Raw genomic sequence first — 54,031 nt, forward strand, 5'->3', positions numbered from 1 at the left:
CTATAGCCTCAAGGGCGAGGCCAAGACGGCGGCGACGGCGGACCGGCTTCAGGGCGAGGGGATGGAGGTTCGCCAGGCGGCGCTGGACCTCAGCCGCGTGACCCTGTCGACGTCGGGAGGAACGGAAGGTCAGGAGATGAAGTGGCGCGCGGCCTCGCCCATGCGGCTGACGGCGGCGTCGGGCCGGTTCGGCGAGGCCCGCCTGACCCAGGCGGTCGTCGCCTCAAGCGCGATCGAGGCGGGCGGCAAGGGCGGCGCCTTCGAGGTGCGGGGTCCGGCGACCCTGAACGCGCAGCGGCTGGCGACCGGCGATGTGGCCCTCAGCGGCGCGCGCGGCCGCCTGGACTTCGATCTGGTGCGGGACTCCATCACGCGGATCAGCGCGACCGGCGCGCTGGGGGCCGATCGGGTTACGGCGCCGGTGCTGGGGGCGCCGCTGGCCGACGATCTTCCGGAACTGGCCGAGTTGAAACGGGCGCTGGGCGCCTTCGCCCTGGATGCGCCCCAGGTGCGGCTGGTCAGCGACAACGCCGGGGTCGAGCTGACCCTGCTGCGGCCGATCACCGCCCGCCCGGCCAACGGCGGCGAGCTGAGACTGTCGGCGGCGACGGGGCCGATCCTGTCCCTGACGGCGGACGGAGCGACGCGCGGGGCCTTCAGCGTGGCGTCCACGCGCGGCGGCGGCCTGCCCGAGGCGCGCTTTGACGGCGTTGAATGGCGGCTGACGCCGGGCGGCTTCGCGGCGAAGCTGAAGGGGCAGGCGGCCCTGGACTTCGGCCCGGCGCGCGGGATCGCCTTCAGCACCCAGGGCGAACTGGCCTCGGCGGGCGGGAGCCTGACCTATACGGCGAGCGATTGCATTCCGGTGACGCTGGACAAGCTCGACCTGGGCGAGAACTCGGTCGAGGCCGTGTCCGGCCGCGTGTGTCCGACGTCGGCGCCCCTGTTCGCCGCCCGGAACGGCGTTTGGCGCGCTCAGGCGCGGCTGGCCGATGTGGCGGCGACGGCGCCCGTCTTCGAGGTCGGTTTCACAGACGCCGAGGGCGATCTGGTCGTCGACGGCGCGGCCAAGGGGCTGTCGATGCGGGCGGGCGTCAGCAAGGCCCAGGTCGCGGATACGGCCGATCCGGTCCGCTTCCTGCCGCTTCAGGCCAAGGGCGAGGCGCGGCTGGCGGGCGACGTCTGGAGCGCCGGATTTGATCTCAGCCGACTGGACCACGCCATCGGTCGCGTCGAGGTGCGCCACGACGTTCAGGCTGAAGCGGGCGGGGCGGTGATCTCGGCGCCCAGCCTGGCCTTCACCGAGCATGGGCTTCAGCCGGATGATCTCAGCCCGCTCGTGGCCGACTATGTGAAGTCGCCGGTCGAAGGCTCGGCTGGGTTCGAGGGGCGGTTCGACTGGACGGCCGAGGGGGCGACCAGTTCGGGCGTCCTGACCGTGCCGGAGCTGGACTTCACCAGCCCGGCGGGCAAGGTTCAGGGGCTGAAGGGGCGGGTGGAATTCACCAGTCTGACGCCGCTGATCACCGCCCCGGACCAGAAACTGACCGCCGATCGGGTGCAGACGGTGACGCCGCTGACCGATCTTCAGCTGTCCTTCGGTCTGGACGAAAAGGCCCTGACCATCGGCGGCGGCCAGATCCAGGCGGCGGGCGGGCGCATCAGCGTCGAGCCCCTGTCCCTGCCGCTGACGCCGGGCGAGGGCTGGGGCGGGGTGGTCGTGGTCGAGGGCGTGCAGCTGAACGAACTGCTGAAGAGCGCCAATCTTCAGGACAAGGCCGAGTTCGACGCCGTGGTGTCGGGACGGCTGCCCTTCACCTATGATCCCAAGGACGGCTGGCGCATCGTCGGCGGGGTGCTGAACGGGGTGCGGCCCGGCCGTCTGTCGATCCAGCCCCAGGTGTTCGACGACCTGGCCGCCGGCGGCGGGGGCGAGGCGGGCGTGCCGCCCAACGCCATGCAGGATCTGGCCTATCAGGCCATGCAGGATCTGGCGATCAGCGCCTGACCGCCGAGGTCAACAGCCTGGATCAGGGGCGCCTGGGCGTCCGGTTCCGCATCAACGGCCGCCACGATCCGCCCGAGCGCGAGCAGCTTCGCCTGACCTTCATGGAACTGATCCGCCGCGACTTCATGACCAAGAAGCTGAATCTGCCGTCGGATACGCCGATCGACCTGACGCTGGACACGACCTGGAACGCCAACCAGATCATCTCGGATCTGCTGGAATATGCGCGTCGCGGGGAGACGCCCGTGCTGACGACGGATGAAACGCCTTGAGTCACGGCTGCGCTTTGTTCAGAACCCATTCACACGCCGCTGCGTTTAATGGCGGTGACTTCCAACGCCGCCTTCGGAGACCGGCCTCATGATCAGCAAGCGTCAGATCGTCGCCATGCTCGGCCTCGGCGCCGTCAGCCTGGCCGCATGCGCGCCTACGGTGAACATCAAGTTCAGCGAGCCGCTGCAGATCTATGCCAAGCTCGACGCCGACATCCGCATCAAGCTGGACCAGGAACTGCAGAACCTGCTCCGCGAAAACCCCAACCTGTTCTGAATGTGAAAGGGGGCTTTGACATGACTTACCGCAAACTCTTCGTGGCCGTGGCCGCTGTCGCTGCTCTGGGCGTCGCCGCCGGCGCCGCCGTGGCTCAGACCGCCTCGCAGAAGGCCCTGGTCGATCAGGCCAAGGCCGCCGGCGCGGCGGGCGAGCAGGCTGACGGCTACGTCGGCGTGCGCACCTCGGTGAACGCCGACACCCAGGCCGCCATCAGCGCGACCAACGCCGGCCGCCGCCAGGCCTACGCCCGCAGCGCCGCTGACGCCGGCACCTCGGCCGAAGTGGCCGGCGCCCGGATGTTCGAGACCCAGCTGCTGCCGCGCATCAGCTCGGGCCAGTGGTACAAGAACGCCCAGGGCCAGTGGGTCCAGCGCTGAGCTGAGCCATGAAGGCGACCTTCAGGAGCGGGCGACTTGTCCGGCTTCTGCGGTCGCTGGTTCTCGCCGTCGCCATATCGGCCGTCAGCACGCTTGGGCTGGCGGCCTATTGGCGTCTGATCGGCGGGGGCGAGATGAGCCTGCACGGCTGGATCGCCATGGGGCTGGGCGTTCTGGGCACGGTCGGCCTGGCCTGGGGACTGATGGCCCTGGCCTTCCGCTCTGATCGCGACGGCTGGGACGATCAGGTCGACAATAGCTTCGACCCCGGCATCGAGAGCGCCGAGGACCGCAAGGACGACGACCTCTACTATTAAGGCTTCAGGCGGCGGCTTCCGCCTGGCCGGAGAGGGCGGGCAGGAACAGGCCGCGCGCCAGGGCGTCCACCACCGGCACAGCCACGGCGTCGCCCATCAGCTTCAGCGCCGCGCTTTCGCTGGCGGGCAGGCGATAGGCGTTGGCCACCCCCATCAGCCGCGCGGCCTCGCGCCCGGTCAGACGGCGCATAGCGACGCGGCCGCTCTCGACGATGACGACATACTGGCGCGACGAACCGCCCGACGGCGTGCGCAGGCATCCGGCCAGACCGTCGAAGCGCATCTCCAGCCGTTGCAGCTTTTTCCCGTCCTTGGTCCGCACCCGGCGGAAGGCCGCGCCCACGCGCCGCTCACCCGAGGCCCGGATCGTTTCCAGCCGCGCCCGGTGCAGCGGCGACAGCATGGCCAACAGGGTCTGCGTCTGGGCCGCGTCGAAACAGGGGGCGTCAGTCTCCAGCACGGCCGCCAGATCGAGGTTGCGGCACGGCGGAACGGCCAGCCGCCACCAGGCCCAGTTGGCCTTCGCCGCTTCGGGTAGGCGCTCCCAAGCGGCGATCAGGCGTGAGGAATGGAAGGGCTGGACCGGGGCGGGCAGGCGCGGCCCCTCGACGCCCCGCATGGCGACGATGAACAGGCGCGGGCGCGACTGCGGCAGCCACAGCTCTGCGTCGATCTCCAGGGCGCCGACCGTATAGCCGGCCTCGGCCATGGCCCCGCAGACAGCGGCGAAATCCTGGCCATCGCCCGAGGTCAGCAGGCCGACGACGTTTTCCAGCACGATGACGGGCGGGGCGCGGCCTTCGGCGTCCAGCCGCTGCATCAGCTTCCAGAAGCCCCAGAAGGCGCCCGAGCGTTGCGCCTTCAGCCCGCCGCGCGCGCCCGCCAGGCTGACGTCCTGACACGGCGACGACGCCCAGCACAGGTCAGGCGCGCCTGGAACCTGATCCGGCGTCACCGCCCAGACGTCGGCGTGGATAAGCGAGGTCTCGGGATGGTTGGCGCGAAAGGCGCGGGCCTTGGCCGCGTCGATGTCATTGGCCAGGATGGTGCGGAAGCCTGTCAGTCCCAATCCCGCTAGTCCGCCGCCCGCGAAGAACTCGCAGGCCGTGAAGGGGGCGCCTGCGTTTGCTGCGGGGTCATGACGAATCGGCATGAGGGGACATTAACCCAGGTGAGCCGCTTTGGCGCCTGTCTTGACGGGGAGAAGGCAAACCGGGACTTTGGCCCCGAATTTTCAGAAAGGACCGCCATGCGCGTCGCCCTCCTCTCCGCCGCCGCCCTCTCCCTGGCCTTGGCCGCCTGTTCGCAGCCCGCTGAAAAGACGCCCGAGCCCGCCAAGGCCGAGCCGCGCGCCCTGGCGGGCGTCGATCTGGATCAGCCGGTGCGCGTGCTGGGAACCGAGCCCTTCTGGGCGGTGGAGATCAAGCCGGACGGCCTGACCTATTCCGGCGTCGACCGGGCCGAGCAGAAGGCCGCCAACCCCGGCCCGAGCCTGCAGGGCACGGTCGCCAGTTGGACCGCCAAGACCGAGGCCGGGACGGATCTGACCGTCACCCTGACGGCGACGGACTGCTCGGACGGCATGAGCGACCGCACCTATCCCCTGACCGCCAAGGTCGAGATCGGCGACGAGACCCTGACCGGCTGCGCCGCCGCCACGGCCGCCATCGAGAGGGCCGGGGAGAGCGGCCGCGTAGAATAAGGCGAAGCTGGCGCCCGGCTTGCATTGAGCGCTGTTATGCGGCCGGGCTGTCCCCGGTCGGTTCACAGGCCAGGATGGTCCCATGACGCCCGTAGCGACGCCGATCGACATCCGTCCCCTGACTTCGCTCAGGTTCCTCGCGGCCCTGTGGGTCGTGGTCTATCTGATGTGGCCCAACCTGGCGGTCGGCGGCATGCCCGCCCTGGCCGCCAAGGGCTACCTGGGGGTCGAGCTCTTCTTCGTCCTGTCGGGCTTCATCCTCAGCCACGTCTATCTGCAGGCGTTCGGCGAGAAGCGCTTCGGCTACAAGGGCTTCCTGTGGGCGCGCATCGCGCGGGTCTATCCGCTGCACCTGTTCACCCTGTTCGGCGTCATGGCTCTGGGGTTGGCGGCGACGGCGGCGGGCATGGCGATCGACGCCGGCATCCTCAGCTGGAAGACGCTGCTGCCCAACCTGCTGATGGTCCACGCCTGGGGCTTTGCGGGCGAGGCGGGATGGAACCACCCGTCCTGGTCGATCTCGGCCGAGTGGTTCGCCTATCTGACCTTCCCCGTCTTCGCCGCCGCAGCGTGGAAGTTGCGGAACCGACCGTGGCTGGCGACGGGGGCGGCCGCCCTGCTGCTGGTCGCCCTCTACGTCGGGTTTGAGCGCGTCGCCGGCTATCGCCTGACCGAGGCGACGTTCAAGTGGGGGGCGCTGCGGATCGTGCCCTGCTTCGCCTACGGCTGCGCCCTTTACCTGGTCTATCGCCGGGCGCCCTTGCCGCGCGCGGGCCTGCTGGCTCTGGCGGCGGCGGTCGTAACGGCGCTCAGCGCCTCGCTGATGAGCTGGGACGGGATCACCGTTCTGTCCGGCGGCCTGCTGATCCTGGCCCTGGCCAGCATTCCGGCGAACAAGGCGGGCGTGCTGGGCTCCGCGCCCGCAGTCTATCTCGGCGAGATCAGCTATGCGGTCTATATGCTGTGCGCCCCGTGGCAGATCCTGGCGGTCAATGTCGCGGCGCGCCTGACCGGGACGGAAGACAAGCAGCTTCCGCTCGTATTGTGGCTGGCGATCATCGCGGGCTTGATTGTCGCGGCCGCGATTGTTCATCAACTGATCGAGCGCCCAGCCCGTCGTTTCCTGCGCGGATGGGCGGCGAGGCGGCGATCATCTGTGGATCAGCCGGGGAAACAGTCGGAAACAGTTCTTCAACATTCTGACCCTATCGTCTAAGGCTTGTCCGCGTTCAGTCGGGAGCACGCCAGATGATGAAACGGCTCACAGCCGCCGCCCTTGCGGCAAGCCTAGGCTTTTTCGCCTTCACCACGACCCCGGCCCAGGCCGGCGATCCCTACTGGCAGTGCGTGACCTTCGCGCGCATGTTCTCGGGCATTCAGATCTTCGGCGACGCCTGGACCTGGTGGCGTCAGGCCGTCAGCAAGTTCCGCACCGGCGACGCGCCTGAGACCGGCTCGGTGCTGGTGTTCCAGCCCCACGGCCGCATGAGCGCCGGCCACGTCGCCGTCGTTTCCGACGTCCTGACCGACCGCGTGATCCGCGTCACCCACGCCAACTGGGGCGGCAGCCGCGGCAAGGTCGAGGAAAACGTCACCGTCGTCGACGTCTCGTCCTCGGGCGACTGGAGCCGGGTGAAGGTCTGGTACAATCCGATCAACGATCTGGGCACGACCGTCTATCCGACCTACGGCTTCATCTATAACGGCGCCCGCGACGCCTTCGCCAACGGCCGCCAGATGGCCGCCAACGCCGTCGCCGAAGACCGCGCCGCCAACTAGGCTTCCCGCGTCGAAAAAGGGTCTGGCCCCGCCCGGCTGATCGGGCGATAGCTGGCGTATGACCGAAGCAAACGACATTCGCGGACACGCTATCGAGACGGCCAAGCATGAGCCGCAGGGCGTGACCTACGCCGGCTATCTGGCGCTCGACGACATCCTGTCCGCCCAGAAACCGCGCTCCGACCAGCATGACGAGATGCTGTTCGTCATCATCCACCAGACCAAGGAACTGTGGCTCAAGCAGATCCTGCACGAGGTGGCGCTGGCGCAGACGCTGGTGCGCGCGGGCGATCTGGTGCCCGCCTACAAGAGCCTGGCTCGCGTCAGCCGCATCCAGTCGGTGATGACCCAGAGCTGGGACATCCTGGCCACCATGACGCCCGCCGACTATCTGAAGTTCCGCGGCGACCTGGGCGCCAGTTCGGGCTTCCAGAGCGACCAGTTCCGTCGTCTGGAGACCATGCTGGGCCTGAAAGACCCGCGCTTCCTGCGCTTCCACGCCGAACGCCCGGACGCCCATGCGGCGCTGCAGGCGGCCCTGGAATCGCCCAGCCTCTACGACGACGCCCTGCGCCAGCTGGCCAAGGCGGGCCTGCCGGTGCCAGAGGCCGTACTCAACCGCGACGTCAGCCAGTCCTATGAGGCGAACGAGGGTGTCGAGGCCGCCTGGCTGGAGGTCTATCGCGACACCGAACGCTGGTGGCCCCTGTACCAACTGGCCGAAAAGCTGGTCGATCTGGACGACGCCCTGCTGACGTGGCGGCACAAGCATGTGGTCACGGTCGAGCGCATTATCGGCCGTCGTCAGGGCACGGGCGGCACCGACGGCGTCGGCTATCTGGTCGAGACGCTGAAGCGCCGCTGCTTCCCCGAGCTGTGGTCTCTGCGCACCAAGCTGTGACGCTGGAAACCTTCGCCGCTGGCAGGGGTTTCTCTCTTGAGCAGCAACGGAGGTTTCCGATGGCAGGCAACAGCCACGACATCAAGACCCTCAACGGTTTGGTCGAGGGGCTGATCGACAGCGCCGACGGCTATCATGAAGCGGCGGTCGAAACCGCCGACGCCGCCTATCGCACCTGGTTCGAGGCGCGAGCGGCCGAGCGCCGCCGGCTGGCCGAGGAGTTCAAGGCGGCCGTGCGTGAACGCGGCGGATCGCCCGAGGAGGACGGCTCGATCCTGGCCAAGGCGCAGCGCGCCTTTATGGACGTGAAGCACGCTTTGCTGCGCAACGACGCTTCGGTGATCGACACGGTCGAGGGCGGCGAGGACCAGTTGAAGGCGCGTTTCGAGCGGGCGTTGGCCGACAGCGAGCTGTCGGCCACGACCAAGGAGACCGTCCGCCGCGCCTATGGCGAAGTCCGCGCCGGCCACGACCAGCTCAGCGCCTTGAAGCACAGCCTCGATGTTCGAGGGGGCGCTGCGGGAAGCTAGCGTGTCTCTCCCTCCTCTTGAAGGGGAGGGAAAGGGCGCTCAAGCAGCGAGCCGCCGCGCGGCGAGCGATAGCGCACTTAAAGATCGCCCAACAAAAAAGCCCCGGCGTTTCCGCCGGGGCTCTTGATCTTCAGCGCGGAGCCGAAGCCTGAAATCAGGCCTCGTCGCCGGCCTTTTCGGCCGTGCCGGTGGCCGGGACAGCGACCTTGCGGGCCGTCTGGCGCTCGGCGATACGGGCCGACTTACCGCGACGGTCGCGCAGGTAATACAGCTTGGCGCGACGAACGACGCCGCGGCGCTTCACTTCGATGGACTCGACGTTCGGCGACAGGATCGGGAAGCGACGCTCCACGCCTTCACCGAACGAAATCTTGCGGACCGTGAAGGTCTCGTTGACGCCGCCGCCGTCACGGGCGATGCAGACGCCTTCGAACGCCTGGATGCGTTCGCGCTCGCCTTCCTTGATGCGCACGTTGACGCGCAGGGTGTCGCCGGGCTGGAAGTCGGGGATGGTCTTGCCTTCGAGCAGGCGGGCTTTTTCTTCGGCAGCGAGCTGCTGGACGATGTTCATAGTGTCTCTCCGGAGCTTATTTGCTCTTTAGCTGTAAGTTGGCGAGATGCCGCTCCCAGAGATCCGGGCGCCGCTCCCGCGTGGTCTTTTCCCTTTGCTCCTGACGCCATTTGGCGATCTTCTTGTGATCGCCTGACAACAGGACTTCCGGGATGTCGTGGCCCTCGAACGTCCGCGGCCTAGTGTACTGCGGATGCTCAAGCAGGTCGTCCTCGAAGCTCTCGGTGGACAGGCTTTCCGCCGCACCCAGAACCCCCGGAACCAACCGGACGCACGCCTCGATCGCCACCATGGCCGCCGCCTCGCCGCCGGCGAGCACCGCGTCCCCGACGGAGACCTCCTCGAACCCCCGGGCGTCGAGCACCCGCTGATCCACCCCCTCGAAACGGCCGCACAGGACGACGATTCCGTCGGCCTTGGCCCATTCCGTCACTCGCGCCTGCGTCAGGGGCCGACCGCGTGCGCTCATGTACAAAAGCGGCCGGGATGGACCTTCCAGGCTGTCGAGAGCCCTGGCCACCACGTCCGCTTTAAGCACCTGACCGGGACCGCCGCCCGCAGGGGTGTCGTCCAGGAAGCCGCGCTTATCTTCGGAAAACGCGCGAATGTCCAGCGTCTGCAAGTCCCACAACCCCTTCTCGCGCCAGGCGGTGCCGATCAGCGACACCCCCAGCGGTCCGGGAAAGGCCTCGGGGAACATGGTCAGGACGGTGGCGGTAAAGGGCATGGGCAGCCTCCTAGCCCTTCTCCCCTCGGGGGAGAAGGTGTCATGCGTCAGCATGACGGATGAGGGGGCGGGCGGATGAAGGCGAGAGGTCAGCCGCGCGTGCGCTGAAGCCTCCCCCTCATCCGAGCGCCTCCGGCGCCCACCTTCTCCCCCGGAGGGGAGAAGGAAGACTTAGTTGGGCGCGCCGCCGCCCTTGGCGATCCAGGCGTCGACCAGGTCGCCCAGAACGTCCAGCGGCACGGCGCCCGAACCCAGGACCACGGTGTGGAAGTCCTTGATGTCGAAGCGGTCGCCCAGCGCCGTCTCGGCCTTGGCGCGCAGCTCCTCGATCTTCAGCTCGCCGATCTTGTAGCTGGTCGCCTGGCCGGGGTTGGTGATGTAGCGCTCGACCTCCTTCTGGATGTCGCGCTCGGACAGCAGGGAGTTGTGGCGGAAGTAGTCCATCGCCTGCTCGCGGCTCCAGCGCTTGGCGTGCAGGCCGGTGTCGGTCACCAGACGCACCGCGCGCCACAGCTCGGTCGAGAGGCGGCCGAAGTCGGAATAGGGATCCTGATAGAAGCCCATCTCCTTGCCCAGGCGTTCGGAATACAGGCCCCAGCCTTCGGAATAGGCGCCGTAGCCGCCGAAGCGGCGGAAGCTGGGCAGGTGCTCCATCTCCTGCGCATAGGCGATCTGGAAGTGGTGGCCCGGCGCGCCCTCGTGATAGCTGATGCCCTCGATCTGGGGCTTCAGCACCTGGGTCATGTCCGACAGGTTGACGTAGTAGATCCCGGGGCGCGAGCCGTCGGGCGCGGGCGAGTTGTAGAAGGCGATCGAGGCGGTCGCTTCGCGGAAGGGTTCGACCGCACGGACCTCCAGCGGGGCCTTGGGCAGGTTGGAGAACCACTGCGGCGCCACGGCCATGACCTGGGCCACGAAGGCGCGGGCGTCGGTCAGATAGGCTTCCTTGCCCTCCGGCGTGTTCGGATACTGGAACTGCGGGTCCGTCTTCAGGAAGGCGAAGAAGTCCTGCAGCGAGCCGGTGAAGCCGACCTGGGTCTTGATCGTCTCCATGTCGCGCTGGATGCGGGCGACCTCGTCCAGGCCGATCTGGTGGATCTGGTCGGCGGTCAGGTCGGTGGTGGTCGAGATCTGCAGGCGCGCGTTGTAATAGGCCTCGCCCTGCGGCAGGCGCCACACGCCCGCGTCGCTGTCGGCCTGGGTCTGCACCTGGCCGAGCGCCGCCAGAACCGTGTCGAAGCCGCGCTTGTAGGGGCCGGTCAGGGCCGTGCGGGCCGAGGCCAGCAAGCGGTCCTTGGTCGCCTGATCGGCGTCCAGGGCGGCGATCTTCTTCTGGAAGTCGGCCCAGACCGGGTTGTCGGCGCCGCCGTCGAACGGGGCGCCGGCGATCACCGCGCGGGTGTTGTCGATCGAGGGCTCGAACACGAAGCGCGGCGAGACCACGCCCTTGCCGGCGCGCGCCGTCAGGGTGTCGGCCACCTGGCCCATGTAGCGCTCGGCGGCGTTCAGGCGGGCGACATAGGCCTCGGCGTCCGAAACGCTGCCGATGCGGTGGTTGTTGATGAGAAAGACCGGCAGGCTGGTGGTCGGGTTGCCGTTGGCGGCGAACTGGAAGCCCCAGTCGCGCCACTGGTTCGACAGGCGGGCCTGCTGCACCCCGTGTTCGAACAGGCGCCAGGACAGGCGGCTCTGCTCGCTCAGCTTGGTCGGATCGAACTGGGCCTTCATCTGGGCCAGCTGAGCTTCCTGCAGGGCCAGCGAGCGTTCGGCGGCGGCGTCGGAGACGTCGTCCAGCTTGTCATAGTCGGTCTTGCGGCCCAGCGAGGTCATGCGCTGGGGGCTCAGCGCCACGCGCGCCTCGAAGGCCTGTTCGAAGAAGGCGTTGAGCCGGGCGTCCTCGCTCTGGGCCTGAACGGTTGCTGCGGCCGGCGCGGCCCCCTCGGCCATGACAGCGGGCGCGGCGGCGCAGAGCGCCAGCACGGCGGCGGATGAAATCAGAAGACGACGCATGAGAAAGACCCCCTCGGTACAATAAGGGCGGCACTCTTCCCCGAAGCGCCGCCGCAGGCAAGCTGCGGCGGCCAGGGGTCTGTTGCGATCAGCCGCCGCGCAGGTCGGTGATCGTACGGCCCGGCGCGATCTGTTCGGCGTCGGTGATCAGGTGCACCAGCGCCGGGCGCCCGCCTGCCGCCGCCTCGCGCGCGGCCGCCAGGGCCGCCGGGAAGTCGCCGGCCGTCTCGCAGCGCACGGCGAAGGCGCCGAAGGCTTCGGCGAACTTCACGAAGTCGGGGTTCTTCAACTCGGTGGCGATGACGCGGGTCGGGTATTCCCGCTCCTGGTGCATGCGGATGGTGCCGAAGGTTCCATTGTCCACGACCACGACAATGACGCCCAGCCCGTACTGGGCGGCGGTGGCCATCTCATTGGCGCTCATCATGAAGTCGCCGTCGCCGGCGATGCAGACCACTTCGCGCGACGGATGGACCGCCTTGGCCCCCAGCGCCGCCGGATAGCCGTAGCCCATGGCGCCCGAGGTCGGGGCCAGCTGGGTGCGGCGGGCCTGATGGCGGTGGAAGCGGTGCAGCCAGGCGGCGAAGTTCCCCGCGCCGTTGGTCAGGATGGCGTTCTCGGGCAGGGCCTGCGCCAGATGGGCGATGACCTCGCTCATATTGACCGCGCTCTTGACCTCGATGGGCGAGGAGAAGGCGAGGAAGTCGGCATGGGCCGTTGCGCCCTGTTCGGTCCAGACGCGCCCCGGATCGATGGCTGACAGCGCCAGGGCCGCCAGCGAATTGTCCGCCGCCGCCGACAGGGCGGGCGCCCAGACGCGGCCCAGCTCTTCCGGCCCCGGATGGACGTGGATCAGGGTTTCGGCCGTCTTCGTCCGGTCCAGCAGGGTGTAGCCCTGGGTCGGATTCTCGCCCATGCGCGCGCCGATCACCAGCAGCAGGTCGGCGTCCTTGACCCGCGCCACCAGCTTGGGATTGGGGCCCAGGCCGAGGTCGCCGGCATAGCCGGGGTGGTCGTTGCGGATCAGATCCTTGCGGCGGAAGGACAGGGCGACCGGCAGGCCCAGGCGCTCGGCCCAGCCGGAGATCGCGTCGGTCGCCTCATCGCTCCAGCCGGAGCCGCCCAGGATCAGCATGGGGCGTTCGGCGCGCGACAGGCGCTCGCGCACCTGTTCGACGAAGGCCGGGTCCAGCGCCGCCTTGGCCGGGATGACGGGACGGATCGGCGAGGGGCCGCCGTCCTCGTGCAGAATGTTCTCGGGCAGGGCGACGACTACCGGGCCCATGCGGCCCTGCTGGGCCGTGGCGAAGGCGCGCTCGACGACTTCCACCGTGCGCTCCGGGCTCTCGATCTCGGTCGCCCATTTGGCCAGACCGCCGAAGACCTCGCGATAGTCGACTTCCTGGAAGGCGCCGCGGCCGCGGTCGGTCAGGGCGATCTGGCCGACGAACAGGATCATCGGCGTCGAATCCTGATGCGCCGTATGCACGCCGATCGAGGCGTGGGTCGCGCCCGGTCCTCGCGTGACCATGCAGACGCCGGGGCGTCCGGTCAGCTTGCCGTAAGCCTCGGCCATGTTGGCGGCGCCAGCCTCGTGGCGGCAGACGATGACCTCGATCTTGTCCTGGACGTCGGCCAGGGCGTCGAGCACGGCGAGATAGCTCTCGCCGGGCACGCAGAAGACCTTGTCGACCCCGTTCATCACCAGGGTTTCGACCAAACGGCGGGCGGCGGTTCCGGAAGCTTGCGTCATGCTTTCGCCGTTAGCAGATTGAAGGATGAATTGGCCATGCAACCTTATGGTCAAGCTTCACGTTGAAGCGTCAAATCGATCCACGGGGATTTCATCATGCGCAAGCTCATCGTTCTCGGCGTCATCGCCGCCGCCCTGACCACCGCCGCCTGCAACACCGTCGCCGGCGTGGGCCGTGACGTCTCGGCGGTCGGCCAGGCCGTCACCTCGGGCTCGGAGCGCGCCAAGAGCTGAAACTGACGGCGACGCGGTGGCGTTGCCTTGTTTTGCGTTTTCGCCACAAATCCACAGACGAAGTCCGTCATTCTGACGGCGCAATCGGAGGAATGAGATGGGACTTCTGGACAATATCCTGGGCGGCCTCGGCGATGACGCCGCCAGCGGCCTGGCCGACCTGCTCAAGGGGCAGGGCGGCGTGGCGGGCCTGGCCGAAAAGTTCGGCCAGAACGGCCTGGGCGACGTGGCGGCCTCGTGGATCGGCAAGGGCGGCAACGCCGCGATCTCGCCGGAACAGATCGCCGCCGTCATCGGCTCGGGCCCGATCGCCGACTTCGCCCAGAAGCTGGGCATTTCCCCGGAACAGGCCAGCGAGACCCTGGCGGGCCTGCTGCCGGAAGCCGTCGATCGCCTGACGCCGGGCGGCAACGCCGATGGCGCTGACGACATGTTGGGCGGCCTGCTGGACAATCTGCCGGGCGGCCTGGGCGGCGCGCTGGGCGGTCTGTTCAAGCGTTAAGGCTTGGCGCTAGGCCTCGGCCTCATAGGTGACGCCGGTCAGATAAAGCCCGTCTGACGGCGCCACCGGGCCGCACCGCGCGCGGTCCTTGGCTTCGAGCGCATCGGCCAGGTCGGCGGGGCTCCAGCGGCCCAGGCCGACCTCGGCGATGCTGCCCGCCATCGAGCGCACCTGCCGATGCAGGAAGCTGCGCGCCTCGAACACCAGATGCACCTCTTCGCCGACTCTGGCGACGCGGGCCACGTCCAGCGTCTTGACCGGACTGGCCGCCTGACAAGCGGCGTCGCGGAAGGTGGTGAAGTCGTGCAGGCCGATCAGGGCCTGCGCCGCCGCGTGCATGGCCTCGGCGTCGAGCGGCTTCTTGACGTGCCAGACCCGGCCTCGGTCCAGCGCCGGGCGGCCGGGCCGGTTGAGGATGCGATACAGGTATTTGCGGCCGTTGGCGGTGAAGCGGGCGTGCCAGTCGTCGCTGACCGGCGTGCAGTCCAGCACCGCCACCGCCTCATTCATCAGATGGGCGTTCAGGGCGTTCATCACCGTCTGCGCGGGCCAGTCGCGCTCCAGATCGACATGGCAGGTCTGGCCCGTGGCGTGGACTCCTGTGTCCGTGCGCCCGGCGGCGGCGATCCGCACGCTCTGGCCGCTGAAGGCGGTGATCGCCGCCTCGATGGCGCCCTGCACGGTTGGCTGGCCGGGCTGAGCCTGAAAGCCGTTGTAGGCCGAACCGTCATATTCGACAGAGAAACGATACCGGGGCATCAGCCCAGCACGGTTCCAGCGGGGATGGGATAGCCACGCAGCATCTCTTGCGCCGACTGCGCCGCCTTGCCGGGGCGCTGGACGCGGGCCAGGCGCACAGCGCCGGTTCCGCAAGCCACAGTCAGAGCCTCGTCCAGGACTTGGCCGGGCGTTCCTTGTCCTTCGGCCAGAACCGACATCAGGGCCTTGATGCGGACGGGTTCGCCGTCGACCTCGACCTCGAACCAGGCGCCGGGGAAGGGCGACAGGCCGCGGATGTGGGCGTCCACCTCTGCGGCGGGGCGGGTCCAATCGATGCGGGCTTCGGCCGAAGTGATCTTCCTGGCGTAGGTCGGCTCGCCGGCTTGCTCCGTCTCGGTGAAGCCGCCGCGCTCGATGGCGGCCAGGGCGCGGGGCCACAGGGCGGCGCCGACATGGGCCATGCGGTCGCCTAGGGAGGCGGCGGTGTCGTCGGCGTGGATGTCCATCAGTTCGGACAGGATGATGGCGCCTTCGTCCAGGCCCTCGCTCATCCGCATGATCTGGGCGCCGGTCTGGCGGTCCCCGGCCATGATAGCGCGCTGGATCGGGGCGGCCCCGCGCCAGCGCGGCAGCAGAGACCCGTGCAGGTTGAAGCAGCCCAGACGCGGCGCCTCCAGCACTTCGGGCTTAAGGATCTGGCCGTAGGCGACGACGCAGGCGGCGTCGAGGTCCAGGCTCTTGAAGACGTCGATAGCCTCCTGCGCCTTCATGCTCTCGGGCGTGAAGACCGGCAGGCCCATGGCCTCGGCGAAGGCGTGAACCGGCGACGGCGTCAGCTTCTGACCCCGGCCCTTGGGGCGCGGCGGTTGCGAATAGACGGCGACGATCTCGTGCCCCGAGGCGATCAGCTCGGCCAGGGACGGCACGGCGAAGTCGGGGGTTCCCATGAAGGCTAGGCGCATGGGCAGGCCTTTAGACCGTGAGGTCGATTACATCCAGCGGGTATAGACGCCGCCGCCCTCGTCCCACTCGCCGCCCGCGTCCAGAGCGTCGTCGAAATCGAGCAGGCGGTCGATGACCACGCCCGCCACCACGCCGACGGCTGCGACGGCCAGCAGGGTCGCGATGCTGGCGACGCCGACCTTTTCGTTGCGGGTCAGGCGGCGACGGCCGCGCTGGTCGATGATGCGGGTCTTGCGAGCCATCAGGCGGCCATCCTCGCGTGTTTCTTGACCTTGGAGACCGCCCGGTCGCGACGCAGGCGCGACAGGTGGTCGATGAACAGGACGCCGTTCAGGTGATCCAGTTCGTGCTGGAAGCAGACGGCGTACAGGCCCTCGATCTCTTCCTCGATCGTCTCGCCCTGATAGTTCATGTAGCGCACGCGCACGCGCGCCGGACGCTCGACCGCGTCGTAATAGGTCGGGATCGACAGGCAGCCTTCCTCATAGGAGAACATCTCCTCAGACGACCACAGGATTTCCGGGTTGACGAAGAAGCGCGGGTTGCGGCGCTCCAGCGCCTCTTCCTCGGTCTGCGGCTCGTCAGCGGCGCCCTCGACCGGTTTGTCGCCCAGGTCCATGACGACCACGCGGGTCAGCTCGCCGACCTGCGGCGCGGCCAGGCCGATGCCCGGCGCGTCGTACATCGTCTCCAGCATGTCATCCATGAGGGCGCGCACGGCGTCGGTGACGCCGCCCTCGACGGGCGCTGCGACGGTCTTCAGGATCGCCAGATCGGCGGCGTTATCGATAGTCAGGATACGACGAATGGCCATGCGGGGGAGGTAGGGCCGCCGCCCCCGAACGTCAAGAATTTCCGACCGTGGCGCTCGGACTTCTCGGCCGGCTTCAGGCGGACGGCACTTCGCGCGGCTTGCGGTCCTGGTCGATGGCCACATAGGTGAAGACGCCCTCGGTCACGCGGACCGACTGGGCCTCGGCCTGGCCGCGAGCACGCTTCCACGCCTCGACATGGACGCGGATCGACGTGCGGCCCGTGCGGATGATCTTGGCGTAGATCGACACCTCGTCGCCGACCGACACCGGCTGGTGGAAGACCATGCCGTCCAGGGCCACGGTGGCGCAGCGGCCGCCCGCGCGCTCGAACGCCGGGGTCGCCCCGGCCAGGTCCATCTGCGCCAGCAGCCAGCCGCCGAAGATGTCGCCCTCGGGGTTGGTGTCGGCGGGCATGGCGATGACGCGGCCGACGGGCTGGCCTTCAGGCAGGGTGGCGATGGGCTTGTCGTCGGACACGGCGATTTCTCGATCAGGCGAAGAGGAGGGTGGATTTCATGCGCCCTTGGCCGTCAGGTCGCAAGTTTGTTGCGGCTTCTTTCAGGGGCGCGCGGCGAAACGCAGGATGGCGGGCAGGCTGGCGAACGGAGCCGACCCGTGGTCCTCGTCGGCCAGTATGGTCAGGGCCGCGCCGGTGGTCGCCGCCAGATCGCGCAGGTTGGAGACCATGCGTCGCGCCAAATGCGGGCCGGGCAGGCCGGGGGCCTCTTCTTCGGCGCCGACGGCCAGGAACAGGTCGCTGCGGCGCTGTGGCGGCTGGGTTTCGATGACGGCGGGGTTCCACCAGATCGACGGGCTGACGGCGACGAAGCGGGCGAAGGGGGCCGAGCGGGCGCGCGCCTCCAATACGAACTGGCCGGACATCGAGTGGCCCATCAGGGCGGCGCGCGCCGGATCGGCTCCATGCCGGATCGCCAGCGGCAGGACGCCTGCGACCAGTCGGCGCAGCAGGTCGGGCCCGCGCGCCTCCATGGTTCGCCCGCCCTTGTCGGCGCCGGAAACGAAGGCGAAGGCGCCCAGACGTTCGGCGTCGGGCGCCAAGGCGACGCCCAGCACCATCATCGGCCCTACGCGCGTCTTTTGCGGGCGGCGGGCCAGGCGATGCGCGGCCTCGGCGGCGGCGGTGAAATAGGCCTCGCCCTCCAGCACGATCAGCAGGGGCCAACCCTGAGCGGGCGGCTCGCCCTCGGGCGCGCTCAGCCACAGGGTCAGGCCGGGCGCCTCGCCATCGGCGGACAGACTCAGGGCGCGGCACCCGCCGGACAGGGGCGGCGCGGAGGGCGAAAAGACGCAAGAGGCGGAATCCATGGCTTCACCCTAGCCCATCTCGGCCCCGAGATGTATTGCGACGCAGTCGCTGAATGGAGTGTGCTGTTGGCGAGTCTTGAACGTTCCGCGCCCGAAGCGACATCCGGCGTGACGCCCGATGCAATTCAGGCCTATGGACGCGACGTGCGGCTGCGATTTCTCGCCATCGGCGGGCTGGCGGTTCTGGCCGTATGCAGCCTGCTGCTGGACGTGGTGACGGGGCCGTCGTCGATCTCGCCCCTGGCCGTGATTCAGGGCGTGTTCGACCCGGCCAGCCTGTCCACGGCCCAGCAGGCCATCGTCTGGCAGGTGCGCCTGCCTTACGCCCTGATGGCGATGATGGTCGGCGCGGCCCTGGCCCTGGCGGGCGCTGAGATGCAGACGGTGCTGAACAATCCCTTGGCCAGCCCCTTCACCCTTGGGGTGTCGTCTGCCGCCTCGTTCGGCGCGTCGCTGGCCATCGTGCTGGGCGTGGGGGCCGGCTTCATCGGCGCCGACTGGCTGGTGCCGCTGAACGCCTTCGTTTTCGCCTTCGGCTCGGTGCTGGCGCTTCAGGCCCTGGCGCGGATGAAGGGGTCGGGGGTCGAGAACATCGTCTTGTTCGGCATCGCCCTGGTCTTCGCCTTCAACGCCCTGACGGCCCTAGTGCAGTTCCTGTCGTCGGCCGAGGCGCTGCAGCAGCTGGTGTTCTGGACCATGGGGTCGCTGTCGCGCGCCACCTGGGGCAATGTCGCGGCTCTGGGCGTAGTCCTGGCGGCGGTCGCGCCCTTCTCCCTGCTGTCCTCGCGCGGCCTGACGGCGCTGCGCCTCGGCGAGGACCGGGCCATGAGCTTCGGCGTCGACGTGAAGCGCCTGCGCTTCCTGTCCCTGCTGCGGGTCAGCCTGCTGTCGGCGACGGCCGTGGCCTTCGTCGGCGCCATCGGCTTCATCGGTCTGGTCGGACCGCACATCGCCCGCCTGCTGGTGGGCGAGGATCACCGCTTCTTCCTGCCGGCCAGCATCCTGTCCGGGGCCGTCATCATGTCGCTGGCCTCGGCGGCGTCGAAGATCATCGTGCCGGGCGTGTTGATGCCGGTCGGCATCGTCACCGCCGTGATCGGGGTGCCGGTCTTCCTGGTGCTGATCTTCCGCAACGGGGGACGCGCATGACTGGGCTGGATATCCAGAACCTCAGCGCCGATTACGGCGGTCGCCCCATCGTCAAGGGCCTCAGCCTGCCGCCGCTCAGCCCCGGCGAGGTAGTGTCCGTGGTCGGCCCGAACGGCGCGGGCAAGAGCACCTTCCTGCGGGCCCTGGCGGGTCTGATCCCGGCCAAGGGCGCGATCCGGCTGGACGAGACCGAACTGACCGGACTGTCGCTGGCCGATCGGGCCAAGCGCGTCACCTACATGCCCCAGACCCTGCCGCAGGGCGTGGCCCTGACGGTGCTGGAGACCGTGGTGGCCTCGATCCGCGCCACGCCTCTGGGCGGCGCCAGCTTCACCGACAGGCAGGCCGTCGAGCGCGCCTATGAGGTGCTGCAGCGCATCGGCGCCGAGGCTCTGGCCGGGCAGCGTCTGGACCGGCTGTCGGGCGGTCAGAAGCAGTTGGCGGGCCTGGCCCAGGCCCTGGCGCGCGAGCCGCGCCTGCTGCTGCTGGACGAACCGACCAGCGCGCTGGACCTGCACTATCAGTTGCGGGTGCTGGACCTGGCGCGCGAGGCGGCGGCCGAGCGGGGCATGACGGTGATGATCGTGCTGCATGACCTGCAGGCGGCGGCGCGTGTATCGGATCGGATCGCCGTCATGGCCAAGGGGCGGCTGGTCGCCTTCGGAGCGCCCGACGAAGCCGTCACGCCCGAAATTCTGGCCGAGGTCTACCGCGTCTCGGCCCGCGTCCAGCGCTGCGATCGCGGCGTGCTGCAGGTCATGATCGACGACGTGCTGACGGACTGAGCGCCTCGGCCGCCAATCTCTTCAAGCCAAGAAAAAGGCCCGGCTGCATCTGCGGCCGGGCCTTTCCTTGTGCGGTCCTGATCGGGATCAGGGACGGATCAGCGTCACCACGTCGCCGGTCGGGTCGACCGGGACCGGCGTGCCGGCCGGGGCTCCGCGCGGCAGGCCGCGAGCCTTATTCGAGACGTAGACGGCGTTGGTCGCGCGATCGATGGCGATGGTCTGGGGGAAGGTGCCCGTCTCCAGGTTCGCCTTCACCGCATAGGTGTCCGAATCCAGCACCGTCACCGTGCCCGCCTGACGGTTGGCGACGTAGATCTGCTTGACCGCGCCGTTGTAGGCGACGCTCAGGGCGCCCGCGCCGGTGGCGACCTTGTGGATCAGGGCGCCGGTGTCGGCGTTCAGCACCGTCAGCTCGCCCGACTTCTGGTTGGCGACGAACAGACGGCGGCCTTCGGAATCGACGGCGACGTTGATGGTCGAGTCGCCGTGCGACGGCCATTTGCCGACCGTCTCGCCGGTGGCCAGGTCGATGGCGGCGACTTCATTGCTGCTCATGCCCGTGACGTAGAGGCGGTTCGTCGAGGGATCGAGCGCCGCACCGGTCAGGCCGCCGACCGTGGCGGTGATGGTGCGTTCGACCGTGTTGGTCGCGCCGTCGATGACCCAGATCAGGTTCGGCTTGGAGGCGTCGCCCGCCTCGCCGCCGACCACGCTGACATAGACCTTGTTGTTCGCCTCATCGACGACGACCTGGCGGACGTGGGCGCCTTCTTCGTCGCCGTTGCGGATGGTCGCGATCACGGCGCCCGTGCGGGCGTTGATGGCCGTGATGACGCCCGCGCGCGTGTCGGTGCCGTACAGCACCTGGGTGCGGGTGTTCAGGTTCAGGCCGAACAGCGGATTGGCCGAGACGTCGACCGAGGATTCCGGCTCCAGCGTCTGGCCTTGCAGGCGCACGATCTGGGCCTGGTTGGCGCCGCGCGGGCCGACGGCGGCGACATAGAGGTCGTTGTCGGCCGGGTTGAAGACGATCTCGTACAGGCCGCCGGGGGCGACCTTGACGGTCTTCTCGATCGTCTGGGCCGAGGCGGTCGACGCCATCGCCAGGGCGGCGAAGGCGGCGGCGGTCAGAATGCCGTTGCGAAGGGTGATCATGACGGTTCTCCGGAAATGCGCTTAAAGAGATGAAATCAGGCGGCCGGGACCAGGTCGGTCCAGTAGTCCCCGCGATAGGGGACGGCCAGGAAGTCCTTGTTGATCGTGTCCAGCGTCGCGCGCGGGTCCAGATCGGCGAACAGTTCGGGCTGGATCCACTTGGCCAGCACCTCGGTGGCGACGATGTCGATGGGCGAGTTGATCAGCTGGTGCGACAGGCCGTGCACCTTGCCCTCGCGCACCGCCTTCAGGGTCGACAGGCCGCGCCGCCCGGCCACGCGGCGCAACGAAGCGCGCGAGGTCTCGGCATCGTATTTCGGGCCGACGACGAAGCCGCCGGTCTTCTCCAGATGCGGGCCGCCGGTGGCGATGTAGATGTCGGGATCGCGCTCGACCACGAACTCCAGGTTCAGCTTGCCCGACGGCTGTTTCAGCACCTCGGCGCCGATGTTGCGGGCGCCGACGAAGGTCAGATAGTCGCCGATGTTCCCGGCCCCGACCGAGTTGCAGCAATCCGGCCCGTTGCCCGCGTGAGCTTCCAGGAAGACGGTCGGCTTCTGCTCGTCCTTCAGTCCGGCCACGCGGTCGGAGATGATCTTCAACCGGGCGGCGCGTAAGGCATTGTAGGCCTCGGCCTGTTCCTCGCGGCCGATCATGGACCCCAGCAGGCTCAGGCTGCGCGGCTGGTTCTGGAACGGGTGCTGGAAGAAGTCGACATAGGCGACGCGCACGCCCGCCTGCTCCAACTGGGCGGTCTGGGCGTCGGTCGGGCCGGAATCCAGCGACACCAGGGCCACCTGCGGCTGGGCGCCCAGCACCGCCTCGACGTTGAAGGCGGCGGCCGAACTCGGCGTCTTGGGCAGGGTCGCCAGCGCCGGGGTTTTCTCAAGATAGGCGGCGTAGATGTCCGGGCTGAGGCGATTCACATCGCCCGCCCATGCGGCCAGCAGGCTGACCGGATCGGGATGGATCAGCGACAGGGCGATCAGGAAGCGGCTGTCGTCGATCGACAGCTTCGTCACCGGCGGGGTGATCGCCAGCGGCCGGTCGCGCAGGTCGGTCAGCAGGGAGGTCGGTGCGGCCTGGTCGCGGCGCGTGCAGGCGGCGGCCCCGGTCGCTATTAGGGCGGCGGCGCCCAGCAGCAGGGCCCGACGTCCCAGGTTGAAATCGGCCATCAGCCCCATCCTCACAAGTCCCAGCTCATGCCCATCCAATAGCGACGCCCATCGCTTTGGAAGCCGCAATCGACGGCATGCGGCGTCTTGCTTTTCAGACGGAGGCAGGGATGCGTCGCAAGGACGCGGGTGGCCGCGAACGAGGCCAATATGCTGGCGGCGCCGGTCTTCAAGCTGGTCGCTCCGTCCTCAGATCGTGAGGATGGTGGGTAGTAATAATCACTCGCACTTGCAAGCGCGGTGTATCGGACAAGCTGACGAAAGACGCCCGGGGGCATCGAAAAGAGGTTAGGCGGCGGGCGTGGCCTGCAGCGCCGCAGGCGGTTCCTGCACCATGAAGGGCCCCATGGCGAAAGCCGCCACGGCGGCGCCGGCCGACAGGGCCAGAACCGCTACGACGACATAGGCCGTCACGGCGCGCGAACGGCGGCGGCGAAACCCTCCCGGCCTGACGTTGCGGACCAGCACATAGGGCTGATTGCTGAAGGCCTCGGAGCCCACGATGTTATGCTGAGACAAGAATACGCTCTCGACTGTCCTGTGACGGACCGTTCAGAGAGCGGCCACATGAGGCCAAAGGATGGCGAACGGCGCTCGGCTTCTACAAAACTACAGCGAAGTCAACTGCCAAGGTTGACGTTGATCGCTCGACCGCCGCGCGTCTGGACTCGGCGCATCACCACCATGATGTCGTCTCCCGCCTTGACCGGAGAGATCAGGAACCAGCTGCCGTCCGGCAGACCGCTGAAGCTGAAGGCGCCGTCGGCGCACGCTTCGGCGCGCTCGAACGAGCGGTAGTCGGCGCCCTGTTCTCCTGCCGAGCGGGCGCGCACTACGGCGGCGGGCACGGCGGCGCGGTCGGTCGAGCCGTACAGGCGCTGCATCCGGGCGCGGGTGTAGGGGGTGTCGGGGATCAGGCCCACATTGCCGACGCAGTTGAAGCTGCGGCCGTCCTGGGCGAAGGCGACGCGGCCGTTGATCGAGGCTTGGCCGGAGCGCGTCGACCAGGTGAAGTCGTCGGCGCTGAACTCGGCCGGACCGCTCGTTCCGCCGCCCATCGGCGTTGTGGCGCAGGCGGCCAGGGTCAGGCCGGCGGCCGCTGCGGCGGCCAGGGCGGTCAGGCGCGAACGGCGCGCGTTCGAGGGGCGGTCGGTCATCGTGGGTCGGCTCCCGGCTTTCTCGGATCAGGCGAGTTTCGGCATGACCCCCGTCGCAGGGGCGAGTCAAGGTTGCCCGGCGTCGCGGCCTGCTCCACAAGAGGCGTCGGAGACCGGACGACAGAGGCCGGCCGAAGTGAATTCAGGGATTTCATGACCGTCACCATCGACGACATCCGGGCGGCGCAACAACGTATCGCCGGCCAGGTCGACCGCACGCCCGTCCGCTATTCCCGCCGCTTGTCGCAGCTGACCGGGGCGGAGATCTGGATCAAGTTCGACAATCTGCATTTCACCGGCAGCTTCAAGGAGCGCGGCGCCCTGAACCGGCTGTTGCAGCTGACGCCGGACGAGATGAAGCGCGGCGTCGTCGCCGCCTCGGCGGGCAACCACGCCCAGGCCCTGGCCTATCACGGCGGCCGTCTGGGCGTGCCCGTGACCATCGTCATGCCCGAGGGCACGCCTTTCGTGAAGGTGGACGGCACCCGCGCCCACGGCGCTGATGTGGTCATCCACGGCCTTGACTTCTCAGCCTCGACCGAGGAGGCCAAGCGGCTGAAGGCCGAGCACGGCTATGTCTTCGTCTCGGCCTTCGACGACGAAGGCATCGTTGCGGGGCAGGGGGTCTGCGGTCTGGAGTTCGTCGAGGACGCGCCCGATCTGGACGCCCTGATCATCCCCATCGGCGGCGGCGGCCTGATCGCCGGCAGCGCCATCGCCGCCAAGGCGATGAAGCCGGGCATCAAGATCTTCGGCGTCGAGGCCGCCCGCTATCCGTCCTTCACCGCGCGCCGTCGCGGCGAACCGGCCAAATGCAGCGGGCAGACCATCGCCGAGGGCATCGCCATCAAGGCCGTGGGCGAGATTCCCTTCGCCCTGGCCGACAGCCTGATCGACGAGGTCTTCGTCTGCGAAGAGGCCGACTTCGAAAAGGGCGTGGCCCTGCTGGCGACGCTGGAGAAGACGGTGGCCGAGGGCGCCGGGGCCGGCGGCCTGGCCGCCATCCTGGCCAACCCGGAACGCTTCAAGGGCATGAAGATCGGCGTCGAGCTGACCGGCGGCAACATCGACGCCCGCATGCTGGCCGTGGTGCTGAACCGTGAAATGGTCCGCGAGAAGCGGCTGATCGTCTATCGCATTCTGGGCGACGACCGCCCCGGCATGCTGTCGGCCATGGCCGCCGTGATCGGCGGGCTGGGCGGCAACATCATCGACGTGGTGCACAACCGGCTGGCGCTGGACGTGCCCGCCAAGGGCGCCGAGTTCGACATCATGGTCGAGACCCGCGACGCCCGTCATGCCGAGGAAATCGGCGCCGCCTTGAAGGACCAGGGTTATGAACTTCGCATGGGCTAAGCGCCCCCTCGGCGCCGCTATGGCCGCGACCGCCCTTCTGGCTCTCGCCGCTTGCGGCCGTCCCGCCGCCGCGCCTGAAGACCTGGCGAAGAATGCGGCGGAATCAGCCGCCTACATGAAGAAGAACGCCTCGGAAGAGGGGGTGCAGACCCTGCCGTCCGGCCTGCAGTACAAGGTCGTGGCCTCCGGTCCGGCGGGCGGCGTCAGCCCCGATCGCAACGACCTGGTCAGGGTCGATTATGAAGGCACGCTGACCGACGGCACGGTGTTCGACAGCTCGTTCAAGCGCGGCGCCCCGGCGGTCTTCTCGCCCGAGGGCGTGGTGCCCGGTTGGACGGAGGCCCTGCAGTTGATGAAGCCCGGCGACGAGTGGATTCTCTTCCTGCCGCCCGAGCTGGGCTACGGCGAGATGGGCGGCCCGCCGATGATTCCGGGCAACGCCGTGCTGGTGTTCCGCCTGAAGCTGCTGGACGTTGCGCCGGTCCCCGGCGGCGGGCGCGGCGTCGGCTCGGCGATGGGGTAAAGCGTCTTCCTTCTCCCGCAGGGGGAGAAGGGCTTTAAATGCGTTCGCTGATCTTGATGGCGGCCTTGCAGCCGACCTTGATGACGCTGCTGAGCAGGCGGTAGGCGGGGGCCTCGCGGCTGCCGTGCTCGATGGCGTGGTCGTGGTGGGCCAGTTCCTCTTCGCGGAACTTGGTCAGTTCGGCGGCCAGTTCGGGATCGCGGTCGCGGATTTCCTCGATCTGGTCGGCGTAGTGTTTCTCGATGACGCTCTCGACCGCCTCGGTGCAGGCATGGGCGGCCTTTTCCGAGATCAGGGCCGTCCCGGCGCCCAGGGCCGTCGCCGCCAGCTTCCACAGCGGGATCATGGCCGTGGGGCGCACCCGGTTCTCATTCAGCAGGGTTTCGAACCGGGCCAGGTGGACGGCCTCGTGTCCCTCCATCTCGGTCAGGTCGGCGGCGATGGCGTCCTTGCCCTTGCGGCCCTCCAGCACGGCGCGCTGGGCGCGGTAGATGTGGACGGCGGCGAACTCGCCCGCGTGGTCGACGCGCAGCATCTCGGCCAGGCGCTCCTTGTCCTGCCCCACGCCGGGGCGAGCCAGGGGAATGCGGCGGGCGGCGGAGACGGCTTCGGCTGATTGGGTCATGACGCCTCTATCCTAGCTCCTCGGCGCGCGGGCGTCCTTGGGACGTTTCGCCGCCAGCAGGCTGAAGATAGCCAGCGCCAGGGAGATCACAAAGTTCCAGCCCGCCATCGACAGGCCGGCGAAGCTCCACGGAATGTCGCCGCAGGAGACGAAGCCCGTGCTTCCGCCCGTGCCGTCGACGAGGGCCGTCAGCGCCGACAGGTCGATGGTGGTGCTCGGCGCGGCCATGCAGGTGGCGGGCAAGGCCCACCACTTCAGCTCGCCCCCGGCGTGATAGCCCGCCGTGATCGCCCCGGTCAGGAAGATCGCCGCCAGCAGGAAGGAGGCGATGCGCGGCGTGCCCCGGCTGGCCCGGCTGAACAGGGCCCAGAAGGTGGCGGCCCCGGCGATGGCGACGGCGGCCCAGTAAACCTCGCGTTGCTTCAGGCACAGGTTGCAGGGCGCCAGGCCGCCGAACCGCTCGAACGCGTGGGCCGCGCCCAGCATGGCCAGGGCGGCGGTCAGGGCGAAGGCCGTCCACCAGCGGGTCAGCAATTTGTAGATCGCGCTCATCTGCGCCTCACAGGAACCAGGCGCCTCTCATAAACTGAGCGGGGACCGGCGTCGATCAGTGACCGATCAGCTTGACCATAAAGAAGGCGCCGACCAGCAGCGCCAGGAACAGCGCGGTGAACAGGGCCAGCCGCTTCTCGACGATCGCCAGCATGGGCGGCCCCCAGCGCTTGAGCACGAAGGCCACAAGGAAGAAGCGGGCGCCGCGCGTCAGCACGCATAGGGCGATGAACAGCGCCAGATTGAACTGGAAGATGCCCGAGGCGATGGTGATCAGCTTGAAGGGGATGGGCGTCAGCCCCTTGATCAGGATGACCCAGGCGCCGTGCTGCTGGAACAGGGCCTTGGACGCCTCGAAGGTGTCGGCCTTGCCCAGCAGGGCCAGCATCCACATGCCGACCGGCTCCAGCCAGTAACCGATGGCGTAGCCCAGGATCCCGCCCAGCACCGAGGCGATGGTGCAGACCGTGGCGTAGAAATAGGCGCGTTCCGGCTTGGCCAGCACCATGGGGGCCAGCATGACGTCGGGCGGAATCGGGAAGAAGGAGCTTTCGGCGAAGGAAACGACGGCCAACGAGCGCGTGGCGTGACGGTGGCGGGCCAGAGAGAAGACCCAGTCGTAGAGCTTGCGAAGCATTCAGGCGTCCCGATCGAGGCCCCCGCCTCTCGTCCCTCGCCCGATAGCAGGCCAGACGAAACGGCGCGAGAGGCGAACGATCGCCTGCGACACCGGAACGTGTGCCGTTTCAGTCCACAGCCGCCTTGCGCCCGACACCGCCCCGCCAGTAGGTTCCGCCCCAATCAGCGGCCGCGCCATGCAGGCCTGAGCCGCGTCAAACCAAAAGAGAGAGGAGACGCGCCATGCAGGATGCCGCCAAACTCGACCAGGAAAACCCCCTCGGCGTCGACGGTTTCGAGTTCGTCGAATTCACCGGCCCCGAGCCCGAGGCGATGATCTCGCGCCTGGAGCTGATGGGTTTCACCCCCACCCATGTGAACCCGGCCAACGGCGTGGTGCGCCTGAAGCAGGGCGACATCACCATGCTGGTCCACCGCACGCCCGCCGGCCAAGCGGCGGACTTCGCCAAGGATCACGGCCCCTCGGCCAACGGCATGGCCTTCCGCGTCGCCGACGCCAAGGCCGCCTATGAAGGCGCGCTGGCGCGCGGCGCCCGCAAGGCCGAAGGCGTGAACGGCGGCGCCCTGGCCGGCGACTATCCCTATGTGCTGCAGGGCATCGGCGGCAGCCTGCTCTACGTCGTCGACCAGTACGGCGAGACCGGCTCCCTGTATGACGCCTGGGACGAGATCGAGGGCTGGGAAGAGGCCGAGCGCAAGAATTCCATGGGCCTCGAAATCCTGGACCACCTGACCCACAACGTCCGTCGCGGCGAGATGCGCACCTGGTCGGGCTTCTACAGCTCGGTGTTCAACTTCGAAGAGCAGAAGTATTTCGACATCAAGGGCAAGGCGACCGGCCTGTTCTCCCAGGCCATGATCGCGCCCGACCGCGCCATCCGCATCCCGCTGAACGAAAGCCAGGACGAGAATTCCCAGATCGAGGAATTCATCCGTCGCTACAACGGCGAAGGCATCCAGCACATCGCCCTGACGACCGAGAACATCTTCGAGACGGTCGAGGCCATGCGCGAACGCGGCGTCGACTTCCAGGACACCATCGAGACCTATTTCGAACTGATCGACAAACGCCTGCCGGGTCACGGCGAGGACGTCGAGCGGATGCGCAAGAACCGCATCCTGATCGACGGTTCGGACGAGGAGGGCCTGCTGCTGCAGATCTTCACCCAGGACACCTTCGGGCCGATTTTCTTCGAGATCATCCAGCGCAAGGGCAATGAAGGCTTCGGCAACGGCAACTTCCAGGCCCTGTTCGATTCGATCGAGCTGGACCAGATCCGTCGCGGCGTCATCAAGGTCGACGCCTGAATGCGGTTTCGGCCTCCGCACTGGCTGCCCTGGCTCGGGCCCGCGTTCGCGGGCTTGGCGGCAGGCACGGTCTCAAACCGATGGCCGGAGGGCGGATTCTGGGAATTCTCTTGATCGCCCTCATCTGCGGTTTCGCGCCCATCGTGGCCTACCGCATCTGGAAGCGACTACACCACCGTTGAGGCTTTCCTCCCCACTGCGTGGGGAGGGGGACCACGAAGTGGTGGAGGGGCCTTGCGACGGTAAAACCAAGCCGCCCCTCCGTCTCGTCGGCCGTCGCCGACGATCCACCCCCCCATGTCATGGGGAGGAGAAAATAATGGGGAGCTTGAAATGAAATCCATCGCCTTCGCCGCCGCAGCGGCCGCCGTCCTGCTGGCCTCGTCGGCTCTCGCTCAGGATGCGCCGCAATGGTCGCTGGCCATCCACGGCGGCGCGGGCGTGATCGAGCGCGCCCAGCTCAGCCCGGAACGCGACGCCGCCTATCGCGCGGGCCTGCAGGCCGCGCTGGACGCCGGATCGGCCGTGCTGGCGCGCGGCGGCTCGTCGCTGGACGCCGTTCAGGCCGCCATCGAGGTGATGGAGGAGAACCCCCTGTTCAACGCCGGGCGCGGCGCCGTCTTCACCTCGGCCGGGAAGAACGAACTGGACGCCGCCGTCATGGACGGGACGGACCTGAACGCCGGGGCCGTCGCGGGCCTGACCCGCACGCGCCACCCGATCGCCGCCGCCCGCGCGGTGATGGAGAAGTCGCCCCACGTCATGCTGATCGGCGAAGGCGCCGAAACCTTCGCCCGCTCGGCCGGGCTGGAGGAGGTGGCGCCGTCCTTCTTCTTCACCGAAAGCCGCTGGCAGGCCCTGCTGAAGGCGCTGCGCGACCGGGGTGAGCCCCTGCCCCCGCGCCCGGAAGGCGCCCCGGCCGAACCGACCCGCCTGGGTCCGGCGGCGCCGCTGGCCTTCAATCTTCATGAAGCCCCGCTGGACGAGCGCAAGTTCGGCACCGTCGGCGCCGTGGCTGTCGACAGCCAGGGCCGCCTGGCCGCCGGAACCTCGACCGGCGGCACCACGGCCAAGCGCTGGGGCCGGGTCGGCGACGTGCCGATCATCGGCGCAGGCACCTACGCCTCGAACGCCGACGGCTGCGCCGTCTCGGCCACCGGCACGGGCGAGTATTTCATCCGCGCCACCGTCGCGCGCGACATCTGCCGCCGCACCGCCGAAGGCGCGACCGTCCAGGCCGCCGCCGACGCGGAAATCGCCGAGGTCGGGACCATCGGCGGGGACGGCGGCGTCATCGTCATGGGCAAGGACGGCGTGCACGCCTTCTCGATGAACACCTCGGGCATGTATCGCGGCGCCGTCTCCTCGACCTCGCCCGCACGCGTCGCCATCTACGGCGACGAAGCCGGACGATGAGCGGCGAGGTCGTCGATCTCGAACAGAAGTTCGCGGCCTTCTCCGATCACTGGCGGCCGCGCGTCGCGGCGCAGCTGAACGGTCAGGACGTGCGACTGGTCAAGGTGCAGGGGATTTTCCCCTGGCATAGCCATGTCGAGGCGGATGAGATGTTCCTGGTCTGGAAAGGCCGGTTCCGGGTCGAGTTCCGCGACCGGATCGAGACGCTGGAGCCAGGCCAGTTCATCGTCGTCCCGCGCGGCGTCGAACACCGCACCGCCGCCGACGAGGAGGCCGAGGTGATGATTTTCGAGCCGTCCGAGGTCGTAAACACGGGCGACGCTCCGACCTCCGATTTCACGGCGCCGATGGGGCAGGCGATATGAGCAAGGGCGACCATTCCGGCGTCATCGTTCCGCCGCCCGTGATCTATTTCGCCTTCCTGCTGGGCGGCTGGGGGCTGGGCCAGTGGCTGGTCGAGCCGTCGCTGAGTCTGGCGACCGAGGTTCGGCGCGGTGCGGCCCTGGCGTTGATTCTCGGCGGCCTGTTTCTGGACGGAGCTGCGGCCGGCTATTTCCGTCGTCTGGGCACCCCGCCCGAGCCGTGGAAGCCGACGACGGTCCTGGCCACGGGCGGCCTCTACCGCTTCAGCCGCAACCCCATCTATCTGGGCTTCGCCATTACCTATCTGGGGCTGGCGATCGCCATGGACAGCCCGATCGCCCTCGGTCTGCTGCTCCCCTGCCTGATCGTGGTCGATCGCTTCGTCATCGCCCGCGAGGAACGCTATCTTTCCGCCCGTTTCGGCGCCGAATACGACGCCTATCGCCAGAAGGTCCGTCGATGGCTGTGAGCCCTGAAACCCCCGCGCCCCACGCCGACGAACTGTCCGAAATGGCGTTGGAGGAGCTGGACGCCGCCTGCGCCCTGCGTTGGGTCGAGCTGAAGGCCGTCACCCCCTGGGGCGATACCTATGAGGGCATGGCTCCGTCCGGCCGCGAAGTCGAGGTCGAGCGCCGCTACTTGTGGGCGCATGAACCCGCCGGCGCGATCATCGTCGAGGTCGAGGTGCGCGACCCAGCCAAACGCACCGGGGCCGAGGCTCGCGCCGTCATCAGTCCGCCGGGCGTCGAAACGCGCTGAACGGCGTCTTCATGCGTTGATCTTCGCTCAATCCGCTTTCCAAGCTTCGCTCTCAAGACTAGCCTCTTCTCATGAAACTCGCCTCGCTCAAGCACGGCCGTGACGGCCGCCTCGTCGTCGTCTCCAACGACCTGAACTGGTTTACGGACGCCTTCCTGATCGCCCCGACGCTGCAGGCGGCGCTGGATGACTGGGAGCGGTGCGAGCCGCTGCTGCGCGCCCTGGCCGAAAGCCTGGAGCACGAAGGCGTGCCGCGCGGCCGCTTCCACGAGCGCGACGCCGCCGCCCCCCTGCCGCGCGCCTATCAGTGGGCGGACGGCTCGGCCTATGTGAACCACGTGGAGCTGGTGCGTAAGGCGCGCGGCGCCGAGATGCCGCAGAGCTTCTGGACCGACCCGCTGATGTATCAGGGCGGCTCCGACGGCTTCCTGTCGCCGCGCGACGCTATCCCGCTGAAGGACGAGGCCTGGGGCTGCGACCTGGAGGCCGAGATCGTGGTCGTGACCGGCGACGTGCCGCTGGGCGCGACGCGGGAAGAGGCCCTGGCGGCGATCCGTCTGGTCGGCCTGGTCAACGACGTCTCTCTTCGCAACCTGATCCCTGCCGAACTGTCCAAGGGCTTCGGCTTCGTCCAGTCCAAGCCGGCCAGCGCCCTGTCGCCGGTCTTCGTCACGCCTGATGCGCTTGGCGATCGCTGGAAGGACGGCAAGCTGTCGGGCGCGCTGCTGGTTCAGGTCAACGGCCAGGACTTCGGCAAGGCCGACGCGGGCGTCGACATGACCTTCGACTTCGGCACGCTGATCGCCCACCTGGCCAAGACCCGCGCCCTGGGCGCTGGGACGATCATCGGCTCGGGCACGGTGTCGAACAAGGACGCCGACGGCGGCCCCGGCAAGCCGGTGTCCGAAGGCGGCCTGGGCTATTCCTGCATCGCCGAGATCCGCACGGTCGAAACCATCCAGACCGGCGCGGCCAAGACCCCCTTCCTCAAGCACGGCGACACCGTCCGCATCGAGATGCTGGACGACAAGCACCACACCCTGTTCGGCGCCATCGAACAGACGGTGGCGGTGGCCTGAGCCTTCAGGCCTCCCTCATCCGATAAAAACTGGCGGCGGCGGCGCTTCACCGATTGACGGAGGCTTCGCCGCCGCTAGATTGCGCCGCCTTGAGCCTAGCCGTGCCGGTGTGGTGAAATTGGTAGACGCGCCGGACTCAAAATCCGGTTCCGCAAGGAGTGTCGGTTCGAGTCCGACCACCGGCACCAGGGCCTTCTAGGGGATCCGAGCGCGGCTCTCCCCGGATGCGACCTCTTTCGCCGCCGTATCCTGCGAACGCGCCGCCACGGCGACGCCGCCCACCAGGCCATCGCTCTCGACGCAGAACGGGTTCATCTGCCCTTCCCAGCCGCCGTTGAGCGAGCAGGAATAGCAGCCTGACAGCGTCACGCTGACGCCGATGACCGCCAGAACCTTCCAGATACGATCCGGCATCCTCATCCTCCATCCCTACGGCCCCCGTGTAGCACGGCGATGCGCCTTGCGGGCCGTCGCGGCGCAGCTTGCGCGCGTCTTGCGCATTCAAGAGACGAATGCCTCTTGAACAACCGGACACAAGTGTCCACTTAGCGCCTCATGAACCGTCCCTTGCGACAAGACGCCGCGGAACGCCGCGAAAGGCTGCTGAAGGCGGCCGAGGAGGCCTTTGCGCGCGACGGGCTGGACGTGCCCCTGCACCTGATCGCCGAAAAGGCCGGCGTGGGGCGGGCGACGTTGTATCGAAACTTCGCCGATCGGTCGGCGCTGGTGCTGGCGATCTTCGTCGAGCAGATCGAGGATCTGGGCCGCCGCACGCGCGCGCGGCTGGATGATCCCGACGCCTTCCTGTGGTTCCTGGAACAGCTGGTCGCCCTGATGATGACCAGCGCCGGCCTGTCCGCGCTCATCCGTGACCTGAAGGTCGAGGCGATGGAGCCGGTGCGCCAGGGCGTGCGCGAAGCCGGGGCCGAGGCCCTGGCCGTGTCCCAGGCGGCGGGGCGGGTGCGGCCCGACCTGACGGTCGAGGACATTCGCGTCCTGGCCCTGATGCTGGGGGCGCCGTCGCGGGCGGTCGTCTCGCCCGAGGATCGCATCGCCCTCAGCCGCCGCTCGCTGGAGCTGGCGCTGGACATGGTGCGCCCGCAAGGCGGGGCCCGCGCATGAGCCGCCATCACTGGAATCTGCCGTGGGAGGATTTCTTCGCCACGCTGAAGCCGCACGAGCGGCCGGTCATGCCCGGCTCGCCGTCCACGCCGGACCACGCCATGCCCTGGCGTCTGGCCTATGGCCTGGTCGGCGCCCTGGTCACTCTGACCGGCAGTCTGGGCAATGCGGCGGTGACGGCCAGCCAGCCGCAACTGGCGGGATCGCTGGGCGTGACCCTGGCCGAGGCGGCCTGGCTGCCGGTCATCTTCGTCATGACCAATGCGAGCATGAACCTGCTGCTGGTCAAGTTCCGCCTGCAATACGGCCTGCGGCTGTTCGCCGAGATCGTGCTGATCGTCTTCCTGGCCGCAGCCCTGGCGCACCTGTTCCTGCAGGACTTCGTCTCCACCCTGGTGGTTCGCGCGGTCGCGGGGGTCGCGGCCGCGGGCATGACGACCCTGGGCATCCTCTACATCATCCAGGCCTTCCCGGCGCAGCACCGCCTGAAAAGCATCATCCTGGGCGTCGGCCTGTCCAGCCTGGCCATCCCCATGGCGCGGCTGGGTTTGACGACCCTGCTGGACCGCGACCTGTGGCGGGCCTTCTACATGTTCGAGGTCGGGCTGGTGCTGGTGACGCTGGCCGCCGTCTTCGCCCTGAAGATGCCGCCCGCCCAGCGCATCAAGAGCTTCGAGCCGCAGGACTTCATCACCTTCGCCCTGTTCGCGCCGGGCATGGCGCTGCTCAGCGCCGTGCTGGGCCTGGGGCGGATCGTCTGGTGGCTGGAGGCGCCGTGGGTCGGCTGGGCCCTGGCCGCCGCCGTCCTGTTGCTGTCGGCCGCCGCCATCCATGAATACAACCGCGCCAACCCCCTGATCGACCTGCGCTGGCTGGCCGGGCGCGACATCGTGCGGCTGATGCTGGCCATCCTGCTGGTGCGGATCGTGCTGTCGGAACAGACGACCGGCGCGGTCGGCTTCCTGCAGCAGATGGGGCTGGGCAACGACCAGATGCACGACCTGTTCTGGGTCATGCTGGCGGCCACAGCGGCGGGGTCGCTGGTCAGCGCTTTCACCCTGAACCCGACCAAGCTGTGGAAGCCGATCTCCATCGCGCTGGGCCTCATCGCCCTGGGCGCCTATCTGGACAGCCACGCCACCGTGCTGACGCGGCCGGGCGAGCTGTACGTCAGCCAGGCCCTGCTGGCCTTCGCCGCCGCCTTCTTCATCGGGCCGACGATGATCATCGGCTTCGGCAAGGTGCTGCAGGGCGGCGGTAAGAGCTTCATCAGCTTCATCATCTTCTTCTCCCTGTGTCAGAACGTCGGCGGCCTGATGGGCTCGGCCCTGATCGGCACCGTCCAGACCTTGCGCGAGAAGTTCCATTCCAACCAGCTGGCCGAGAGCATCGGCCTGGGCGATCCCGAGACGGTGCAGCGGCTGCAACAGCTGGGCGGCGCCTACGCCCATGTCATCGACGACCCGGCCCTGCGCCAGGGCGCGGCCCTGCGCCTGCTGCACCAGCAGGTCAGCCAACAGGCCCAAGTGCTGGCCTACAACGACGTCTTCCTGATGATCGCCGTGGTGGCCGCCGTCGGCGCCGTCTGGGTCGCCGTCAACCATTACCGCCCCCGCATCGAGGCGCTGTGCGCCCGCCGTCGCGACGCCGCCCAGGCGAGCCAAGCGCCTGCGCCGTCCGCCGAGTGAACCGGATACGACCATGACCGACGCCTCCCCCTCCGCCCCGCCGCCTCCCGCCCAAGCTCCGGCTCCGGCGCCGTCGCCCGCCGCGCCCCCGCCTCTCGTCTCCAAGGAGCGGCGGATGATGTGGGGCGTGGTCCTGGGCGTGATCGCCCTGATCGGGGCCGGACTGATCCTGCACGCCTGGGGCCTGCCGCCGTTCTCGGGCGGACCGCAGACGACGGACAACGCCTATGTGCGCGGCCAGGTGACGATCATCAGCCCCCAGGTCAGCGGCTATGTCACCTCGGTCGAGGTGCAGGACTTCCAGACGGTGAAGCAGGGCCAGCTGCTGGCCACCATCGACGACCGCATCTATCGCCAGCGGCTGGAGCAGGCGCAGGCGTCGCTGCACTCGGCCGAGGCGGCCCTGGCCAACTCGGCCCAGAGCCAGGCCTCGGCGCGCGGATCGGTGGCCCAGACGCGCGCCGCCATCGCCGCCGCTCAGTCGGCCGTGACCAAGGCCCGCGCCGATGCGACGCGCGTGCGCACCCTGTTCGAGGGCGGCTGGGTCGCCCAGGCCCAGGTCGACGTGGCCCAGAACGCCCTGCGCGCCGCCGAGGCCCAACTGGCCGAAACCCGCGCCGCCGAGGACGTGGCCCAGACCGGCGTGACCTCGGCCGTGGTCAGCCGCGGCTCGCTGGAGGCCGCCGTCGAGAACGCCCGCGCCCAGGTGCGTCTGGCCCAGATCGACCTGGACAATACCCGCATCGAGGCGCCGCGCGACGGCCGTCTGGGCGAGATCTCCATGCGTCAGGGCCAGCAGGTGGCGGTCGGCACGCAGATGACGGCCCTGGTCCCTGACGTCGTCTGGGTCACGGCCAATATGAAGGAGAACCAGATGCGCGACGTGCGCGTGGGCCAGCCGGTCAAGATCACCGTCGACGCCCTGGGCGGCCGCGTCCTGACCGGCAAGGTCGAGCGCATCTCGCCCGCCACCGGCTCGGAGTTCAGCGTGATCCGTCCCGACAACGCCACCGGCAACTTCACCAAGGTGGCCCAGCGCATCCCCGTCCGCATCGCCGTCGATCCGGGGCAGGAAGGCGTCGAGCGTCTGTCGCCCGGCATGTCGGTGACGGCGCGGATTCAGGTGAAGGACTAGGCTCCGCTTCCGGTCCCGCTCATCGCCTGACTTATTGTTGCAGCGCGAAAAACTTCACCTTTGCAGGGTTGCGTCAGCCTGTCGCAGGCTACATCTGCTCTCCATGACCCGAGCCCCGACCCCGCCCGCCGAGATCGAGGCCAAGCCGTCGCTTCCCGCCAAGGGGCCGGGCTTCGCCGAATTCGTCTGCCTGATCGCCGTGATGATGGCGCTGAACGCCCTGGCGATCGACGCCATGCTGCCGGCCCTGCCCCACATCGGCGAAGACCTGGGCGTGACCAATGAGAACAGCCGCCAGTGGGTAATCACCGCCTATCTGCTGGGCTTCGGCGTGGCGCAGTTGCTCTACGGCCCGTTGTCGGATCGATACGGTCGCCGTCCGGCCCTGTTCGCGGGCATCGGGATCTACGTCGCCTTCAGCGTGCTGGCCGCCTTCGCCCACACCTTCGACATGCTGATCCTGTCGCGGGTCGGCATGGGGATCGGGGCCGCGGCGACGCGGGTGCTGGCCGTCTCCATCGTGCGCGACCGCTATGCCGGGCGGACCATGGCGCGCGTCATGTCGCTGAGCTTCCTGGTCTTCCTGGGCGTGCCCATCCTGGCGCCCGCCGTGGGACAGATGATCATGCTGGTCGCGCCCTGGCCGTGGATCTTCGGCGTCTTCGCCCTGGCGGGCGGCGCCTTCATGATCTGGGCGGGACTGCGCCTGCCCGAGACCCTGCACGCCGAGGACCGCATGCCGATCAATCTCGGCCGCATCGCCGGCGCCTTCCGCTTCGCCCTGGCCAGCCGCCAGGGCATGGGCTACACCCTGGCCATGACGGTCATCAGCGGGGCGCTGTTCGGCTTCATCAACTCCTCGCAGCAGATCTTCTTCGACGTGTTCAAGGCGCCGGGCCTGTTCCCGGTCGTCTTCGCCCTGGTGGCGGCGGGCATCGCCGTGGCCTCGATCCTGAACGCCCGCCTGGTCGAGAAGCTGGGCTCGCGCCTGATCGCGCATACGGCCCTGATCGGCTTCATCGGCTTCAGCGCCCTGCACGCCGTGATCGCCTGGCTGGGCCACGACAGCCTGTGGATGTTCGCCGCACTGCAGGCCTGCAAGATGTTCTGCTTCGGCTTCATCGCCGGCAATTTCGGCGCCATGGCCATGGAGCCGATGGGCCATATCGCGGGCACGGCCTCCTCGGCCCAGGGCTTCATCTCCTCGATCGGCGGCGCCTTGCTGGGTTTCGCCATCGGCCAGCAGTTCGACGGTTCGACCGTGCCGATGACCGTGGGCTTCGTCCTGCTGGGCGTCGCGGCGTTGGCGCTGGTGCTGGCGGCCGAGAAGGGGCGGCTGTTCAAGGCGCAACACCTGCCGCCGCCCGCAGCAAAGGCTTGATCTTTCGGGCGCGAGGGGGCCTTTTCGGGCGCATCTGAATACGGAGCGTTCGATGACCCTGAAGCTGGTCGGGCGGGTTTCCGCCCTTGCCCTCGCCGCCGCCCTCGCCACGTCCCTGGGCGCCTGCGCCACGACCGGAGAGATCACCCCCATGACTCCTCTGGTCCCCGCCGCGCCGACGCCGGCCCCCGCGACCGACTACGTCAACGACGCCCACTCCTACGCCCGCCCGGCCGAGGCGCGGGTGACGCACGTCGACCTGGACCTGGCCGCCGACTTCGCCGCCAAGACCTTGGCGGGCAAGGCGACGCTGGACGTGACCGGCCGTCCCGGCGCGACCGAGGTGGTGCTGGACGCCAAGATGCTGGACATCAAGGGCGTGACCGACGCCCAGGGCCGCGCCCTGCAATGGAGCCTGGGCGCGTCTGATCCGATCAAGGGCCAGCCCCTGACCGTGCGCATCCCGGCCTTCCAGGGCGGCGAGACGCAGAAGATCGTCGTCGACTATTCCACCCGCCCCGACGCCTCGGCCCTGCAGTGGCTCAGCCCGCAGCAGACGGCGGGCGGCCAGAAGCCCTATCTGTTCAGCCAGGGCCAGGCGATCCTGACCCGCACCTGGATTCCGACCCAGGACAGTCCCGGCATCCGCCAGTCCTACAGCGCCCGCATCACCGCCCCCGCCGATCTGACCGTCGTCATGTCGGCCGAGCAGCTGACGCCGAAGGGCGAGGCGGCCAGCGCCGGGACCAAGGCCTGGCGCTTCAAGCTGGACAACCCGATCCCGCCCTATCTGATCGCCATCGGCGTCGGCGACCTGGCCTTCGCTCCGTTCGACGAGCGCACCGGCGTCTGGGCCGAGCCGAGCCAGCTTCAGGCCTCGGCGCACGAGCTTCAGCCGACCGCCGAGATGGTGGACGCGGCCGAGGCCCTGTACGGCCCCTATCGCTGGGGCCGCTACGACCTGCTGGTCCTGCCGCCCAGCTTCCCCTTCGGCGGCATGGAGAACCCCATGCTGACCTTCGCCACCCCGACCATCATCGCCGGGGACCGCTCGCTGGTCTCGCTGGTGGCGCACGAGCTGGCGCATAGCTGGTCGGGCAACCTCGTGACCAACGCCACCTGGGACGACTTCTGGCTCAACGAGGGCTTCACCTCCTATTTCGAGAACCGGATCATGGAGGCCGTCTACGGCCGCGACGCCGCCGTGCAGGAGCAGGTTCTGGCCTGGGGCGGGCTGCAGGACGAGCTGAAGGCGCTGGCCCCGGCCGACACCCGCCTGCATCTGGAGCTGACCGGGCGCGATCCCGATGACGGCATGAACACCATCGCCTATGACAAGGGCGCCGCCTTCCTGCGGACCATCGAACAGATCGCCGGGCGCGAGAAGTTCGATGCCTGGCTGCGCGGCTATTTCGAGCGCAACGCCTGGCGGCCGATGACGTCGGAGCGTTTCCTGGAGGACATCCGCGCGCACCTGATCAAGGGCGACGCGGCCCTGGAACAGAGGCTGCAGCTGAACGCCTGGGTCTATGAACCGGGCCTGCCGTCCAACGTCCAGGCGCCGGTGTCGCACGCCTTCGAGCCGGTCGATGCGGCCGCGCGCGCCTTCTACGTCGCCAAGGGCCCGGCCTCGGCCGTGCCGTGGAAGGACTGGAACACCCAGCAGCGCCTGCGCTTCCTGTCGTGGCGGCCCGAGGGGCTGGCGGCGGGCGCCGACTGGCTGAGCCCGGCCCAGCTGGCTGATCTGGAAAGCACGCTGAAGCTGGACCGCGAAGGCAACGCAGAACTGGTCTTCGCCTGGCTGCAAGCCGCCCTGGCCAACCGCTACGAGCCCGCCGTAGCTGTGGCCGACCGCTTCCTGACCAGCCAGGGACGGCGCAAATTCGTCCTGCCGCTGTTCCAGACCCTGTGGGCCGAAGGCGCCTGGGGCCGCCCGATCGCCACGCGCATCTACGCCAAGGCCCGGCCGTTGTATCACCCGGTCACCAGCAACTCGGTCGATCAGGTGGTGGGGCGTCCGTAAGACCGCCTAGAGGTTCGTCACCTCCGCCCCGTCCTCGCGCGCCAGCCGGTCTGCGAGGATGGAGCGGTGGCAGCCGCAGGCGTCGGCCTCGAAGCACAGCAGGGCGACGCGCCGTTCGCCCACCGCATGGCGCAACTGCTGGAAGGCGGCCTCGGCGTCCGGCTCCTGCATATGGGCGCTGAAGACGGCGCGCATGGTCGCGGCGTCGCCCTTGCGCGCCGCGTCGCGCCCGGCCTTGGGCGTGCCCAGGGCGCGCAGTTGCAGATAGTCGAGCCCCTCGGCCTTCAGGCTTTCGCCCAGGACGGTCTTGGAAAAGCCCGCGATGCGCGACGAGGCGACCGCCCGCACGTCGGCGACCAGTTCGACCCCCGCCGCCTTCAGCCGGTCGATGACCTGGGCCTGCGTCGCGCCTTCATAGCCGATGGTGAACAGCTTCATGCGGCGATGATGCGCGCAGGATCGCTTGACGCCAAGCCCGGCTGCGGCTCCCCTGCGCCGCGACTGGAGGCGCTGATGATCCGAACCCTGAAGACCCTGTCCCTGGCCGCCGCCCTGATGCTGGCGGCCGCGCCCGCGGCCTACGCCCAGAATCTGCTGATCCGGGGCGGGCCGATCCATACCGGCGACGAAGCCCGGCCGACCGCCGAGGTGGTGGTCGTGCGCGACGGGCGCATCGCCTATGTCGGCGCGGCGAACGGCGCGCCCTCGCCCGAGGGGCTGGAGGTGGTGGACCTGAAGGGGGCGGCGCTGTTCCCCGGCTTTACCGACGGCCACGCCCACCTGGACGGCATCGGCTGGCGCGAGACGACGCTGAACCTGGAAGGCTCCGCCTCGGTCGTCGAGGCCATGCAGAGGCTCCGCGCCTGGGCCGAGGCCCATCCCGAGGGCGTCATCGTCGGCCGCGGCTGGATCGAGACCCATTGGCCCGAGAAACGCTTCCTGACCGCCGCCGACCTGGACGCTGCCGCGCCGGGCCGGATCGTGATGCTGACCCGCGCCGACGGCCATGCGGTGGCCGTGTCCAGCGCGGCGATGAAGGCGGCGGGGATCGACGGCTCGACGCCCTCGCCCTCGGGCGGGGACATTGTGAAGGGACCGGACGGCCGGCCGACGGGCCTGCTGATCGACGCTTCGGGCGATCTGATCGCGGGCCTGGCGCCGCAGGCCGATGCGGCGGCCACGCGCGCGGCCTATCGCGCGGGCTTCGACGTCTACGCCCGCTACGGCTGGACCGGCATCCACTTCATGAGCGCGCCGTGGAAGGACGTGCCCCTGCTGGAACAGATGGCGCGCGACGGCGAGGCCACGGCCCGCGTCTACAACAACATCGACATGGGCGACGCACGCGCCCTGATGGCGGGCGGTCCGCGCGACGCGGGCGACGGCCTGGTCATCACGCGGGCGATCAAATTCTACGCCGACGGCGCCCTGGGCTCGCGCGGGGCCAAGCTGTTCGAGCCCTATTCGGATCGCCCGGACACCACCGGCCTGATGCGCACCTCGCGCGAGGAGGTCATGCCCCTGTATCAGGAGGCGCTGCGCACCGGCGTCCAGATCGCCACCCACGCCATCGGCGACCAGGGCAACCACGACGTCGCCGCCTGGTATGAAGAAGCCCTGCGCGCCGTGCCGAAGGCCGAGTGGAAGCTGGCCGATCCGCGCTGGCGCATCGAGCATGCCCAGATCATCCGGCCGGGCGACTATCACTACTTCGACGAACTGCCGATCATCGCCTCCATGCAGCCCAGCCACGCCATCGGCGACCTGCATTTCGCCGCCGACCGCCTGGGCGACGCGCGGCTGGACGGGGCCTACGCCTGGCATACGCTGGTGGATCGCGGGGTGATCGTGGTCGGCGGCTCGGATGCGCCGGTCGAGCGCGGCGATCCGCTGATCGAGTTCTACGCCGCCGTGGCGCGCCGCGATCTGAGCGGCTTCCAGGGGCCCGACTGGCGTCCGAACGAAGCGGTGGATCGGGCGACGGCGCTGAAGATGTTCACCCTGTGGCCCGCCTACGCCAGCTTCCGCGAGAATGAGCTGGGCACCATCGCGGTGGGCAAGCGCGGCGACTTCACCGCCTTCGACATCGACCTGATGACCGTCCCCGCCGCCGACATCCCCAAGGGCCGGGCCGTGCTGACGGTCGTGGGCGGGCGGATCGTCCACCGGGCGGACTGAGGGGGCCGACTGATCGGGCAGGCGGGCAGGGCGGAATCCCGCCCCTTCTCGTTGCGGGGCGGGGCCGCTTCGGTTAAGCCCCGCCCATGAGATTTTCGCCTCCGGCTGCGTCTGCGGCCGGGGCTTGGCGTTGGAGCGTCTGAGATGGCTGATTTCGCCCCCGGTCTGGTCACCGTGTTCGGAGGCTCGGGCTTCATCGGAACCCAGGTCGTGCGCGCCCTGGCCCGTCGCGGCTGGCGCGTGCGCGTCGCCGCGCGCAACGCCAAGAGCGCGCCCGTGCTGCACATGGCCGGCGACGTCGGCCAGGTTCAGGTCGTGCGCTGCGACATCACCGACAAGGCTGCGGTGGCGCAGGCCGTCCGCGGCGCCGACGCCGTGATCAACCTGGTCGGCATCCTGTTCGAGACCGGCGGCCGCAAGTTCCAGACCCTGCACGTCGAGGGCGCGACCAACGTCGCCGAGGCGGCCAGGGCGGCGGGCGCCAAGCGTCTGACCCATATCTCGGCCCTGGGCGCCGACGCCAACGGCAAGGCCGACTACGCCCGCACCAAGGGCGAGGCCGAGGCCGCCGTGCGCGCCGCCTTCCCCGGCGCAGTGATCGTGCGCCCGTCGATCGTCTTCGGCTCGGGCGACCAGTTCCTGAACCGCTTCGCCGCCATGGCCAGCTGGTCGCCGGTCCTGCCGCTGATCGGCGGCGGCCAGACGAAGTTCCAGCCCGTCTACGTCGCCGACGCCGCCGAGGCCGTCGCCCGCGCGACCGTCGCCCCCGAAGCCGAGGGCGAGACCTATGAGCTGGGCGGCCCGTCGGTCTGGACCTTCGAGGACATCCTGAAGTTCATCCTGCGCGAGACCAACCGCAGGAACATCCTTCTGCCGCTGCCCTTCCCGGTCGCGCGCCTGATCGGCTCGCTGGCTCAGATCCCGGCCATGATCGGCCTGGCTCCGGCCCTGACCAGGGATCAGGTGGTGCTGCTGGAGAGCGACAACGTCGTGGCGCCGGGCGCCAAGGGCCTGGCCGACCTAGGCGTCGAGCCTTCGGGGCTGGAAGCCATCGCGCCGAGCTATCTGTGGCGCTACCGCGACGGCGGCCAGTACGCCGAAAGCCCCGCCGCCTGACTTCGGCGCGTCTTCCTGCCTCCGTCATCCTCGGGCTTGACCCGAGGATCGAGTGAAGACGCGCGCTCTCGACTTCATGCGCCCTGCCGATGGTCAGCCCGATCCTCGGGTCAAGCCCGAGGATGACGGCTTAGGGTTATCGATTCTACAGCGCGCCCGTCACGCCCAGGCCGATGATGCCGACGACGCCGACCACGATGCGCCACCAGGCGAAGGGGCCGAAGCCGCGCTTGGACACGAAGTCGAGCAGGAAGCGCACCACAGCCAGGGCCGAGACGAAGGCGGCGATGAAGCCGATGGCGATCAGACCGAGGTCGCTGAAATCCAGCACGTCGCGGTTCTTGAACAGATCATAGAAGACCGCCGCCCCCATGGTCGGCAGGGCCAGGAAGAAGCTGAACTCGGCCGCCGACCGCTTGTCCGTGCCCAGCAGCAGGCCGCCCGCGATGGTGGCGCCCGAGCGCGACACGCCGGGGATCATGGCCAGGCACTGGAACAGGCCGATCAGGAAATAGACGCGGAAGGGATAGCGGTCCGCATCGAGATAGGCCGGAACCTTGTTCATCCGGTCCAGCCACAGCAGCAGCACCCCGCCGATGATCAGGGCGACGCAGATCACCAGCGGCGTCTCGAACAGCACCGTCTTGATGAAGCCGTAGGCCAGGAAGCCGATCACCACGGCGGGGGCGAAGGCGACCAGCAGGCCGATCAGGAAGCGCCGCGCTTCGGGGTCGAAGGGCCAGCGCGTCGCCAGGAACCACAACCGCTTCAGATAGACGCTGATGATGGCCAGCAGGGCGCCCAGCTGGATGACGATCTCGAACGTCTTGCCGGTGCTTTCAAAGCCGAGGAAATGCCCCAGAAGCAGCAGGTGGCCGGTGGACGACACCGGAATGAACTCGGTCAACCCTTCGACCAGACCCAGAAGGATCGCCGTCAGCCAGTCCGCCATGAATGCTCCGTCTCGATCTTTACGTCGGGCGCGCTGCGCCCTGCGGCGTCCCGTCCCCTCTCCTTAGCGTCCCAGCCCCGCCGCCGCCATTGGCGCGGGCGCTGTTTTGGGCGACAAGGGCAGGGAAATGACCGCCTCTCCCCTCGACGCCGCCCATGAGACCACGCGCCGGATCACCACCTTGTCGGTGGCGACGGCGGTCCTGCTGATCGTCATGAAGGCCTTCGCCCTGGGCGCGTCCGGCTCGGTCTCCATCCTGGCCAGCCTGGCGGATTCGACGCTGGACCTGATCGCGTCGCTGGCGACCTTCTTCGCCGTGCGCTGGGCCGCCGCCCCGCCCGACGACGACCATCGCTATGGACACGGCAAGGCCGAGGGCCTGGCCTCCCTGGTGCAGGCGGGCATGGTGCTGGCGTCCGGCGTCTTCATCGGCTGGGAGGCGGTGCAGCGCATCTTCGACCCGCGCCCCGTCACCTCGGGCGGCTGGGCCGTCGGCGTGGTCGTCCTGTCCATCGCCGTCACGGCGGGCCTGGTGTGGATGCAGACGCGGGCGATGAAGAAGACCGGCTCCCTGGCCGTGGCGGGCGACCGCGCCCACTACGTCGCCGACCTGGCCGCCAGCGTCGTGGTGCTGATCGGGGTGATCTCGGGCGCCTTCCTCAAGGCGCCGGGGCTGGACGCGGCGGCGGGCCTGGTGGTCGCGGTCTGGCTGGCCTGGGGCGCGATCAATCTGCTGAAGGGCGCGGCCGGCCACCTGCTGGACCAGGCCGCCTCGGACGAGGAGCGCGCCGCCATCGTCGCCGCCGTGACCGAAGACCCCCGCATCGCCAACGTCCACCAGCTGCGCACCCGCATGGCCGGTCAGGCCCTGATGGTGCAGATGCACGTCGACCTGGACCCCGAGCTCAGCCTCAAGGCCGCGCACGACATCATCCTGGACGCCGAGAAGCGGGTGCTGAAGGCCTTTCCCCACGCCGACATCCTGATCCACGCCGACCCGCGCGGCGCGGCCGAGCCGCACGGCGGCGCCTTCACTCCGCCCCGCCCGACGGCGCCGGAATCGACCGCGCCCGACGCGCCTGTGGCCCGCAGCGGCCCCTGGTCCTGACCCCCTGCGACAATCGCGCGCGGTAAACGGAGCCTTAACGCGCGCGGGCGCATGAAGGCGGACGATGTCCACGCCCGCCGTCCTCTATCATTTCGCCTTTCATCCGGCTTCGCGCACGGCGCGGCTGGCGCTGGGCGAGGCCAAGGTCGAGTATGGCGAGGAGGCGGTGCGTCCGTGGGAGGACGACTGCCCCCTGTTCGAGCTGAACCCCTCCGGCATGCCGCCGGTGCTGACGACGACCGAGAAGAACCGGCCGCTGACCCTGTGCGAACTGGACGCCGTCCTGGGCTGGCTGGAAGACCGTTCCAAGGGCGACTTCCTGCTGCCCGCCGATGCGGCCGAACGCGCCGAGGCGCGCCGTCTGGCGACCTGGTTCAGCCGCCGCTTCACCGACGAGGTGGACGCCGTCCTGCTGCATGAGCGGATGGAGAAGCCTCTGCTGCGCCTGGGACCGCCCGACGCCCGCATGCTGCGCGAAGGCCGCGAGGCGCTGAAAAGCCATCTGACGGTGCTGGAGCCGCTGGCGTCGAGCCGCGAATGGCTGGCCGGGCGCCGTCTCAGCCAGGCCGACCTGATCGCGGCGGGCCATCTGTCGGTGCTGGACTATTTCGGCGAGATCGCCTGGGCGTCCTGGCCGTCGCTGAAGCTGTGGTATTCCAAGCTGAAGTCGCGCCCCTGTTTCCGTCCGCTTCTGGGCGACCGCTTCCCCGGCGTGCATCCGGCGCCCTGGTACGCCGACCTCGACTTCTGAGGCCTCACAGGGCTAAAGCGCCCCTCATGGCGGCCGATCCCCGCATCTTCATCCGACAGCGCGCCGCCGAACTGGGCTTCGGCGTGTGCCGCTTCGCCTCGGCCAGCGATCCGTGGAGCGCAGGCGAGAAGCTGGCCCATTTCGTCGATGCGGGCCGTCACGGCGACATGGGCTGGATGGAGACGACGCTGGAGCGCCGCGCCCACCCCACCGCCATGTGGGACGGGGCGAAGACCGCCATCGTCCTGGGCATGAACTACGGCCCCGACGAAGACCCCCGGCCCGAGCTGAAGGACGCCTCGGCGGGCTATATCTCCGTCTATGCGCGCGGCGACGACTATCATGAGGTCATCAAGGGGCGGCTGAAGATCCTGGCCGGCCAGATCGCCGCGCGGCTGGGTCGGGAGGTCAAGGTCTTCGTCGACACCGCCCCTCTGATGGAGAAGCCGCTGGCCCAGCGGGCAGGGCTTGGCTGGCAGGGCAAGCACACCAATCTGCTCAGCCGCACCCACGGCAACTGGCTGTTCCTGGGGACTATACTGACCGCCGCCGAGATCGAAGCGGACGAGGCCGAGGTCGAGCATTGCGGCCGCTGCACCGCCTGTCTGGACGCCTGCCCGACCCAGGCCTTTCCGGCGCCGTTCCAGATCGACGCCCGGCGCTGCCTCTCCTATCTGACCATCGAATATGCGGGCGCCTGGCCGCGCGAGTTCCGCACGGCGACGGGCAACCGCATCTACGGCTGCGACGACTGTCTGGCCGCCTGTCCGTGGAACAAGTTCGCGCAGGAGGCCTCGGAGGCGCGGCTGCAGGCCCGCGACGCGCTGAAGTCGCCGCCGCTGGCGGACCTGCTGGCGCTGGACGACCCCGCCTTCCGCGCCCTGTTCACCAAGAGCCCGGTCAAGCGCATCGGCCGCGACCGGTTCATTCGCAATGCCCTGTATGCGGCGGGCAATTCCGGGGACGCTGCGCTGATCGCGCCGGTCGAAGCCCTGCTGGACGACCCCGCCCCCGTGGTGCGCGGCGGGGCGATCTGGGCGCTGTCGCGTCTTTCGCCGGAACGGTTCGCGGCCGAGCGCGCGGCGCGGCTACGGCAGGAAACGGACGAAGAGGTCAAACAGGAATGGTCCTTCTCTCCTTGAGGGAGAAGGTGGCAGGCGCAGCCTGACGGATGAGGGGTGTTTGCGGGAGGCTTGAAGGTCGGACACGCCCCGGCCTCATTGTCTGAAGGTCGCGTTGACACCCCTCATCCGAGCGCCTTGCGGCGCCCACCTTCTCCCGCAAGGGGAGAAGGATCATTCCACATCAAACGCCAGCATCAGGGTCTTCTGAGCCGGGTTGGCGTTGTCGTCGGACAGGATGTAGAGGCGCACGTTGTCGCCCCTCGTCTCGGCGGCGATCCCCTCGAAATTATCCGTCAGGCCCGGCAGCTTCAGCTCGACCAGCACCGGCCCCAGCGCGCCGTCGGCGTCCATGCGGCGCACGCGGGCGCGGACGTCGAACGGCGGACGCCACGACCGCTGCACCGCGAACCAGCCGTCGCCGCGGGGATCGCGCTCCAGACCGGTCAGCCGCCAACTGTCAGTGGGCGCCGTCGGCTCGACCACGGGGCGGCAACCCTCCAGCGAGCAGTCCCAGACCCCGCCGCCTTCGCCGCCGACGCGCCAGCCGTCGGGCGCCGTCGCCAGCGCCTCCAGGCCTTCGTTCAGCGGGAAGTCGACCGCCGGATGCGGCCGCACCTGCGGCCGGGCGCTGAGCGCGTCCAGCGGGCCATAGCTCCAGATGCGATGTTCGCGCTCGAAGCTGACCAGCACCTCGCCGTCTGTCAGGGCCAGCCCCTCGGCGTCGCCCGCGGCCTTATCGGCGATCGGTTCACCGTCGGCGGTCGTCAGCCGCCGCACCCGCAGATCGTGCAGCCCCGTCAACTTCCCGTCCGCATCCAGTTCAAGCCGCCCGCGCACCAGATCGCCGGAATCCGACACGGCGACGAAGCCGCCGTCGCCCGTCAGCTTCAGGTCCGACAGTCCGTGCAGGCTGGAGACGGGCGCCGCGATCAACTGCACCCCGCCCGCATAGCGCACGCCCTTGGCCAGTCGGGCGCCGCCCGGCCAGCCCAGGCCGACCTGCCGGGTCGAACCGCCCGCGGGCGCCCAGCCGTCGGCCGTCGCCGCCGGCGTCCAGGGATGGGACGTGACCGCCGCCCCGGCGCAGGCGGCCAGGGCGAGGGAGATCAGGGCGGCGACATAGAGGCGGCGTTTCACGCCGCGCGCTTGTGCGGAACCCGTCCGCCCTTGCTGCTGACGGTCTTCGGTTCGGCCTCGAACAGTTCCGCCAGCTTTTCAGTCATGGCGCCCGCCAGCTGTTCCACGTCGACGATGGTCAGGGCGCGGCGATACCAGCGGGTCACGTCGTGGCCGATGCCGATGGCCAGCAGTTCGACTGGGCTGCGCGTCTCGATCTTCTCGATCACCTGGCGCAGGTGCTTGTCCAGATAGAGGGCGGCGTTGGCCGACTGGGTGGAATCATCGACGGGCGAGCCGTCCGAGATGACCATCATGATCTGGCGCGCCTCGGGCCGGGCCAGCAGGCGGTCATGCGCCCATTCCAGCGCCTCGCCGTCGATGTTTTCCTTCAGCAGACCCTCGCGCATCATCAGGCCCAGATTCTTCTTCGCCCGGCGCCACGGCGCGTCGGCGCCCTTGTAGATGATGTGGCGCAGGTCATTCAGACGGCCGGGGTTGGCGGGCTTTCCGGCGCTGATCCAGGCCTCGCGCGACTGACCGCCTTTCCAGGCGCGGGTGGTGAAGCCCAGGATCTCGACCTTGACGCCGCACCGCTCCAGCGTCCGCGCCAGAATGTCGGCGCAGACCGCCGCCACCATGATCGGCCGTCCGCGCATCGAGCCGGAGTTGTCGATCAGCAGGGTCACGACCGTGTCGCGGAAGGGGCTTTCGCTCTCCATCTTGAACGACAGAGGGCTGGTCGGGTCGGTGATGACGCGGGTCAGGCGCGCCGTGTCCAGCATCCCTTCCTCAAGGTCGAACATCCACGAGCGGTTCTGCTGGGCCAGCAGCCGCCGTTGCAGCTTGTTGGCGAGGCGCGAGACCACGCTGCCCAGCGTCGACAGCTGGGCGTCCAGCAGGGCGCGCAGCCGGTCCAGCTCCATCGGGTCGCACAGTTCGGCGGCGTCGATGACCTCGTCATAGGCGGTGGTGAAGGCGCGATAGACCTCGACCGCGCGGCCGTCGTCCTGGGTCTGCTGGTGGTTGGGGCGGTCGCCTTCGCTCAGTTCGGGGGCGTCTTCCCGGCCCTCGCCGTCGGGTTCGCCCGGCGTGCCGTCGGGGCGGGCCTGGCGCTCGTCCTCGGCGGACTGGTCGTCGGCCGTGCCGTCCAGGGAGTCGCCGCCCTCGCCGCCGTCCTGTTCTTCCTGCTCGTCCTGATCCGCCCGGTCCTGATCGGGCTTGTCGGCGTCGTCCTCGCCGTCCTCTTCGGCGAGTCGCCGCCGTCGGCGTCGCCGGGGTCCAGATCCAGCGCGCGCAGCAGATCCTTCATGCGCGCGCCGAAGGCCGCCTGGTCGTCGCCCAGGGCCGCCAGGGCGTCCAGCTCGGCGCCCGCCTTGGCCTCCAGTTCGGCGCGAACCCGGTCCAGCATGGTTTTGGCGCCGTCAGGGGCGGGCTCGCCCGTCATCCGTTCGCGTAGCAACAGGGCGGCCGCCTCGGCGAGCGGCACCTGGGCCGCCTCGGCGCGCAGGGCGCCTGATTTCTCCAGCCGTGTGACCAGGGCGGACTCGAGGTTGCGCCGCACGCCTTTCAGCTCGCGCGCGCCGACGGCCTCGACGCGGGCCTGTTCGACGGCGTCGAACACCTCGGCCGCGTTCATGTCGACGGGGCGCAGCCGCGCGTCCAGCGCCGGGTCGTGATTGGCCAGACGCAGCGCCATCCGGTCGGCCTGACCACGCAGGGCGGCGCTTTCAGGCGCGGCCGGATCGCGCGGCGGGTGGGGCAGGGTCAGCACGCCGCTGGACAGCTTGGGTCCGTCGCCGCCGAAGCGCACCTCCAGCTCGGCCTGTTCGGCCAGGGCTCGAGCGGCGTGCGCCAATGCGCGCTTGAAGGTTTCGACGGGGGTCTCTGCGGCGGCCATGCGCCACACATAGCCCATGGCGCGCCGAGGGGAAGAGGGCGAAGCGCCCTACCGGGGTTTCAGCCGCACCCGCATGACGCCGCCGGGGCCGACCTCGACATCGAACCGGCCGGTGGCGCGGACCAGTTCGGACAGCTTGGCGTGACCGTAGGTGCGTTGGTCGAAGTCGGAGTAGGTGTTGCGCAGGCGGTTGGCGACGCCGCCGATGTTGACCCAGCCGTCGCCGTCCTCGTCCATGTCGGTGATGGCGGTGGCGATCAGGGGAACGGCTTCGGCGGGTTTGCGCTCGGCCGGCGGCGCCGCGGCCACGCCCGCCTCGGCGGCGGCGCGTCCGGTCAGATTCTCGGTGTAGATGAAGCGGGTGCAGGCCTGGCGGAAGCTCTCGGGCGTCTTGCGTTCGCCGAACCCATAGACCGGCACGCCCTGTTCGCGGATGCGCGCCGCCAGCCGGGTGAAGTCGCTGTCCGACGACACCAGGCAGAAGCCGTCGAACCGGCCCGAGTGCAGCAGGTCCATGGCGTCGATGACCAGGGCGATGTCGCCCGAGTTCTTGCCCTTGGTGTTCTGGAAATTCTGCTGCCACTGGATCGCCCAGCGGGGCAGCACGTCGATCCATCCCCGCAGCGCCGGGCTGGCCGCGTCGCCGTAGATGCGCCGCGCCGAGGCTTCGCCCAGGGTCGCGATCTCGGTGAACAGCGCCTCCGCGATCCGGGCCGAGGCGTTCTCGCCGTCGATCAGCACGGCCAGGCGCGGGGCGCGGGCGGCGGGGTTGAAGGCGTCCGTCGGCATGAAGGCTCCGGCGAGGGGAGGAGAGGCGCGAAGGCTCGCCCCGGCCGCGCTCGGGGTCAACCGCAAAGAAAACGGCCGGCGAGGTCGCCTCGCCGGCCGTCGTCGTTTCAGACGGGCTCGAAACGGCTTACTGAGCCGGCTTAGGCGCCTCGGCGGCGCGCACCTCGACCGGCAGGCCCAGGGCGTCCAGCTGTGGCTTGACGACCGAGGCGTCGCCGACCACCACCCAGACGAAGCTGGACGGCTTGATGGCGGCGCGGGCGGCGGCGTCCATCTGGGCCGCCGTTAGGCCGTTGATTCGGCCCGCCAGCGTTTCCTGATAGTTGTCCGGACGGCCGTACAGGGCGTTGCTGCGCAGGGCGCCCAGCACCTGGAACGAGGTTTCATAGCTGCCCGATAGGGCGCGCGTGTCGCCCAGGACGGTGCGTTCGCGCTCGGCCGCCGTCACGCCTTCAGCGCCCAGGAAACGGTCGTACTGGCTGATCAGGGCGGCGATGGATTCGCCCGTGCGGTTGGCCTGAACCGGCGCGTTGACGATATAGGGCGCGCGGTTCTCCAACTGGCTGATGGTGCCGCGCACGCCGTAGGACCAGCCCTTGGTCTCGCGCAGGTCGGCGTTGATCCGCGACAGGAAGTCCGTCCCCAGCACGGTGTTGGCCGTGGTCAGGGTCAGCAGGTCGTCCGTGCCCGACACCGGCAGCACCTGGCCACCGTAGATCAGCGACTGGGGCGACTGCGGCCGGTCGATCAGCACGATGCGCGCCGAGGTCTGGGGCAGGGCGGCGTCGAACGCCTTGGTTCCCCTGGCCGTGGTCGGGGCGCGCCAGTTTCCGAAGGCCGCCTCAAGCTGCGGCTTCAGTTCGGCCAGCGGCAGGTCCGACACCACGAACAGCTTGGCGTTGTCCGGGCGGATCCAGCGGGCGTGTTCGGCCGCCAGGTCGTCGCGGGTCAGACCGCGGATCACCGCCTCGTCGCCCGTACCGCCGAACGAACGGCCGTAGGGATGGCTCGCGCCATAGATCAGCGGGGGCAGGGCGCGCCCGGCGATCGACGCCGGCTGGGTCTTCTCATTGGCCAGGGCGGCCAGGCGCGTGGCGCGCAGGCGCTCGATCTCGGCCGGAGCGAAGGCGGGATTGCGCACCACGTCCGACAGCAGGGTCAGCGACGGTTGCAGGTTGGTCGTCACGGCCGACAGATTGGCCACCGTGCGGTCCATCGACGAGCCGACGGAGACGCTGGCGCCCAGGCGTTCCTGCGCCTCGGCCAGGGCCTTGGAGTCGCGCGTCGTCGTGCCTTCCTGCATGACGTTCAGCATCAGGGTGTGGGCGCCCAGGCGATCGGCGCGGTCGGCCGCGACCCCGGCGTCGAATTCCAGCGCCACGCGGGTCACAGGCACGGTGGTCGAGCGGGCGTAAACGATCTCGATGCCGTTCGACAGGGCGGCGCGCTCGACAGCTGGGAAGTCGACGTTGGACACTTGGCCGATGGCCGGGGCGGCGTCGCGAGCCACGCGCTGGATCGGTTCGGCCGGCGCCGGGGTCGCGCCGGACGGCGCGGCGGCGGCCTCGACATAGGCCTCGCGCTCGCCCGGCATGACGATCTGACTATAGACCGGGCGGCTCAGCCACTTGCGCATGGCGGCCTGGACCTGGGCCGGGGTCACGGCTGCGTAGGCCGCCAGCTCCTTCTTGTAGAAGTCCGGATCGTTTGAATAGAGCTGCCCCTCGGCCAGGACGGAGGCCTTGCCGTTGGCCATTTCCAGGCCCTGGATGCGCTGCGAAGCGTAGCGCGTCACCACGCGGTCGATCTCGTCCTGGGTCGGGCCGTTGGCGATCAGGTCAGCCAGGACGGCGTCCATGCGACGAGCTACGGCGTCGGCGTCCGCGCCCGGCTTGACCATGGCGGAGTAGCTGAACATGCCCAGGCGCTGGAAGGTCTGATTGCCGGCCGAGACGCTGGAAGCGGTTTGCTCGTCACGCACCAGCACATTGTCCAGGCGCGAGCTGGCCAGGCCGCCCAGCACCGAGGCGCCGACGCTCAGCGGCACGGAGTCCGGATCGCCCAGGCCCGGCACGGCCCAGGTGCGGCTGATGCGGGTCTGGGCCACGCGGTCGTGCAGCACCTGCTCGACCGGCGCCGCCAGGGTGGGCACCGGCGCAGCCGCCGGGGTGTTGACCGGGCCGCGCGCAATGGCGCCGAAGTATTTCTGGGTCAGCTCGCGGGCCTTGGCCTCGTCGATGTCGCCCGACAGGACCAGGACGGCGTTGTTCGGGCCGTAGTTCTCACGGAACCAGTCGCGCACCGTCTCCATGCTGGCCGAATCCAGGTCGGCCATCGAACCGATGGTCGAGTGGCGATAGGGGTGGCCCTCGGGGAACAGGGCTTCCAGCGTGGCGTAGTAGGTCAGGCCGTAGGGCTGGTTGTCGCCCTGGCGCTTCTCGTTCTGAACGACGCCGCGTTGCAGATCCAGCACCTCCTGGCTGACCTGCCCCAGCAGATAGCCCATGCGGTCGGATTCCAGATACAGGGTGTACTCCAGCGCCGGGGTCGGCACCGTCTGGAAATAGTTGGTGCGGTCGAACCAGGTCGTGCCGTTCAGGCCCGTGGCGCCCGCCGCGTTCATCGTCTGGATGTGGCTGGAAGGCGAGTTTTCCGACCCGCCGAACATCAGGTGCTCGAACAGGTGCGCAAAGCCGGTCGAGCCCTTGGGCTCATCCTTCGATCCGACATTGTACCAGACCGACACCGCCACCACCGGCGCCTTGCGGTCCTCATGCACCAGCACGGTCAGGCCGTTGTCGAGCTGGAAGCGCTTCCACGGAATATCGACGCGGGCGACCAGCTCCGACACCGGCGCCCCGCGCAGGGGCTCGGCCTGAGCGGCGGCCGTCGTGGCGGCGGAGGCGGTCGCCGCGGGCGCGGCCAGAACAGGCGTGCTCACGGCCAGTAAGGCGGCGAGCGCAACGGAAGAGGCGGCAAGGCGCATGGTGTTTTCAGTCCCCAACAGATCATGTTGAGACGGACCTTAACCGCGCGCGCGGCCGCCGCAACGCGACACATCGCTATGTGAACGATTGTTCATGTTTGCGAGTCCGGCCTACGCTTGATCGGAGCGGGGGTCCAGGCCCGCCGCCGCTTCCAGTTCGCGCACCCGATCCCGCAGCGTCTTGCGCTCTCGCATCAGGGCCAGCCATTCTTCCATGCCCGCCTCGCGCTGGGCGGCGTTGACCGCCCAATACTCCTGCTTGGCCGGATGCGGGTCCGCCTCGTCCCAGATCGCCAGGCGGCTGGAGGCGCACTGATCCTGGTTCAGCGCCAGCGCCTTGATTAGCTCCAGCGGAATGTCGTCCAGCGTCACCTCGCCGCGTCCCCGCGCCCGCTCGCTCCTTTGCGCCATCCGGCCATAGGCCTCGGCCAGTTGGGCCAGGGCCCTGGCCTCGTCCCACATCCGTCCCCGCATGGCCCGCGCCGAGGCCCGCATCGCCGTCTCGGCCAGAACCTCCGCCGTCTCGTCCGCGTCCCCTTCGGACGGCGCGAACAGGGCTTCGGCGCGGACCGCCTCGGCCGCCGCCCGTTCGACCTGCATCCGCTCGCGCGCCTCGGCCTGTTCGCGCGCCCGCGCATCGCCCCAGTCGCGCTTGGTCGCGCCATGGACGGTGATGCGCTTGCGCAGAGCGTGCTGCGACACCCGCCACCGCTCGCTCAGCTCCGGCACGGTCGCCCCGTTGCGATAGGCCTCCAGAATGATCTCCCACGTCGCCCGCGACAGGCGATAGTGCGCGGGCTTGGCGTCCAGGGTTTCCTTCATGCGCGCAAG

The 54,031-nt window shown here is 69.2% G+C and carries 58 protein-coding genes, 1 tRNA gene and 1 pseudogene (1 of these 60 only partly in view); 33 read left to right on the top strand and 27 right to left on the bottom strand.

What is annotated here, in order from left to right:
- The 5 genes from ABC419_RS03630 to ABC419_RS03650 form a co-directional block, all read left to right on the top strand.
- Positions 1–2,008, top strand: partial view of an intermembrane phospholipid transport protein YdbH family protein gene (locus ABC419_RS03630; RefSeq protein ID WP_412877973.1) — the 3' portion only. 815 nt of this gene lie to the left of the window's left edge; the window shows 2,008 of its 2,823 coding nt (coding positions 816–2,823); the start codon falls outside the window, past its left edge; it ends in the stop codon at positions 2,006–2,008.
- A 101-nt stretch (positions 2,009–2,109) separates the two neighbouring features.
- Complete coding sequence (locus ABC419_RS03635; protein WP_412876331.1) at positions 2,110–2,280, top strand: hypothetical protein; 171 nt, start codon at positions 2,110–2,112, stop codon at positions 2,278–2,280.
- Positions 2,281–2,368: 88 nt separating this feature from the next.
- On the top strand, positions 2,369–2,557 hold the full coding sequence (locus tag ABC419_RS03640; RefSeq protein WP_040346241.1) for a YnbE family lipoprotein: 189 nt from the start codon (positions 2,369–2,371) through the stop codon (positions 2,555–2,557).
- Positions 2,558–2,577: 20 nt separating this feature from the next.
- Positions 2,578–2,937 carry a YdbL family probable chaperone protein gene (locus ABC419_RS03645; protein WP_125900424.1) on the top strand — a complete coding sequence of 120 codons (360 nt, stop codon included), beginning with the start codon at positions 2,578–2,580 and terminating at the stop codon, positions 2,935–2,937.
- A gap of 8 nt (positions 2,938–2,945) precedes the next feature.
- Positions 2,946–3,254, top strand: coding sequence for a hypothetical protein (locus tag ABC419_RS03650; RefSeq protein WP_125900425.1), 309 nt, complete (start codon positions 2,946–2,948; stop codon positions 3,252–3,254).
- 4 nt (positions 3,255–3,258) lie between these two features.
- Here the strand turns inward: ABC419_RS03650 and ABC419_RS03655 are convergent, their stop codons facing one another.
- Positions 3,259–4,407, bottom strand: coding sequence for a DNA cytosine methyltransferase (locus tag ABC419_RS03655; RefSeq protein WP_412876330.1), 1,149 nt, complete (start codon positions 4,405–4,407; stop codon positions 3,259–3,261).
- A gap of 96 nt (positions 4,408–4,503) precedes the next feature.
- On the opposite strand from ABC419_RS03655, the gene ABC419_RS03660 reads away from it, so the two are divergent.
- From ABC419_RS03660 to ABC419_RS03680, 5 genes are all read left to right on the top strand, one after another.
- Entirely contained in the window at positions 4,504–4,956 is a 453-nt protein-coding gene (locus ABC419_RS03660) for a COG3650 family protein (protein WP_412876329.1), read from the top strand.
- A gap of 82 nt (positions 4,957–5,038) precedes the next feature.
- Positions 5,039–6,172 carry an acyltransferase family protein gene (locus ABC419_RS03665; protein WP_412876328.1) on the top strand — a complete coding sequence of 378 codons (1,134 nt, stop codon included), beginning with the start codon at positions 5,039–5,041 and terminating at the stop codon, positions 6,170–6,172.
- Positions 6,173–6,204: 32 nt separating this feature from the next.
- Positions 6,205–6,735, top strand: a complete 531-nt coding sequence (locus tag ABC419_RS03670; RefSeq protein WP_200166413.1) for a CHAP domain-containing protein — start codon at positions 6,205–6,207, stop codon at positions 6,733–6,735.
- 58 nt (positions 6,736–6,793) lie between these two features.
- Entirely contained in the window at positions 6,794–7,636 is an 843-nt protein-coding gene (locus ABC419_RS03675) for a tryptophan 2,3-dioxygenase (protein WP_234287603.1), read from the top strand.
- Positions 7,637–7,695: 59 nt separating this feature from the next.
- Positions 7,696–8,166: a PA2169 family four-helix-bundle protein gene (locus tag ABC419_RS03680; RefSeq protein WP_412876327.1), complete on the top strand. Its 471-nt coding sequence runs from the start codon at positions 7,696–7,698 to the stop codon at positions 8,164–8,166.
- A 154-nt stretch (positions 8,167–8,320) separates the two neighbouring features.
- On the opposite strand, the gene rplS is transcribed toward ABC419_RS03680, so the two are convergent.
- The 4 genes from rplS to ABC419_RS03700 all read right to left on the bottom strand — a co-directional run bounded on the left by rplS (position 8,321) and on the right by ABC419_RS03700 (position 13,227).
- The gene (gene rplS, locus ABC419_RS03685; RefSeq protein WP_125900431.1) at positions 8,321–8,737 is read right to left on the bottom strand and encodes a 50S ribosomal protein L19; all 417 of its coding nucleotides are present in this window, start codon (positions 8,735–8,737) and stop codon (positions 8,321–8,323) included.
- Positions 8,738–8,753: 16 nt separating this feature from the next.
- Entirely contained in the window at positions 8,754–9,464 is a 711-nt protein-coding gene (trmD, locus tag ABC419_RS03690) for a tRNA (guanosine(37)-N1)-methyltransferase TrmD (RefSeq protein ID WP_303705396.1), read from the bottom strand.
- 171 nt (positions 9,465–9,635) lie between these two features.
- The gene (locus ABC419_RS03695; protein WP_412876326.1) at positions 9,636–11,474 is read right to left on the bottom strand and encodes a DUF885 domain-containing protein; all 1,839 of its coding nucleotides are present in this window, start codon (positions 11,472–11,474) and stop codon (positions 9,636–9,638) included.
- Between the two features lie 88 nt (positions 11,475–11,562).
- Positions 11,563–13,227 carry a thiamine pyrophosphate-binding protein gene (locus ABC419_RS03700; protein ID WP_412876325.1) on the bottom strand — a complete coding sequence of 555 codons (1,665 nt, stop codon included), beginning with the start codon at positions 13,225–13,227 and terminating at the stop codon, positions 11,563–11,565.
- Between the two features lie 96 nt (positions 13,228–13,323).
- Here ABC419_RS03700 and ABC419_RS03705 point away from each other — a divergent pair, with 96 nt between their 5' ends.
- Both ABC419_RS03705 and ABC419_RS03710 read left to right on the top strand, forming a co-directional pair.
- Positions 13,324–13,461: an entericidin A/B family lipoprotein gene (locus ABC419_RS03705; protein WP_087140513.1), complete on the top strand. Its 138-nt coding sequence runs from the start codon at positions 13,324–13,326 to the stop codon at positions 13,459–13,461.
- Between the two features lie 97 nt (positions 13,462–13,558).
- Positions 13,559–13,963, top strand: a complete 405-nt coding sequence (locus ABC419_RS03710) for a YidB family protein (protein WP_412876324.1) — start codon at positions 13,559–13,561, stop codon at positions 13,961–13,963.
- A gap of 9 nt (positions 13,964–13,972) precedes the next feature.
- On the opposite strand, the gene truA is transcribed toward ABC419_RS03710, so the two are convergent.
- The 6 genes from truA to ABC419_RS03740 form a co-directional block, all read right to left on the bottom strand.
- Entirely contained in the window at positions 13,973–14,722 is a 750-nt protein-coding gene (gene truA / locus ABC419_RS03715; RefSeq protein WP_412876323.1) for a tRNA pseudouridine(38-40) synthase TruA, read from the bottom strand.
- Entirely contained in the window at positions 14,722–15,645 is a 924-nt protein-coding gene (gene fmt / locus ABC419_RS03720) for a methionyl-tRNA formyltransferase (protein ID WP_412876322.1), read from the bottom strand. Before fmt ends, truA begins: the two co-directional genes overlap by 1 nt.
- 27 nt (positions 15,646–15,672) lie before the next feature.
- Complete coding sequence (locus tag ABC419_RS03725) at positions 15,673–15,888, bottom strand: hypothetical protein (RefSeq protein ID WP_125900438.1); 216 nt, start codon at positions 15,886–15,888, stop codon at positions 15,673–15,675.
- Positions 15,888–16,460, bottom strand: coding sequence for a peptide deformylase (def, locus tag ABC419_RS03730; protein WP_292058087.1), 573 nt, complete (start codon positions 16,458–16,460; stop codon positions 15,888–15,890). The genes ABC419_RS03725 and def overlap by 1 nt, the downstream gene beginning before the upstream one ends.
- A 73-nt stretch (positions 16,461–16,533) precedes the next feature.
- The gene (locus tag ABC419_RS03735; RefSeq protein WP_200166429.1) at positions 16,534–16,938 is read right to left on the bottom strand and encodes an acyl-CoA thioesterase; all 405 of its coding nucleotides are present in this window, start codon (positions 16,936–16,938) and stop codon (positions 16,534–16,536) included.
- Positions 16,939–17,019: 81 nt separating this feature from the next.
- Positions 17,020–17,787: an alpha/beta hydrolase gene (locus ABC419_RS03740; protein WP_412876321.1), complete on the bottom strand. Its 768-nt coding sequence runs from the start codon at positions 17,785–17,787 to the stop codon at positions 17,020–17,022.
- 60 nt (positions 17,788–17,847) lie between these two features.
- Between ABC419_RS03740 and ABC419_RS03745 the strand changes: the two genes are divergently transcribed.
- Both ABC419_RS03745 and ABC419_RS03750 read left to right on the top strand, forming a co-directional pair.
- Entirely contained in the window at positions 17,848–18,936 is a 1,089-nt protein-coding gene (locus tag ABC419_RS03745; protein WP_412876320.1) for a FecCD family ABC transporter permease, read from the top strand.
- Complete coding sequence (locus ABC419_RS03750) at positions 18,933–19,721, top strand: ABC transporter ATP-binding protein (protein ID WP_412876319.1); 789 nt, start codon at positions 18,933–18,935, stop codon at positions 19,719–19,721. The genes ABC419_RS03745 and ABC419_RS03750 overlap by 4 nt, the downstream gene beginning before the upstream one ends.
- An 87-nt stretch (positions 19,722–19,808) precedes the next feature.
- Here ABC419_RS03750 and ABC419_RS03755 read toward each other — a convergent pair whose 3' ends face one another.
- The 5 genes from ABC419_RS03755 to ABC419_RS03775 all read right to left on the bottom strand — a co-directional run bounded on the left by ABC419_RS03755 (position 19,809) and on the right by ABC419_RS03775 (position 23,211).
- Positions 19,809–20,879 (bottom strand): YncE family protein, encoded by a 1,071-nt coding sequence (locus tag ABC419_RS03755; protein ID WP_412876318.1) that lies wholly within the window; start codon positions 20,877–20,879, stop codon positions 19,809–19,811.
- A gap of 35 nt (positions 20,880–20,914) precedes the next feature.
- A complete protein-coding gene (locus tag ABC419_RS03760) occupies positions 20,915–22,054 on the bottom strand; it encodes an ABC transporter substrate-binding protein (protein ID WP_412876317.1) in 1,140 nt (379 codons plus the stop codon).
- An 11-nt stretch (positions 22,055–22,065) separates the two neighbouring features.
- Positions 22,066–22,227: a hypothetical protein gene (locus ABC419_RS03765; protein ID WP_412876316.1), complete on the bottom strand. Its 162-nt coding sequence runs from the start codon at positions 22,225–22,227 to the stop codon at positions 22,066–22,068.
- 115 nt (positions 22,228–22,342) lie between these two features.
- Positions 22,343–22,573 carry a hypothetical protein gene (locus ABC419_RS03770; protein ID WP_125900446.1) on the bottom strand — a complete coding sequence of 77 codons (231 nt, stop codon included), beginning with the start codon at positions 22,571–22,573 and terminating at the stop codon, positions 22,343–22,345.
- 101 nt (positions 22,574–22,674) lie between these two features.
- Positions 22,675–23,211 carry a hypothetical protein gene (locus ABC419_RS03775; protein WP_125900447.1) on the bottom strand — a complete coding sequence of 179 codons (537 nt, stop codon included), beginning with the start codon at positions 23,209–23,211 and terminating at the stop codon, positions 22,675–22,677.
- Positions 23,212–23,364: 153 nt separating this feature from the next.
- On the opposite strand from ABC419_RS03775, the gene ABC419_RS03780 reads away from it, so the two are divergent.
- A complete protein-coding gene (locus tag ABC419_RS03780) occupies positions 23,365–24,567 on the top strand; it encodes a threonine ammonia-lyase (RefSeq protein WP_412876315.1) in 1,203 nt (400 codons plus the stop codon).
- The gene (locus ABC419_RS03785) at positions 24,548–25,090 is read left to right on the top strand and encodes an FKBP-type peptidyl-prolyl cis-trans isomerase (protein ID WP_125900449.1); all 543 of its coding nucleotides are present in this window, start codon (positions 24,548–24,550) and stop codon (positions 25,088–25,090) included. Before ABC419_RS03780 ends, ABC419_RS03785 begins: the two co-directional genes overlap by 20 nt.
- 34 nt (positions 25,091–25,124) lie before the next feature.
- Here the strand turns inward: ABC419_RS03785 and ABC419_RS03790 are convergent, their stop codons facing one another.
- The 3 genes from ABC419_RS03790 to ABC419_RS03800 are packed head-to-tail and all read right to left on the bottom strand — an operon-like array spanning position 25,125 to position 26,904.
- The gene (locus ABC419_RS03790) at positions 25,125–25,715 is read right to left on the bottom strand and encodes a demethoxyubiquinone hydroxylase family protein (protein WP_412876314.1); all 591 of its coding nucleotides are present in this window, start codon (positions 25,713–25,715) and stop codon (positions 25,125–25,127) included.
- A 12-nt stretch (positions 25,716–25,727) separates the two neighbouring features.
- Positions 25,728–26,267, bottom strand: coding sequence for a disulfide bond formation protein B (locus tag ABC419_RS03795; RefSeq protein ID WP_125900451.1), 540 nt, complete (start codon positions 26,265–26,267; stop codon positions 25,728–25,730).
- Between the two features lie 55 nt (positions 26,268–26,322).
- Positions 26,323–26,904: a YqaA family protein gene (locus tag ABC419_RS03800; protein WP_412876313.1), complete on the bottom strand. Its 582-nt coding sequence runs from the start codon at positions 26,902–26,904 to the stop codon at positions 26,323–26,325.
- Between the two features lie 224 nt (positions 26,905–27,128).
- On the opposite strand from ABC419_RS03800, the gene hppD reads away from it, so the two are divergent.
- The 7 genes from hppD (at position 27,129) to ABC419_RS03835 (ending at position 32,019) form a co-directional block, all read left to right on the top strand.
- Positions 27,129–28,214 carry a 4-hydroxyphenylpyruvate dioxygenase gene (gene hppD, locus ABC419_RS03805; protein ID WP_125900453.1) on the top strand — a complete coding sequence of 362 codons (1,086 nt, stop codon included), beginning with the start codon at positions 27,129–27,131 and terminating at the stop codon, positions 28,212–28,214.
- Positions 28,215–28,547: 333 nt separating this feature from the next.
- Positions 28,548–29,630 (top strand): isoaspartyl peptidase/L-asparaginase family protein, encoded by a 1,083-nt coding sequence (locus ABC419_RS03810; protein WP_412876312.1) that lies wholly within the window; start codon positions 28,548–28,550, stop codon positions 29,628–29,630.
- Positions 29,627–29,995: a cupin domain-containing protein gene (locus tag ABC419_RS03815; RefSeq protein ID WP_412876311.1), complete on the top strand. Its 369-nt coding sequence runs from the start codon at positions 29,627–29,629 to the stop codon at positions 29,993–29,995. Before ABC419_RS03810 ends, ABC419_RS03815 begins: the two co-directional genes overlap by 4 nt.
- Complete coding sequence (locus ABC419_RS03820; RefSeq protein ID WP_412876310.1) at positions 29,992–30,462, top strand: methyltransferase family protein; 471 nt, start codon at positions 29,992–29,994, stop codon at positions 30,460–30,462. The genes ABC419_RS03815 and ABC419_RS03820 overlap by 4 nt, the downstream gene beginning before the upstream one ends.
- A complete protein-coding gene (locus tag ABC419_RS03825) occupies positions 30,453–30,752 on the top strand; it encodes a hypothetical protein (protein ID WP_125900458.1) in 300 nt (99 codons plus the stop codon). Before ABC419_RS03820 ends, ABC419_RS03825 begins: the two co-directional genes overlap by 10 nt.
- 71 nt (positions 30,753–30,823) lie before the next feature.
- Entirely contained in the window at positions 30,824–31,831 is a 1,008-nt protein-coding gene (locus ABC419_RS03830) for a fumarylacetoacetate hydrolase family protein (RefSeq protein ID WP_412876309.1), read from the top strand.
- 103 nt (positions 31,832–31,934) lie between these two features.
- A tRNA-Leu gene (locus ABC419_RS03835) sits at positions 31,935–32,019 on the top strand.
- Between the two features lie 7 nt (positions 32,020–32,026).
- Here ABC419_RS03835 and ABC419_RS03840 read toward each other — a convergent pair.
- On the bottom strand, positions 32,027–32,245 hold the full coding sequence (locus tag ABC419_RS03840) for a hypothetical protein (RefSeq protein ID WP_412876308.1): 219 nt from the start codon (positions 32,243–32,245) through the stop codon (positions 32,027–32,029).
- 153 nt (positions 32,246–32,398) lie between these two features.
- Between ABC419_RS03840 and ABC419_RS03845 the strand changes: the two genes are divergently transcribed.
- From ABC419_RS03845 to ABC419_RS03865, 5 genes are all read left to right on the top strand, one after another.
- The gene (locus ABC419_RS03845; protein ID WP_368925153.1) at positions 32,399–32,953 is read left to right on the top strand and encodes a TetR/AcrR family transcriptional regulator; all 555 of its coding nucleotides are present in this window, start codon (positions 32,399–32,401) and stop codon (positions 32,951–32,953) included.
- On the top strand, positions 32,950–34,641 hold the full coding sequence (locus ABC419_RS03850) for an efflux MFS transporter permease (RefSeq protein ID WP_368925155.1): 1,692 nt from the start codon (positions 32,950–32,952) through the stop codon (positions 34,639–34,641). Before ABC419_RS03845 ends, ABC419_RS03850 begins: the two co-directional genes overlap by 4 nt.
- 13 nt (positions 34,642–34,654) lie before the next feature.
- On the top strand, positions 34,655–35,776 hold the full coding sequence (locus ABC419_RS03855; RefSeq protein ID WP_412876307.1) for an HlyD family secretion protein: 1,122 nt from the start codon (positions 34,655–34,657) through the stop codon (positions 35,774–35,776).
- A gap of 103 nt (positions 35,777–35,879) precedes the next feature.
- On the top strand, positions 35,880–37,157 hold the full coding sequence (locus ABC419_RS03860) for a multidrug effflux MFS transporter (RefSeq protein ID WP_412876306.1): 1,278 nt from the start codon (positions 35,880–35,882) through the stop codon (positions 37,155–37,157).
- Between the two features lie 52 nt (positions 37,158–37,209).
- Complete coding sequence (locus ABC419_RS03865; protein ID WP_412876305.1) at positions 37,210–39,180, top strand: M1 family metallopeptidase; 1,971 nt, start codon at positions 37,210–37,212, stop codon at positions 39,178–39,180.
- Positions 39,181–39,186: 6 nt separating this feature from the next.
- On the opposite strand, the gene ABC419_RS03870 is transcribed toward ABC419_RS03865, so the two are convergent.
- The gene (locus ABC419_RS03870) at positions 39,187–39,618 is read right to left on the bottom strand and encodes a DUF488 domain-containing protein (RefSeq protein WP_412876304.1); all 432 of its coding nucleotides are present in this window, start codon (positions 39,616–39,618) and stop codon (positions 39,187–39,189) included.
- A 75-nt stretch (positions 39,619–39,693) separates the two neighbouring features.
- Here ABC419_RS03870 and ABC419_RS03875 point away from each other — a divergent pair, with 75 nt between their 5' ends.
- Positions 39,694–41,358 carry an amidohydrolase gene (locus ABC419_RS03875; RefSeq protein ID WP_412876303.1) on the top strand — a complete coding sequence of 555 codons (1,665 nt, stop codon included), beginning with the start codon at positions 39,694–39,696 and terminating at the stop codon, positions 41,356–41,358.
- 144 nt (positions 41,359–41,502) lie between these two features.
- The gene (locus tag ABC419_RS03880; protein ID WP_412876302.1) at positions 41,503–42,474 is read left to right on the top strand and encodes a complex I NDUFA9 subunit family protein; all 972 of its coding nucleotides are present in this window, start codon (positions 41,503–41,505) and stop codon (positions 42,472–42,474) included.
- A gap of 145 nt (positions 42,475–42,619) precedes the next feature.
- Here the strand turns inward: ABC419_RS03880 and ABC419_RS03885 are convergent, their stop codons facing one another.
- The gene (locus ABC419_RS03885; RefSeq protein ID WP_412876301.1) at positions 42,620–43,426 is read right to left on the bottom strand and encodes an undecaprenyl-diphosphate phosphatase; all 807 of its coding nucleotides are present in this window, start codon (positions 43,424–43,426) and stop codon (positions 42,620–42,622) included.
- A gap of 127 nt (positions 43,427–43,553) precedes the next feature.
- On the opposite strand from ABC419_RS03885, the gene ABC419_RS03890 reads away from it, so the two are divergent.
- From ABC419_RS03890 to queG, 3 genes are all read left to right on the top strand, one after another.
- Positions 43,554–44,534 carry a cation diffusion facilitator family transporter gene (locus tag ABC419_RS03890; RefSeq protein ID WP_412876300.1) on the top strand — a complete coding sequence of 327 codons (981 nt, stop codon included), beginning with the start codon at positions 43,554–43,556 and terminating at the stop codon, positions 44,532–44,534.
- Between the two features lie 64 nt (positions 44,535–44,598).
- The gene (gene fzlA, locus ABC419_RS03895) at positions 44,599–45,285 is read left to right on the top strand and encodes an FtsZ-binding protein FzlA (protein ID WP_125900468.1); all 687 of its coding nucleotides are present in this window, start codon (positions 44,599–44,601) and stop codon (positions 45,283–45,285) included.
- A gap of 26 nt (positions 45,286–45,311) precedes the next feature.
- Positions 45,312–46,427, top strand: coding sequence for a tRNA epoxyqueuosine(34) reductase QueG (gene queG / locus ABC419_RS03900; protein ID WP_412876299.1), 1,116 nt, complete (start codon positions 45,312–45,314; stop codon positions 46,425–46,427).
- 153 nt (positions 46,428–46,580) lie between these two features.
- On the opposite strand, the gene ABC419_RS03905 is transcribed toward queG, so the two are convergent.
- The 5 genes and pseudogenes from ABC419_RS03905 to ABC419_RS03925 all read right to left on the bottom strand — a co-directional run bounded on the left by ABC419_RS03905 (position 46,581) and on the right by ABC419_RS03925 (position 54,022).
- Positions 46,581–47,546, bottom strand: coding sequence for an esterase-like activity of phytase family protein (locus ABC419_RS03905; RefSeq protein ID WP_412876298.1), 966 nt, complete (start codon positions 47,544–47,546; stop codon positions 46,581–46,583).
- A pseudogene (gene cobT / locus ABC419_RS03910) lies at positions 47,543–49,425 on the bottom strand (cobaltochelatase subunit CobT). Before cobT ends, ABC419_RS03905 begins: the two are co-directional and overlap by 4 nt.
- Before the next feature lie 48 nt (positions 49,426–49,473).
- Positions 49,474–50,214 (bottom strand): NYN domain-containing protein, encoded by a 741-nt coding sequence (locus tag ABC419_RS03915; protein ID WP_125900472.1) that lies wholly within the window; start codon positions 50,212–50,214, stop codon positions 49,474–49,476.
- Positions 50,215–50,341: 127 nt separating this feature from the next.
- Complete coding sequence (locus tag ABC419_RS03920) at positions 50,342–53,200, bottom strand: M16 family metallopeptidase (RefSeq protein WP_412876297.1); 2,859 nt, start codon at positions 53,198–53,200, stop codon at positions 50,342–50,344.
- Positions 53,201–53,311: 111 nt separating this feature from the next.
- Positions 53,312–54,022 carry a hypothetical protein gene (locus ABC419_RS03925; RefSeq protein ID WP_412876296.1) on the bottom strand — a complete coding sequence of 237 codons (711 nt, stop codon included), beginning with the start codon at positions 54,020–54,022 and terminating at the stop codon, positions 53,312–53,314.
- Between the last annotated feature and the right edge of the window lie 9 nt (positions 54,023–54,031).

Origin of the sequence: Brevundimonas phoenicis (genome assembly GCF_047237745.1) — a bacterium.
Classification (GTDB): domain Bacteria; phylum Pseudomonadota; class Alphaproteobacteria; order Caulobacterales; family Caulobacteraceae; genus Brevundimonas.

Coding starts and splice junctions, on each gene's coding strand:
- ABC419_RS03635 (WP_412876331.1), top strand. CDS start 2,110: ATGGAACTGATCCGCCGCGACTTCATGACCAAGAAGCTGAATCTGCCG.
- ABC419_RS03640 (WP_040346241.1), top strand. CDS start 2,369: ATGATCAGCAAGCGTCAGATCGTCGCCATGCTCGGCCTCGGCGCCGTC.
- ABC419_RS03645 (WP_125900424.1), top strand. CDS start 2,578: ATGACTTACCGCAAACTCTTCGTGGCCGTGGCCGCTGTCGCTGCTCTG.
- ABC419_RS03650 (WP_125900425.1), top strand. CDS start 2,946: ATGAAGGCGACCTTCAGGAGCGGGCGACTTGTCCGGCTTCTGCGGTCG.
- ABC419_RS03655 (WP_412876330.1), bottom strand. CDS start 4,407: ATGCCGATTCGTCATGACCCCGCAGCAAACGCAGGCGCCCCCTTCACG.
- ABC419_RS03660 (WP_412876329.1), top strand. CDS start 4,504: ATGCGCGTCGCCCTCCTCTCCGCCGCCGCCCTCTCCCTGGCCTTGGCC.
- ABC419_RS03665 (WP_412876328.1), top strand. CDS start 5,039: ATGACGCCCGTAGCGACGCCGATCGACATCCGTCCCCTGACTTCGCTC.
- ABC419_RS03670 (WP_200166413.1), top strand. CDS start 6,205: ATGATGAAACGGCTCACAGCCGCCGCCCTTGCGGCAAGCCTAGGCTTT.
- ABC419_RS03675 (WP_234287603.1), top strand. CDS start 6,794: ATGACCGAAGCAAACGACATTCGCGGACACGCTATCGAGACGGCCAAG.
- ABC419_RS03680 (WP_412876327.1), top strand. CDS start 7,696: ATGGCAGGCAACAGCCACGACATCAAGACCCTCAACGGTTTGGTCGAG.
- rplS (WP_125900431.1), bottom strand. CDS start 8,737: ATGAACATCGTCCAGCAGCTCGCTGCCGAAGAAAAAGCCCGCCTGCTC.
- trmD (WP_303705396.1), bottom strand. CDS start 9,464: ATGCCCTTTACCGCCACCGTCCTGACCATGTTCCCCGAGGCCTTTCCC.
- ABC419_RS03695 (WP_412876326.1), bottom strand. CDS start 11,474: ATGCGTCGTCTTCTGATTTCATCCGCCGCCGTGCTGGCGCTCTGCGCC.
- ABC419_RS03700 (WP_412876325.1), bottom strand. CDS start 13,227: ATGACGCAAGCTTCCGGAACCGCCGCCCGCCGTTTGGTCGAAACCCTG.
- ABC419_RS03705 (WP_087140513.1), top strand. CDS start 13,324: ATGCGCAAGCTCATCGTTCTCGGCGTCATCGCCGCCGCCCTGACCACC.
- ABC419_RS03710 (WP_412876324.1), top strand. CDS start 13,559: ATGGGACTTCTGGACAATATCCTGGGCGGCCTCGGCGATGACGCCGCC.
- truA (WP_412876323.1), bottom strand. CDS start 14,722: ATGCCCCGGTATCGTTTCTCTGTCGAATATGACGGTTCGGCCTACAAC.
- fmt (WP_412876322.1), bottom strand. CDS start 15,645: ATGCGCCTAGCCTTCATGGGAACCCCCGACTTCGCCGTGCCGTCCCTG.
- ABC419_RS03725 (WP_125900438.1), bottom strand. CDS start 15,888: ATGGCTCGCAAGACCCGCATCATCGACCAGCGCGGCCGTCGCCGCCTG.
- def (WP_292058087.1), bottom strand. CDS start 16,460: ATGGCCATTCGTCGTATCCTGACTATCGATAACGCCGCCGATCTGGCG.
- ABC419_RS03740 (WP_412876321.1), bottom strand. CDS start 17,787: ATGGATTCCGCCTCTTGCGTCTTTTCGCCCTCCGCGCCGCCCCTGTCC.
- ABC419_RS03750 (WP_412876319.1), top strand. CDS start 18,933: ATGACTGGGCTGGATATCCAGAACCTCAGCGCCGATTACGGCGGTCGC.
- ABC419_RS03755 (WP_412876318.1), bottom strand. CDS start 20,879: ATGATCACCCTTCGCAACGGCATTCTGACCGCCGCCGCCTTCGCCGCC.
- ABC419_RS03760 (WP_412876317.1), bottom strand. CDS start 22,054: ATGGCCGATTTCAACCTGGGACGTCGGGCCCTGCTGCTGGGCGCCGCC.
- ABC419_RS03775 (WP_125900447.1), bottom strand. CDS start 23,211: ATGACCGACCGCCCCTCGAACGCGCGCCGTTCGCGCCTGACCGCCCTG.
- ABC419_RS03780 (WP_412876315.1), top strand. CDS start 23,365: ATGACCGTCACCATCGACGACATCCGGGCGGCGCAACAACGTATCGCC.
- ABC419_RS03785 (WP_125900449.1), top strand. CDS start 24,548: ATGAACTTCGCATGGGCTAAGCGCCCCCTCGGCGCCGCTATGGCCGCG.
- ABC419_RS03790 (WP_412876314.1), bottom strand. CDS start 25,715: ATGACCCAATCAGCCGAAGCCGTCTCCGCCGCCCGCCGCATTCCCCTG.
- ABC419_RS03795 (WP_125900451.1), bottom strand. CDS start 26,267: ATGAGCGCGATCTACAAATTGCTGACCCGCTGGTGGACGGCCTTCGCC.
- ABC419_RS03800 (WP_412876313.1), bottom strand. CDS start 26,904: ATGCTTCGCAAGCTCTACGACTGGGTCTTCTCTCTGGCCCGCCACCGT.
- hppD (WP_125900453.1), top strand. CDS start 27,129: ATGCAGGATGCCGCCAAACTCGACCAGGAAAACCCCCTCGGCGTCGAC.
- ABC419_RS03810 (WP_412876312.1), top strand. CDS start 28,548: ATGAAATCCATCGCCTTCGCCGCCGCAGCGGCCGCCGTCCTGCTGGCC.
- ABC419_RS03815 (WP_412876311.1), top strand. CDS start 29,627: ATGAGCGGCGAGGTCGTCGATCTCGAACAGAAGTTCGCGGCCTTCTCC.
- ABC419_RS03820 (WP_412876310.1), top strand. CDS start 29,992: ATGAGCAAGGGCGACCATTCCGGCGTCATCGTTCCGCCGCCCGTGATC.
- ABC419_RS03825 (WP_125900458.1), top strand. CDS start 30,453: ATGGCTGTGAGCCCTGAAACCCCCGCGCCCCACGCCGACGAACTGTCC.
- ABC419_RS03830 (WP_412876309.1), top strand. CDS start 30,824: ATGAAACTCGCCTCGCTCAAGCACGGCCGTGACGGCCGCCTCGTCGTC.
- ABC419_RS03840 (WP_412876308.1), bottom strand. CDS start 32,245: ATGCCGGATCGTATCTGGAAGGTTCTGGCGGTCATCGGCGTCAGCGTG.
- ABC419_RS03850 (WP_368925155.1), top strand. CDS start 32,950: ATGAGCCGCCATCACTGGAATCTGCCGTGGGAGGATTTCTTCGCCACG.
- ABC419_RS03855 (WP_412876307.1), top strand. CDS start 34,655: ATGACCGACGCCTCCCCCTCCGCCCCGCCGCCTCCCGCCCAAGCTCCG.
- ABC419_RS03860 (WP_412876306.1), top strand. CDS start 35,880: ATGACCCGAGCCCCGACCCCGCCCGCCGAGATCGAGGCCAAGCCGTCG.
- ABC419_RS03865 (WP_412876305.1), top strand. CDS start 37,210: ATGACCCTGAAGCTGGTCGGGCGGGTTTCCGCCCTTGCCCTCGCCGCC.
- ABC419_RS03870 (WP_412876304.1), bottom strand. CDS start 39,618: ATGAAGCTGTTCACCATCGGCTATGAAGGCGCGACGCAGGCCCAGGTC.
- ABC419_RS03875 (WP_412876303.1), top strand. CDS start 39,694: ATGATCCGAACCCTGAAGACCCTGTCCCTGGCCGCCGCCCTGATGCTG.
- ABC419_RS03880 (WP_412876302.1), top strand. CDS start 41,503: ATGGCTGATTTCGCCCCCGGTCTGGTCACCGTGTTCGGAGGCTCGGGC.
- ABC419_RS03885 (WP_412876301.1), bottom strand. CDS start 43,426: ATGGCGGACTGGCTGACGGCGATCCTTCTGGGTCTGGTCGAAGGGTTG.
- ABC419_RS03890 (WP_412876300.1), top strand. CDS start 43,554: ATGACCGCCTCTCCCCTCGACGCCGCCCATGAGACCACGCGCCGGATC.
- fzlA (WP_125900468.1), top strand. CDS start 44,599: ATGTCCACGCCCGCCGTCCTCTATCATTTCGCCTTTCATCCGGCTTCG.
- queG (WP_412876299.1), top strand. CDS start 45,312: ATGGCGGCCGATCCCCGCATCTTCATCCGACAGCGCGCCGCCGAACTG.
- ABC419_RS03915 (WP_125900472.1), bottom strand. CDS start 50,214: ATGCCGACGGACGCCTTCAACCCCGCCGCCCGCGCCCCGCGCCTGGCC.
- ABC419_RS03920 (WP_412876297.1), bottom strand. CDS start 53,200: ATGCGCCTTGCCGCCTCTTCCGTTGCGCTCGCCGCCTTACTGGCCGTG.
- ABC419_RS03925 (WP_412876296.1), bottom strand. CDS start 54,022: ATGAAGGAAACCCTGGACGCCAAGCCCGCGCACTATCGCCTGTCGCGG.